Annotated in this window: 45 protein-coding genes and 2 pseudogenes (2 of these 47 only partly in view); 8 read left to right on the forward strand and 39 right to left on the reverse strand. The window is 48.4% G+C overall.

All coding sequences use genetic code 11. The annotated features are described in order from the left end of the window. From GCU39_RS14310 to GCU39_RS14320, 4 genes are all read left to right on the forward strand, one after another. Window positions 1–562 carry the 3' portion of a winged helix-turn-helix domain-containing protein gene (locus GCU39_RS14310; protein ID WP_152394146.1) on the forward strand. Its footprint begins 614 nt before the window's first position, so the window shows 562 of its 1176 coding nt (coding positions 615–1176); its start codon lies off the left edge, out of view; the stop codon is at window positions 560–562. A gap of 117 nt (window positions 563–679) precedes the next feature. Further along, window positions 680–1225 (forward strand): RNA polymerase sigma factor, encoded by a 546-nt coding sequence (locus GCU39_RS14315; RefSeq protein WP_152394147.1) that lies wholly within the window; start codon window positions 680–682, stop codon window positions 1223–1225. Next, entirely contained in the window at window positions 1222–1353 is a 132-nt protein-coding gene (locus tag GCU39_RS32280) for a hypothetical protein (protein ID WP_265333521.1), read from the forward strand. The genes GCU39_RS14315 and GCU39_RS32280 overlap by 4 nt, the downstream gene beginning before the upstream one ends. A gap of 46 nt (window positions 1354–1399) precedes the next feature. After that, window positions 1400–2143: a tetratricopeptide repeat protein gene (locus GCU39_RS14320; RefSeq protein ID WP_193726927.1), complete on the forward strand. Its 744-nt coding sequence runs from the start codon at window positions 1400–1402 to the stop codon at window positions 2141–2143. A gap of 55 nt (window positions 2144–2198) precedes the next feature. Here the strand turns inward: GCU39_RS14320 and GCU39_RS14325 are convergent, their stop codons facing one another. Next, complete coding sequence (locus tag GCU39_RS14325) at window positions 2199–3257, reverse strand: ATP synthase beta subunit C-terminal domain-containing protein (protein ID WP_152394149.1); 1059 nt, start codon at window positions 3255–3257, stop codon at window positions 2199–2201. Between the two features lie 199 nt (window positions 3258–3456). Between GCU39_RS14325 and GCU39_RS14330 the strand changes: the two genes are divergently transcribed. Beyond that, window positions 3457–4137 carry a stalk domain-containing protein gene (locus GCU39_RS14330; protein WP_152394150.1) on the forward strand — a complete coding sequence of 227 codons (681 nt, stop codon included), beginning with the start codon at window positions 3457–3459 and terminating at the stop codon, window positions 4135–4137. Window positions 4138–4208: 71 nt separating this feature from the next. On the opposite strand, the gene GCU39_RS14335 is transcribed toward GCU39_RS14330, so the two are convergent. The 9 genes and pseudogenes from GCU39_RS14335 to GCU39_RS14370 form a co-directional block, all read right to left on the reverse strand. After that, entirely contained in the window at window positions 4209–6146 is a 1938-nt protein-coding gene (locus GCU39_RS14335; RefSeq protein ID WP_152394151.1) for a heavy metal translocating P-type ATPase, read from the reverse strand. 281 nt (window positions 6147–6427) lie between these two features. Next, complete coding sequence (locus GCU39_RS31530; RefSeq protein WP_193726928.1) at window positions 6428–6604, reverse strand: hypothetical protein; 177 nt, start codon at window positions 6602–6604, stop codon at window positions 6428–6430. Window positions 6605–6694: 90 nt separating this feature from the next. After that, window positions 6695–7075, reverse strand: coding sequence for a DUF2500 domain-containing protein (locus GCU39_RS14340; RefSeq protein WP_227793575.1), 381 nt, complete (start codon window positions 7073–7075; stop codon window positions 6695–6697). 20 nt (window positions 7076–7095) lie between these two features. After that, window positions 7096–7611 carry an adenylyl-sulfate kinase gene (locus tag GCU39_RS14345; protein ID WP_152394152.1) on the reverse strand — a complete coding sequence of 172 codons (516 nt, stop codon included), beginning with the start codon at window positions 7609–7611 and terminating at the stop codon, window positions 7096–7098. 174 nt (window positions 7612–7785) lie between these two features. Next, window positions 7786–8997: pseudogene (locus GCU39_RS14350) on the reverse strand (GTP-binding protein). Window positions 8998–9172: 175 nt separating this feature from the next. Beyond that, window positions 9173–9763, reverse strand: coding sequence for a YdeI/OmpD-associated family protein (locus tag GCU39_RS14355; RefSeq protein ID WP_227793576.1), 591 nt, complete (start codon window positions 9761–9763; stop codon window positions 9173–9175). Window positions 9764–9785: 22 nt separating this feature from the next. Beyond that, window positions 9786–10328, reverse strand: coding sequence for a DUF1697 domain-containing protein (locus GCU39_RS14360; protein ID WP_152394153.1), 543 nt, complete (start codon window positions 10326–10328; stop codon window positions 9786–9788). 138 nt (window positions 10329–10466) lie between these two features. After that, on the reverse strand, window positions 10467–11000 hold the full coding sequence (locus GCU39_RS14365; protein ID WP_152394154.1) for a chromate transporter: 534 nt from the start codon (window positions 10998–11000) through the stop codon (window positions 10467–10469). A 14-nt stretch (window positions 11001–11014) separates the two neighbouring features. Then, window positions 11015–11653: a chromate transporter gene (locus GCU39_RS14370; RefSeq protein ID WP_321575639.1), complete on the reverse strand. Its 639-nt coding sequence runs from the start codon at window positions 11651–11653 to the stop codon at window positions 11015–11017. A gap of 368 nt (window positions 11654–12021) precedes the next feature. Here GCU39_RS14370 and GCU39_RS14375 point away from each other — a divergent pair, with 368 nt between their 5' ends. Further along, complete coding sequence (locus tag GCU39_RS14375) at window positions 12022–13221, forward strand: ROK family protein (protein WP_407671682.1); 1200 nt, start codon at window positions 12022–12024, stop codon at window positions 13219–13221. A 59-nt stretch (window positions 13222–13280) separates the two neighbouring features. On the opposite strand, the gene GCU39_RS14380 is transcribed toward GCU39_RS14375, so the two are convergent. From GCU39_RS14380 to GCU39_RS14400, 5 genes are all read right to left on the reverse strand, one after another. Beyond that, window positions 13281–14123: a sugar phosphate isomerase/epimerase family protein gene (locus tag GCU39_RS14380; RefSeq protein WP_152394156.1), complete on the reverse strand. Its 843-nt coding sequence runs from the start codon at window positions 14121–14123 to the stop codon at window positions 13281–13283. Between the two features lie 213 nt (window positions 14124–14336). Continuing rightward, window positions 14337–15518, reverse strand: a complete 1182-nt coding sequence (locus GCU39_RS14385) for a NupC/NupG family nucleoside CNT transporter (RefSeq protein WP_152394157.1) — start codon at window positions 15516–15518, stop codon at window positions 14337–14339. A gap of 62 nt (window positions 15519–15580) precedes the next feature. After that, window positions 15581–16291, reverse strand: a complete 711-nt coding sequence (gene deoD / locus GCU39_RS14390) for a purine-nucleoside phosphorylase (protein WP_152394158.1) — start codon at window positions 16289–16291, stop codon at window positions 15581–15583. A 124-nt stretch (window positions 16292–16415) separates the two neighbouring features. Next, window positions 16416–17846 (reverse strand): AcpB/EbpR/MafR family transcriptional regulator, encoded by a 1431-nt coding sequence (locus GCU39_RS14395; RefSeq protein ID WP_152394159.1) that lies wholly within the window; start codon window positions 17844–17846, stop codon window positions 16416–16418. Window positions 17847–17855: 9 nt separating this feature from the next. Then, window positions 17856–18752, reverse strand: a complete 897-nt coding sequence (locus GCU39_RS14400) for an AraC family transcriptional regulator (protein WP_152394160.1) — start codon at window positions 18750–18752, stop codon at window positions 17856–17858. Between the two features lie 139 nt (window positions 18753–18891). Here GCU39_RS14400 and GCU39_RS14405 point away from each other — a divergent pair, with 139 nt between their 5' ends. Next, a complete protein-coding gene (locus GCU39_RS14405; RefSeq protein ID WP_152394161.1) occupies window positions 18892–19665 on the forward strand; it encodes a phytanoyl-CoA dioxygenase family protein in 774 nt (257 codons plus the stop codon). Between the two features lie 1102 nt (window positions 19666–20767). On the opposite strand, the gene GCU39_RS14410 is transcribed toward GCU39_RS14405, so the two are convergent. The 10 genes from GCU39_RS14410 to GCU39_RS14455 form a co-directional block, all read right to left on the reverse strand. Beyond that, the gene (locus GCU39_RS14410) at window positions 20768–21574 is read right to left on the reverse strand and encodes a sugar phosphate isomerase/epimerase family protein (protein ID WP_152394162.1); all 807 of its coding nucleotides are present in this window, start codon (window positions 21572–21574) and stop codon (window positions 20768–20770) included. Between the two features lie 21 nt (window positions 21575–21595). Beyond that, the gene (locus GCU39_RS14415) at window positions 21596–22420 is read right to left on the reverse strand and encodes a phytanoyl-CoA dioxygenase family protein (RefSeq protein WP_152394163.1); all 825 of its coding nucleotides are present in this window, start codon (window positions 22418–22420) and stop codon (window positions 21596–21598) included. A 103-nt stretch (window positions 22421–22523) separates the two neighbouring features. Next, entirely contained in the window at window positions 22524–23330 is an 807-nt protein-coding gene (locus tag GCU39_RS14420) for an AraC family transcriptional regulator (protein ID WP_152394164.1), read from the reverse strand. A gap of 167 nt (window positions 23331–23497) precedes the next feature. Further along, window positions 23498–25054, reverse strand: coding sequence for an ABC-F family ATP-binding cassette domain-containing protein (locus tag GCU39_RS14425; RefSeq protein WP_152394165.1), 1557 nt, complete (start codon window positions 25052–25054; stop codon window positions 23498–23500). Between the two features lie 168 nt (window positions 25055–25222). Next, a complete protein-coding gene (locus GCU39_RS14430) occupies window positions 25223–27460 on the reverse strand; it encodes a bifunctional 2',3'-cyclic-nucleotide 2'-phosphodiesterase/3'-nucleotidase (protein ID WP_152394166.1) in 2238 nt (745 codons plus the stop codon). A gap of 317 nt (window positions 27461–27777) precedes the next feature. After that, window positions 27778–28488 (reverse strand): purine-nucleoside phosphorylase, encoded by a 711-nt coding sequence (gene deoD / locus GCU39_RS14435; RefSeq protein ID WP_152394167.1) that lies wholly within the window; start codon window positions 28486–28488, stop codon window positions 27778–27780. A gap of 42 nt (window positions 28489–28530) precedes the next feature. Beyond that, entirely contained in the window at window positions 28531–29535 is a 1005-nt protein-coding gene (locus GCU39_RS14440) for a DNA-binding transcriptional repressor DeoR (RefSeq protein ID WP_152394168.1), read from the reverse strand. Between the two features lie 165 nt (window positions 29536–29700). Beyond that, window positions 29701–30885, reverse strand: coding sequence for an MFS transporter (locus GCU39_RS14445; protein ID WP_152394169.1), 1185 nt, complete (start codon window positions 30883–30885; stop codon window positions 29701–29703). Between the two features lie 159 nt (window positions 30886–31044). Further along, window positions 31045–31803: a TrmB family transcriptional regulator gene (locus GCU39_RS14450; protein WP_152394170.1), complete on the reverse strand. Its 759-nt coding sequence runs from the start codon at window positions 31801–31803 to the stop codon at window positions 31045–31047. 132 nt (window positions 31804–31935) lie between these two features. Further along, the gene (locus tag GCU39_RS14455) at window positions 31936–33798 is read right to left on the reverse strand and encodes a bifunctional metallophosphatase/5'-nucleotidase (protein WP_152394171.1); all 1863 of its coding nucleotides are present in this window, start codon (window positions 33796–33798) and stop codon (window positions 31936–31938) included. 273 nt (window positions 33799–34071) lie between these two features. On the opposite strand from GCU39_RS14455, the gene GCU39_RS14460 reads away from it, so the two are divergent. Continuing rightward, window positions 34072–34785, forward strand: coding sequence for a Crp/Fnr family transcriptional regulator (locus GCU39_RS14460; RefSeq protein ID WP_152394172.1), 714 nt, complete (start codon window positions 34072–34074; stop codon window positions 34783–34785). A 130-nt stretch (window positions 34786–34915) separates the two neighbouring features. Here the strand turns inward: GCU39_RS14460 and nfsA are convergent. The 14 genes and pseudogenes from nfsA to GCU39_RS14530 form a co-directional block, all read right to left on the reverse strand. After that, a pseudogene (gene nfsA / locus GCU39_RS14465) lies at window positions 34916–35667 on the reverse strand (oxygen-insensitive NADPH nitroreductase). 72 nt (window positions 35668–35739) lie between these two features. Continuing rightward, entirely contained in the window at window positions 35740–36759 is a 1020-nt protein-coding gene (locus GCU39_RS14470) for an aminoglycoside phosphotransferase family protein (RefSeq protein WP_152394173.1), read from the reverse strand. 26 nt (window positions 36760–36785) lie between these two features. Then, window positions 36786–37520, reverse strand: a complete 735-nt coding sequence (locus tag GCU39_RS14475) for a DUF4184 family protein (RefSeq protein WP_265333522.1) — start codon at window positions 37518–37520, stop codon at window positions 36786–36788. Window positions 37521–38682: 1162 nt separating this feature from the next. After that, window positions 38683–41457 carry an alpha-mannosidase gene (locus GCU39_RS14480; protein WP_152394175.1) on the reverse strand — a complete coding sequence of 925 codons (2775 nt, stop codon included), beginning with the start codon at window positions 41455–41457 and terminating at the stop codon, window positions 38683–38685. Window positions 41458–41541: 84 nt separating this feature from the next. Beyond that, the gene (locus GCU39_RS14485) at window positions 41542–42495 is read right to left on the reverse strand and encodes a carbohydrate ABC transporter permease (RefSeq protein ID WP_152394176.1); all 954 of its coding nucleotides are present in this window, start codon (window positions 42493–42495) and stop codon (window positions 41542–41544) included. A gap of 17 nt (window positions 42496–42512) precedes the next feature. Beyond that, window positions 42513–43406, reverse strand: coding sequence for a carbohydrate ABC transporter permease (locus tag GCU39_RS14490; protein ID WP_152394177.1), 894 nt, complete (start codon window positions 43404–43406; stop codon window positions 42513–42515). A 1-nt stretch (window position 43407) separates the two neighbouring features. Further along, entirely contained in the window at window positions 43408–46014 is a 2607-nt protein-coding gene (locus tag GCU39_RS14495; RefSeq protein ID WP_152394178.1) for a DUF5696 domain-containing protein, read from the reverse strand. 37 nt (window positions 46015–46051) lie between these two features. Then, window positions 46052–48115 (reverse strand): YIP1 family protein, encoded by a 2064-nt coding sequence (locus GCU39_RS14500; protein WP_152394179.1) that lies wholly within the window; start codon window positions 48113–48115, stop codon window positions 46052–46054. Between the two features lie 15 nt (window positions 48116–48130). Then, the gene (locus GCU39_RS14505) at window positions 48131–49003 is read right to left on the reverse strand and encodes a carbohydrate ABC transporter permease (protein ID WP_152394180.1); all 873 of its coding nucleotides are present in this window, start codon (window positions 49001–49003) and stop codon (window positions 48131–48133) included. A 4-nt stretch (window positions 49004–49007) separates the two neighbouring features. Further along, window positions 49008–49994: a carbohydrate ABC transporter permease gene (locus tag GCU39_RS14510; RefSeq protein ID WP_407671684.1), complete on the reverse strand. Its 987-nt coding sequence runs from the start codon at window positions 49992–49994 to the stop codon at window positions 49008–49010. Between the two features lie 10 nt (window positions 49995–50004). Continuing rightward, window positions 50005–52956: an extracellular solute-binding protein gene (locus tag GCU39_RS14515; protein ID WP_152394181.1), complete on the reverse strand. Its 2952-nt coding sequence runs from the start codon at window positions 52954–52956 to the stop codon at window positions 50005–50007. A 361-nt stretch (window positions 52957–53317) separates the two neighbouring features. Next, window positions 53318–54721 (reverse strand): ABC transporter substrate-binding protein, encoded by a 1404-nt coding sequence (locus tag GCU39_RS14520; RefSeq protein ID WP_152394182.1) that lies wholly within the window; start codon window positions 54719–54721, stop codon window positions 53318–53320. Window positions 54722–55020: 299 nt separating this feature from the next. Further along, on the reverse strand, window positions 55021–56154 hold the full coding sequence (locus tag GCU39_RS14525; RefSeq protein WP_152397250.1) for a GntR family transcriptional regulator: 1134 nt from the start codon (window positions 56152–56154) through the stop codon (window positions 55021–55023). A 105-nt stretch (window positions 56155–56259) separates the two neighbouring features. Beyond that, window positions 56260–57671, reverse strand: partial view of a transglutaminase domain-containing protein gene (locus GCU39_RS14530; RefSeq protein WP_152394183.1) — the 3' portion only. The gene runs 1210 nt beyond the window's last position; only the last 1412 of its 2622 coding nucleotides appear in the window; its start codon lies off the right edge, out of view; the stop codon is at window positions 56260–56262.

Genomic DNA, 57671 nt, shown 5'->3' on the forward strand with positions numbered 1-57671 from the left:
CGTCCTGCGTCGGATTGGCAGCATTGGGTTGCTGTGGAATCGGCCGAGCGATGCCTGGATTGGCATTAGCGGGCTGAAGAGCGCCGAGCGCAATAGAGCATTCGCTCAATTGCTGGAGAGAAATCTCATTCGTGAAGTGCAAGTCGAGGGCATCTCGCATCCCCTCTATATCCGCACCCTCGATTTGGACCGTTTAGATCAAGCCATGGCCTTTGAACCGCAAGAGAAACGTGCCTGCATTCTCGCCCCGCTGGATAACTTATTATGGGATCGGGTGTTGATTCATCAATTATTTGATTTTGAATATCGCTGGGAAGTGTACAAACCAGTGGCGGAGCGCAAATATGGTTACTACGTCCTTCCTGTCGTATACGGCGATGAGATCGTGGCCAGATTCGAACCGGTGAAGCAACGGGGCAAGTCACCGCTTACTGTTCATAAGTTGTGGTGGGAAGAGCATGCGCGAGTGGATTCATCCATGAAGAAGAGTTTACGTGAATGCTTCGCGCGGTTCGCCGCGTTCCATGGAACGACATTCGATCGGAAGAGCTTGAAGCTGTAGTGCTATGCAATCCAATGGATCTCCTTAAGGGAGATCCATTTTTGGCATGCATTCATTTTGCGAATATCACCAACAAAATGGTGATGTCCTTCGTTCTATAGATAAAGGAGGTGCACAATGAATCTTGATGCGACCATGACCGCGATCGCCAATGGGAATGTTGAAGCACTTCAACTTATCTACGAAGAATATCGGCATATCGTTTATTCCGTAGCCCTATCCATTCTCCGGCACACAGCATCTGCTGAAGATGTGCTGCAAGACACCTTTATTCGAGTCTACGAGAAGGCCTCGAGTTATCAGCCAGGGACGAACCTCAAGGCATGGGTGATTACCATCGCGAGGAACCTTGCATTTGACACCATACGCAAATCGAATCGAATAAGCGAGGAAGATCCGTGCATTCAGAGTCCGACAATGGATACCGCCATTGTGCAGAGATTAGAACTTACTGAAGCGCTCTTCCGCCTTCGTGAACTGGAACGACAGATCATCGTCATGCACGTCGTAGCTGGACTCAAACATGCGGAGATCAGCAAAATCCTCGGGATACCCGCAGGGACTGTGCGATGGAAGTACCGTCAGAGTCTTTCACGACTTGCAGAAATGATTGGAGGTGAATACGATGGATCCGCAGCATATCATTTTCAAACTCCAAGATGAATATGTTCAAGGCACGCCTGACGTATGGAACAGAATACAACATCAAATCGCTGAACGTGTCGCTGCCCAGCTGCTGCAAGAACTCGACGGTATCCCCTCACCGCAAGGCAGGCTTTTCACAGAAATAAGAGATAGTGTACTCCCTAATCGATGGAAACAAGGAGCGTGAACCGAATGCCACAGGACAATTTTCATTTACAATGGGAACGAGACCGTAAGTTCCAACTCGCCGAAAATATACAGAACCACTATGACGAGACCCTCTGGCTGGAAGCCGTTATGTTATACCAAGAGGCTCTATCGCAGCAACCGGACAACCCTGAATATCTGCATGCCTACGGCTACCTCCTTGAGCTCAAAGCGAATCGATTATTGCGTGAAGCCAATGCATGTTATCGAAAAGGCCTAGAAAGTCCATCGATCCAGCAGAATTACGCTTGGATGCAAGGCAAATTGAACGCTCAGCTCATTCGCACCCATGCACAGCTTCTACAGCATCAAGAATCGATTGCCTATTATAAAAAGCAACTTGCCGCTACACCGCATAATCCTGATCATTATAGCAACCTGATCCAATGCTATCTTCAAGCAGATCAGACGCAGGAAGCCCATCAAGTGATGAGCGCCGGGTTGAAATTATTCGCAAGTCATCCGATGATTACGTATTATGCAGGTGAAATCTACGCTCGATTAGGATCGTCTGAGAAGGCATTAGCGGCTTGGGAACGTTCTTGCGTGCTGGACCCGCAATTCATCGATGGAAGATACAGCCGTGCATTCTTATTCGAAAGGGAACATCGCCTTGAGGAAGCGGCTGAAGAATGGCGGCATATTATCGCATTTCTTGACCAGTACAACTTCCATCAAGACGAGCCGCAGCGTGAGCTACAGCGCATCGAAGCCCTGCTGAACCTATAAGACAAAGAACCACAACCTCCTCGGCTGTGGTTCTAACTATGATTTTTTGCTCGTATTAGGTTGTAACCTCTAGCCGTCCTCTGAAAAACAATGCCGATGGTTCGACCGTATCCATCTCACCATCTAGTATGCGACGTACATCTTCTAACGTATCGTACAGCGATAACCACTCACCCGATTTCTGCGTATAAGGCTCGGCGACAAAAAATGGCTGCGCGAGGTAAGACTCCAGCCGCTCGCCGCGCTTATACAGCTGTGTATCCGGCTCTGATATTTTATCTACGCCCTGCGCGGCAACGAGAGATCTTAGTTCGCGATAACGTCGCAGCACTTTCCGCGCCCGCTGCTGTGTCGTGTGATGAACCGCATCCAGATGCGCTCCTTCTAACACGGTAGAAGTGGAGACAATCGGGTCAATCGCTGGATAAATTTGACGTGAGATCAAATCCGTATCGAATCGCCACAACGTATCCAATGGCCCATAAGAAGCATGATCTTCTGCGACTTCACAATGCATATCAACGAGCACCGTCGTGATCGGTCTAGCGCCTACCTCCTTCAGGCTCTCGCGCAGCGCGAATAACTCACCAGAAAGGACCATGGTTCGATCTACCCCGAGCACGACATCCTTCTCATTGCGAAGACTTGCGACTTGTTGATAGATTTCTTCACGAGTACTGTGTTGGAATTCAGTCTGCGCAAGAATGTGATTCATCCCTGGTGCATCGGTACCCGGATTCCAGAATACCGTTGCGAAGCCTCGTCTACGCAATCGAAGCATCAATTCAGCCAGCAATACAAGTTGCCCCATATTGGGGTGTGCCACGAGTCCAACCGTTCCCCCGCGAACAACGGGTGCGAACAAATCCAATGCTTTGATTCCCGTCTCGATCATCCGTAATCCACTCCCTCGAATAATGAGTTCATCTAGACTGCACCCTGCCAACGCAGCAAGGGCCACTAATGTTCTTACCTCAGCCCGACCAATGGGAATCTTGCCTGTACATAAATTAGAGACGGTCGCAGCTCTCAATCCAGCCGTCCGCGCCGCAGTGGTCAAATTCGGTACACGTCTTCGCAATAGCGGTACGTTCAGCTGTAACTCTTCATCCATTTTTTAACACCTCCTTACGTTATATAGTAATAAATTTTACTCTTTAGCGCAATTGTTTTGTGATGTAATTTTCAAAAAAAGATAAAAACCACGAATCTAGCACTATTGATTTCCAATCGTTGCTAATTTAAGATTTAAATAGGCAAATTCTAGCATATTTTATAGATTGCCTTACAGATCATTAAGGAGTGGAAAACCTGTGAAAAAGAAGTTTGTTCTAACCTTAACCTGCGCCTCACTGCTCGTTGGTATTAGCACTGGCGTGTATGCTGCGACGAACCTCAAGAAGATCGAAGCCTACATCAATACGACGATGAAGGTTCGCGTGAATGGGAAAGCTGTCCAATTGAATGACGACAAAGGCCTAGCCTTGCAGCCTATTACGTATAACGGCAATACCTATGTGCCGGTCAAAGGACTAGGCAATGCGATGAACGTTCCTGTCATCATCGATTCCAAGACGAATGAAGTCATCGTCGGTGAGAAGGTGAACGGCACGCCGCTGAATGCCGAGAAATTCGATAGTATCCATTCCACGAAGGATCCTGCACAGACGACATTCCAAGGGAAAAATTATAAGGAAGCTTGGTATAACCATACTGATTCCGATCCGCAAGCCCCTTCGCTATTCATGACGCCGAACAAGAAATACCAGAAGCTGTACTTAAAAATGGCAGCAATTGACCAAGAAATTACAGATGTCAAAATTACCGACCTCGATAACAACGTGTTGCTAAAAGATGTCGGCACGATCTCTGTCAGCGATGGCATGAAGGATATCGAAGTGGATATCGGCGGCGTGAAGACCGTTGTGGTGGAATTTCAACTCAAGCAAGGCGGGGGCTACCTGGTTCCACTCATCGCTTCCTATTACAAATAATGACGCGCAAAAGGCTCATTCCCGTTGGAATGAGCCTTTCTTCTTCAGCTTCATCATCATCAATATCGTCCCTAGCGCAGCAACCGCAATCCGTTCAGAATCACTAAAATCGTACTGCCTTCATGCCCCACCACCCCGAGTGGAAGTGGAATACCGGAGATGAAATTCGTTGCGATGAGAGCAACGATGACCGTAATCGAGAATGCGAGATTCTGCTTCACAATTCGGCGGGAACGTCTGCCGAGAATAATCGCATCCCGCAGCTTGCTCAGATCATCATTCATCAAGACAAGATCCGCCGTCTCGAGCGCCACGTCGCTTCCTCCCGCACCCATCGCGATGCCGACTGAAGCGGTTGCTAAGGCTGGCGCATCATTCACCCCATCGCCCACCATGGCAACATATTGGTGCGATTTCTTCAACGATTTGATAATCGTCAATTTATCCTCAGGCAGCAAATCGGCAAACACCTGCTGGATTCCAGCCTGTCTGCCAATCGCTTCTGCGGTCATCTGCTGATCGCCTGTTAACATGACCGTATGGACACCAATGGCCTGCAGCTCGCGAATCACGCGGGATGTCTCAGGGCGAATCTGATCTTGCAATGCAATAATCCCGGCAATGCCAGATGGGTTCTGCAGCACCACAAGCGTCTTCCCTTCGTTCTCCATCCGTTCGATTTCCGCCGCGACCTCCGCTTGTAAGTAGCCTGATTCCATAAAAGCTGGCTTACCAACCTTCCATGCAACGCCGTTCCGATTCGCTTGGAGCCCGAAGCCTGTGATCGATTGAAATTCCGTGATCACATGACCTTGCAGCGCTTCGCTCCCCGCATGATCCACAATAGCTTTTGCAATCGGATGATTCGAATAACTCTCGAGAGACGCTGCGATCTCCAATACTTCCCCAGATGTCAGCCCTTGGTAGGAGACGACTTCGGCAACGACAGGATGCCCCTTCGTCAATGTCCCTGTTTTATCGAAAGCAATCGCTTTGACGCGGGACAAGTTCTCGATGTGCGCACCGCCTTTGAACAGAAGACCTTTACGCGCACTATTCGAAATGGCGGAGAGCATCGCTGGCATGATCGAAGCTGCAAGCGCACATGGAGAAGCTACCACGATAAATACCATCGCTCGATAGAGTGCCGCACTCCAAGTATCCTGGAATACCAGCGGGGGGACGACAATCAACAATACGGTTGCAAGAATGATGATCCGTGCATACATACGTTCGAATTTCTCAACGAAAATTTGCGACTTCGGCATTTCTTGCTGCGCTTCTTGCACCATACGAATGATTTTGGAGAATAGACTGGATTCACTGTTCTTCGTAACTTGAACGAAGATGACCCCTTCCCCATTCAACGTCCCAGCGAATACTTCATCCCCAGCCATTTTATCGACTGGAATACTCTCACCTGTAATCGAAGCCTGGTTAATCGAAGAACTGCCTTCGGTCACAACACCATCGGCTGGAACACGCTCACCAGGTTTGACGAGCAGCAGGTCGTCAATCTGCAGCGCTTCAATAGGCACGAGCAGTTCCTGACCATCGCGTATAACACGAGCATTCTCAGGCTTAAGATCCATCAGTGCCGAAATATCTCTTGAGCTCTTATTCATCGTATACGTCTCCAGAGCACCGCTTAACGCAAAGATGAAAATAAGCATTGCTCCTTCCGCCCAATAGCCAATCGAAGCTGCGCCGAGTGCAGCCACGATCATAAGCAGATTTACATCGAGATCCTTCTCTTTGATGAGCGTCTCAAGTCCTTCCTTCGCTTTCACAAAACCCCCTACAATAAAAGCTGCTGAATATAAAATAATAGAGACTACAGGCCATAGATCTGTCACGAACCAGGCACCTAGCGCCATGGCACCACTTAATAGTGCAGCTGCCCCTTCTGCATATTTCTCTTTCCAATCTTCCCATTGCGATGTCGATGTCATTGCTTTATTGTCTGCGATTTGATCTGAGAGACGAGACATTTCTACAGATTGATTCATGGTTATGATCTCCTTTGTCATTGAGAATGAGATTCGTTGTTAATACCCTAAATAAGACGCATGCTGCTTCCCTGGGTAGGAAAGCAGCATGATTGAGAATGATATTCATTTTTACACCACGCAACAATGTTTACTGCGTGAAACATATTTATAATTATTATAATCTAGGTATTGGATGTTGTAAACAACAAAAATCCCCAACAAATCGACATGACGATAAATCGTTCATGCCCTTGATTGGGGATTCCATTTCTTATATATTCACTGCTTGGATGCGGTGACTAGGATACGACACCACGGCTCTTCTTGAAGCTCTGTCTCATCCGTTGATCATTCTTCATCGAAATGAACATGCACACAGCGCCTAGAAGCAGCAAACATGATGATGTTATCGGAAGCAAATATTCCACGTCAACCACACCTCGCCAACCCTTTAGAATGATAATCATTATCAACATTATAACGGATCTGGGATCGATTGCAACCCTTTTTCACAAAAAAATGAAAGTCATTCTCAATGAGAATGACTAGCTGCATGATGCTAGGTGCTATAGCTTTCGTTCGAAATGCTTGAATCGTGTCCCTTGATATGTCACTTCTCCATCGTCACCTTCAACAATCACCCCATACTGCTCATTGCGGATTTTCAGCTCAAGCCTTGTACGATCCTCGAATTCAAAGGTAATGAAATAATCGGTATTGGCGCTAAAATCTCCCGATCCGCCCCACACCTTCGAGCGCTTTGCGACGACTTTGCATGGCCTCGTCACCGGATCTGTGGCATTGTTCGAGGACCATTTCCCTGCCGCTCCGACAGCCTTCACAATAAATGCAATAATGACCACGACGAATCCTATAATAACAATCGTCTTCACCACTTGAAACATAGGCGGTTCAACGCCAAATCCTGGTCCGCTAAAAGGATCCATGCCAATCCCTCCTCTTCCCGCTAGCTTAGCCCCGCTAATTCTACAATCCGATTCACGACAATATCCGTTGGTACGTTATCAGTATCCATATGTCGTTCGAAGATGGAAGACGAGAGGCCTTCCATACAACGGTCAATCTGCAGTGCTGGCCACGATTCTCGCCCATCACCTCGCTGCTCTAATCGCTGTAGTAATACATCTCTCGACGCACGGAGTGTAAAATGCTGAATGTCCACACCCTCAGATCGTAATCGCCCAATGATCTCTTCATAATAGACTGGATTCACAACAGTCATCGGGACGATGATCAATCCAGAATAAGACCGGGCAATCTTCAATAACATCATGTAGTTGATCTCACGCCATTCAGCATGGTGCTGGAAATCATCCAGCTGCAGTGCTGCCGGCAAGCTCGCTCGAATGTAATCCCCTGCATTCTCCGGATCATACACATAGGAATGGGGAATGAGCTGATGAAGCGCATTCGCCGTCTCCGTCTTCCCTGCGCCAAATGCGCCATTAATCCAAATAATCATCTCATTTCCTCCTTAAACCACCCAACAATCCCTAATTATACCATTTGCAACCGCTTATGAACATGAAAAAGAATAAGATCACGTAAAGAAGGACGCATCTCACGACGCGTCCTCCCTACTTGCATTCGATTTATCATATCGTAACAATTACGATTAATGGTAATAAAAAAACGGCTATCCTTGTTCTTGCAGCAACGCGTCTACCGGCCAAGGCAACGGGTTGTTGAATAACGACCAATCTTGCATCAGCTCTGCTGCGTCCAGAAGACATTCGTCGAGCTGTGCTTCAATCGCAGCTTGGTCCATGGCAATGCCAATGAATACAACCTCATTCATCCGGTCCCCCCAAGTCGAATCCCATTTCTTCAATACATCAGGCTCCGTACTGAGAATATACTCTTGATCCAGCTTCGGTAACGACGCAACCCAATAGCCTGCAGGTCCGAATTGGATCGATGAACTGGCTTGGCTTAGGTTCGCAGCGACGTCGCCCTTGGCCGCAAGCCATACGATGCCTTTCGCTCGAACTACCTCTTCTGGCCATTCGGACATGAAATTGGCGAGACGTTCGGGATGAAACGGTCTTCTTCGGCGATACACGAAGCTGCTGATGCCATACTCATCCGTCTCAGGTGTATGGTGCTCCTTCTGTAGTTCATGGATCCAGCCTGCGGACATACTGGCTTGCTCGAAATTGAAACGTCCCGTGTTCAGAATCTCACTCGGATCTACCTGACCGTTCGTCGTATGAATGATTTTGGCATGGGGCTGCAGCTTACGCAGCACTCCCTCTAACGTCTTTAATCCTGCTTCATCGACGAGGTCGCATTTATTCAATATCAAAATATCACAGGTCTCAATCTGATCAATAAGCAAATCCACTACGTCCCGATGATCCCCATCCCCAACTGCCTGATCGCGGTCAAGCAGGGTCTCCCCGGAGGAGAAATCCTTCCAGAAGCGATTCGCATCGACGACCGTCACTAGGCAATCGAGCTTCGCGAGCTGAGGCAGATTAATGCCTGATTCAGGGTCTTCATAACTGAATGTCTGTGCGACAGGCACCGGTTCACTGATTCCGCTTGATTCGATCAGAATATAATCATATTTTCCATCCATCACAAGACGTTCGACTTCAACCAGTAGATCATCTCACAATGTGCAGCAGATGCATCCATTCGATATTTCAACGAGTTTCTCATCGGTCCTTGATAGATTGGTACTCGACTTTACAAGTTCGGCATCGATATTCACCTCACTCATGTCATTGACAATCACCGCGACCTTTAAGCCTTGACGATTATTCAGCACATGATTAAGCACCGTCGTCTTGCCGGAACCTAGGTAACCGCTTAAGACGGTGACCGGAATTCTCTTTTTTGTCATAGAACGCTCCTTTTCGTTTCTTAATAGTAATGTTTACGATTAATAATTTTATTATACAACCCCCCCCCACCTTAAAGTCAAGAGAATAGATAAATTTTTTCTCAATATACGTTAGCAAATCCTTAAGGCATAGGCAAAAAAAGCCCGCCAGTATCCTGGCCGACCTTATGAAATATTATGGATAAATCTTCTCTCCTGCCTCCAGCATGGCAATAAACTGGTCCAACCGCTTCTTCCGCGTCTCGGGTTTCTTGGCATTCTGCAATCGAAAGGTGATCGCAAATCGGTTCGTACGATTCAGCGTCTCGAAGAACGCCTTAGCCTTACTGTTCTCATTCAAGGCAGCTTCCAGATCCTCAGGAATATGATTCTCGCTCTGCGGGGCATATGCCGCATCCCATTGTCCATTCGATTTGGCTTGTTCGATGGCTCGCAAGCCCGCAGGCTTCATTCGATCATCGGCAATGAGGCGAGCCACCTTGTCCTTATTCACTTGCGACCAGATGCTTCGAGAAGATCGAGGACCAAACCGCTGAATGTAGAATTCGTCATCATAACTCTCCTTCTGGCTGTCAATCCATCCGTAGCATAACGCACAATCCAGCGCCTCACTATAGGATGGTGTCGTACGGGATGCCCCTTTCTTCGCAATTTGCAGCCGCACGCCTGTCGAAGATGCATGATGCTCCTCCAGCCAACTCGTCCATGCCTCCGGATCAGACACATACAATAAGGTGTACTCGCTTCCTTTGTTCGCCATCATCATCGTTCCCTTTCACGATATTTATCTAAGCCTTGGCTAGTGCCAGCAGCTTATTAACGGTTGCCCAGTTGCGCGTCGTCGCAGCCACGCCTAACTTCTTTTCCAAGAAATTGTTCGAATAGACTGATTTGCCATAGCTCTCGCGGCAGCGAATATAGACTTCATGTCCCAATACCTCAAAATCATCAACATCGCTCTGAAATGTCATAAGCTGTGCAATATTCGCTTCAGTTGGCAGCGCAGACAGGAAGGTCACGTATAACTTCTCCTGCTCGGCTGGTACATTGGCTGCATAAGGACTGCGTGCGATAATCTCCGCCAGCTCCTCCGCTGAACGGACAACGGTTCGAACTTCATAACCGAGAGCTTCCTGAAGCGTCTCCTCAATTTGCTTAGATAATGCATCGGTTCGCTGCTCTTCAGCCTCGAAGATCACGTTGCCGCTCTGAATATAGGTCCGAACATGACGTACCGGCAGCGTTTCAAAAATTTGCCGTAACCGTTCCATCTTAATCACATGATGGCCACTTACATTAATTCCTCGCAGCAGCGCAATATAGATCGTCATCCTCACATCCCCCTTCACAATTCGTCCACATCTACCATCATATACCAATTTTTGCCTAACACCAAGGCTTACATCATAACAACTTTTGCATGCGGCGTTGTAAAAAAAACATCCTATCCGTGACAGCTGCATGCTGTACTAGAATAGGATGACTCCTGCTGCGGCCGAGGCCAAAATGACCATCAGCGGATGCATTTTATAACGAATAATGCCGTACAGACACCCTGCGCAGATCAGGAGTGTCGCAAGCGTCGACCAGGTTAATCCCGGTTCAGAGCTGGATAAGATTCCAAAATGAATCGCCGCGTAAGCGATAAGGCCCGTCACGATAGGTCTAAGACCATAGAACGAAGATTTCACCCAGCGATTGTGATGCAACCGTCCGAAGCAAGCCGCTAGAATAATAATGATGACTAAGGAAGGCAAGATCATCCCGAGTGTCGAACTGATCGCCCCGAGAATTCCTGCGGTTCGATATCCGATCAATGTCGCACTATTCGTTGCGATCGGCCCTGGAGCCATCCCTGCCAACGCGACAATTTCTTGAAATTCAGACGCGCTCATCCAATACCGAAGATGAACTTCATGCTCGATAATCGTAATGACGGCGTATCCGCCGCCAAAGGAAATCAGCCCGATTTTCATAAAAACAAGAAATAATTTCCATAACATACCGTTCACTCCTGTTAGATGTAATACTCCGGATAGATGGGCTCAGGTTCTTGCTGATCGGCATGATGCTGCTCGGTGTGCACCTGCATGCCGAGATGCTTCTTCACTTGCACGGCAACAAGACCGATCACAAGTCCGAGGACGATCAGATAGAACGGATGAATCGGTGTCACGATTAACATGATTACCGTGCTAATGCCTACAGCGATTGTCGTCTTATCGAATAAGGCCGTCTTAGCCATTTTGTATGCCGCAATAATAATGAGAGCGATAACGCCTCCTTGTATCCCTTTGAGCGCCGCTTCGATCTTCGGATGATCTTGGAACATCGAGTAGCCGAGACTTAGCAGGAATACGATGAAGAACGTAGGCAGCGCAATGCCCACGACCGCGAGAATGGCTCCCATCACACCTGCAAGCCGGTAGCCGATAAATGCCGCGAGATTCACCCCGACGCCGCCAGGCGCAGATCCTGCGATCGAGACGAGATCACTCATCTCTTCCTCTCTCATCCACCCATGTCTTTCCACGACTTCACGCTCAATGCCGGGAATCATCGCATAGCCGCCCCCGAAGGTCGAAGGTCCGATGCGGCTGAACGTCCAGAATATTTGCATATATAATTTCAATCGCTCCGATGCGGTTGTTCGCACATCTCCACCCCCATGTCATTCATGCAGTCAAGTTCCTCTTTTTATAGTATACTATCTTTATTCCAATATGACATTAAGTTTGTGATAAACAACCATTAAAGAAAGTTTTATACCCTTGATTCGATGTTCTTATACCACTAATTCCGAGTTGATTATAGTGATATGGAATTAAGTTATAACCAAGCATAAACGCCTTCGGCGTCCTTCCAAAGGACGTAAAGCGTTTAAGCGAGAAATATAAGAACAGTTTATCCGTGAAACTAATACATTCATATATTTTAAAAAATGATAGGCTGGAAATCTCTGCAATCTAGCGGTATAATCATAGTGCATATATCCTACCTGATTACTTGGTTAATTGATGGGCGGTGAACGATTTGAACTACTCCATACCAACGACAAAAAAACGAATATTCGACTATATCGCCGAACGCGAGACGGTATCCAAAGCTGAGCTTCTGCAATCCTTCGACGTGACAAGCAGCAGCTTAACCCGTTTATTAGAAGAGATGCTAACGGAGCGCATCATTGAAGCCTCCGGGTTCGGCAGTTCAACGGGCGGCAGAAAGCCGATTCTCTATCGGGCGAACGCAGCTTATCGGTACATGATTGGATTCGAAATTTCTCGAATCAGTTCGTCGGTGGCTCTCTATGATCTTCAGATGAATCCGTTGTCCGATGTTCGGTGGAAAATGGACGCACAGATGACCCCAGACGTGCTGCTCGAACGCGCAGCGAACTGGATCGAAGACACGCTGAATCAGCATCACATCGACCGTGACCTCGTCATTGGGATCGGCATCGGCGCAGTTGGCCCCCTCGATCAAGCGAACGGCATCATCTTGACGCCGCTTCACTTCCCGGCGGAGGGTTGGCAGCATGTTGCGATCTGTGATTGGATGACGAGACGGCTCGGCATTCCATGCCGGCTGGACAACGGCGCGAATGCTGCGCTGATCGGAGAACATTATGCGCTTCGCGGCGAGCAGATGAGACATATGCTCTACGTTCATGCCGGCGTCGGACTTCGTTCAGCCATGATGTCTGAAGGCCAGATTGTCCGGGGCGCATTCGATTTAGAAGGCTCCTTCGGTCAGATGATTATCCAGACGGATGGTCCACGGCTGCAAGAGGACGGCAATTACGGGGCATTGGAGGCTTATGCATCGATACAGGCGCTGGAGAAGCAAGTGCGGACACAGGTCAAAATGGGTCGTGATACCCTATTGCACACGCATGAACCGGAAGCGATCCATTTCGATTTGCTTATCTATGCGCTCCGAGAAGGCGACCGCCTTGTGCGGGAGCACTTCATTCAAGCGGCTACATATCTCGGGGTCGGCGTCGCCAATCTCATCAATGTTCTCCATCCGGAGCAAGTCATTCTGGGAGGGCCGCTTGTCCATGCTGATGTGGTCATCTATGACACGATCATGCATGTCGCGAAGAAAAATATATACTACGCGCCTTCCTATCAACCTACCTTCTCGCCTGGCGTGTTGGGAGAAGACGCGGTTGCAGCTGGTGCCGCTGTCAGGATCAGAAGAGACTGGGACTGTGAATCCTAAGTTAGATATTGTATTGACCCATGAGAAAAGGCCTCGCAAATGCGAGGCCCTTATTCTCATTAACGTGCTAATCCTGCTGCACTGAATACTTTCTCGAACCCTTGTCTCGAGCGCTCTAACAATACTTCCGGTGAATCCGTCGGTGCCGTAGGCGTCAATATTTCCTGCGACACGACACCTTGATATCCGATCTGTTGCAATCCTTGGAGGAATCTCACAAGATCGATTACCCCTTCCCCCGGATACAGTCGGTCATTATCCAGCACCTGCTCGACGGGGACGGGAGGCGCATCATTGATATGAACATGAACGATTTGATCTGCGCGAAGCTTCAGAATGTCATCCACGGTCAGCTCGTTCGTGTAATAATGATAGGCATCGAACAGAAGTCCGATATTTGGCTCGCCAATGGCATCGATCAGATCGAGCGTCTCCTGAAGCGTCCAGATGAACGGATTCGCCCAAGCGGTACGCAAATGATGCGGACCTACGAATTCAAGACCTAGGCGCACGCCATACGCACCCAGAATCTGTGCGCAGACCCGAAGTCTTCGTACGGCAAGCGCCATGAAATGCGCGGATTTCATATCCGTGGACGGCAGAATATATGTACAGCAGCTCGTACACCCTAGTGCTGCCGCGGCCGCTGCCTCCTGAGCTAATCGCTTCAGTCCCTCTTGAAATGCTTCCTCGCTCGTTCTCCACTGAACAGATAAACCAATCGAGCCGATTCGCATCTCATTCGCGGCTAATATCTCTTTTGCTTGCTCCAACCCAGTGCGTTCAATGAAACTGAGCGCCTCCAGATCCACGGCCTCAAATTGATACTGAGCAGCCAATTGGATCAGACGCTCATCCGTTAAGGATCCACCGATTCCCGCACGCGTAAGCCCTTTCAACACTGTTATCGCCTCCCCTAATTAACACAATATCTCTATCATCATAGCCAAGCCTCGCACGAATGACAAATCCTCCTCAGCGCGGAGGAGGACCTAATATGGGGCGATATCGTCATTTCTATCCCTTCATCGCATCGGTGCGCCAAGTTTCTTCATTTTCTTGACACGTATGCTATAAATCGCCCCCCCCTTCCATTGAAGAGGGATTTACAACGTTTAGAACACGATGCTTACGATAATGGCCGACAAGAAGCTGACAAGCGCTGCGCCATATAACAACTTCAATCCAAAGCCTGCGACCACGTTGCCCTGCTTCTCATGCAATCCTTTGACGGCGCCAACAATGGTACCAATGGAACCAAAGTTTGCGAAGGAGATCAGGAAGACAGAGACAATCGCATTCGTACGTTCACTGAACTCACCCTGGATTTTGACGAAATCAAGCATCGCCACGAATTCGTTCGCAACGATCTTCGTCGCCATAATGCTGCCCGCTTGCACCGCTTCTCCCCAAGGCACACCCATGAGGAACGCAACCGGAGCCAGCACATAACCAAGAATGCCTTGGAACGAGATGCCAAAGATGCCGCTGAATATACCATTGATCAACGCAATGAGTGCAATGAATCCGACGAGCATGACGCCGACGATGACAACAACTTTGAACCCATCGAGGATGTACTCCCCGAGCATTTCGAAGAACGTCTGCTTCTCTTCCTGCTGCACTTCCAGAAGATCCTCTTCCGGCTTGACCGTATAAGGGTTAATGATCGATGCGATAATGAATCCGCCGAACAGGTTAAGGACAAGCGCCGCGACAACGTATTCCGGCTTCAGCATCGTCATATAGGAACCTACAATGGACATCGAGACAGTGGACATCGCCGATGCACACAAGGTGTACAAACGATTTTTTGGCAGCAGCCCAATCTGTTTCTTGAATGAGATGAAGACCTCATTTTGTCCCAGAATTGCGGAAGCAACCGCATTATAGGATTCAAGCTTCCCGAGTCCGTTCACTTTACTCAGCGCAAGTCCGATATATTTGATAATGAAAGGCAGGATTTTGTAATGCTGCAGTATCCCGATAATCACCGACATGAAGACAATCGGCATTAAGACGTGGAAGAAGAACGAATGTATCCCTTCATTCACGAGTCCGCCGAAGACAAAATCCGTTCCTTGATTCGCATAGCCTAACAATTTGGCGAACCCGTTCGCGAACCCTCGCACGAGATATTCACCAACACTTGTCTTAAGCAGCAGCAGGCCAAATACGATCTGCAGCACGACCATGATCAGGATGGGACGAACCTTAATTTTCTTCTTGTCACTGCTCGCAAGCCAAGCCAGGAGCAGGACGACAACAAGACCGATGAGCGCAATTACATATTTCATGATTGGGAACCTCCATTTCCATAATGTGTGAATTCGTTCACAATATCTGTGATCGAACGAGATCACACATCTGCAATGATCGTATTCAGCGCGATTTCCGCCATGCCGTTGAACGATTGCTCACTTGTCTTATGCGAAGACCGTTCATTCGTTAAGAGCTGACTGCCAACCGTCAGAATGGTTAAGGCGCGTACGCCATATTTGGCCGCTAACGTATACAATGCTGTGCTCTCCATCTCAACCGCTAGGACACCAAATTCCATAAATTTATGCAGACGATCTAACGTCTCTCGGTAAAACTCATCGGAATTGTAGATGTTCCCGACATGTACTTTTGCTTGGGCAGTCTCTGCAAGCTGATACGCTTTCATTAACATGCGGAAATCGGCAGTCGGCGCATAATTGCAGCCATGGAATATTTTCTCCGTCATGTTGCTGTCGGAAGATACCGCCTGTGCGAGGACAATGTCGCGAATTTGAATCTCCTCCTGCATCGCACCGCATGTCCCAATCCGGATTAACTTCTTCACGCCATAGTCCTTAATCAGCTCAGTTGCGTAGATGCTCATCGAGGCATTGCCCATTCCTGTTCCTTGCACCGAAACCGGTACGCCTTTGTATGTTCCCGTAAATCCGAGCATGCCTCTCACTTCGTTATAACAATAGACATCGGTTAAGAAATGTTCTGCGACGAATTTAGCACGGAGTGGATCGCCTGGCAATAAGACACGCTCCGCGACCTGACCGACTTCTGCTTCCATGTGAATACTCATGTTGTTATGTCCCCCTCATCTTCTTGCTGATCGAAATCGCTTACATACACAGCATATAGGGAATACGAGGAACGAACTAGACCAAAAGTTGACGTAAACAACGGAAGAAAAAGGACCATTCCACTCACATAAGCAGCTCCTGGCGAATATTATCAAGGTCCCGCCTTGTCGGAATGGTCGCGATCATGACCGTTGGAACGCTCTTAATCGATAACGGAAATGTACTGATGATAAAATCAATTTGGCGCTGCCTCACAATGTCATCCGTTAACCCTTCCATGATCGTGGTATGAATGGTAAGCTCATCACCGATTTCTTTCTTAATGAGATTAGCGACATAATGGCGAACAGAGAACTCCTCTCCAATAATCAGAAAAGCATTCTTACTCTTATACCGGAGGCTGGAGCTAACTAGCAAGGTGAGCTTCGTTAGATGAAATTCATTCAGGTGGATATCGCAATAAAGTTCATTCCACTGCACCATACAACGCTGCACCTCATCATAGACATGTTGGCAGGCATGCTGCGCATACGTGGTCAGATGATTCTGGGAGACCTGCATCAGCTCTGGAATGGCGTTATCGATAATCAGCTTCTCGAAGAACTCACCCATTTCCTGAATGAATCGCTCGTCCATATCCAACGTCTTGAAAGACTGCATGAGTAGCGGGAGCAGCCTGTCCCGCATCGCAGTCATAAGATTTGCCTGCATCGGATTTGAATCACTAGTCGGTAGCATCGCATCATGGCTGTTGTATTGACTTAAGCTAAATAACGAGATGAGAAAGAAAACCTCGTCTTTTGGCAGTGTGACGCGATACGTCTCTTCTAGCTTCCTAACGAGCGACAAAAGCGGGGAATAGAACTGACTCTCCGACCAGCGGTACCGCCCCTCCTCGATGTGCACCGTATGCCCTTGGCGAACGCGCTCGAGTACGATCGCAATTAGGAAAGCTAGATTCCGCTTGGAATTGAGAAAATACACGATTCGATTCTCCGTCTCGATCTCGGTAATGTACTGGTTCAATGTATCGAACTCCGTATTCGGAAATGGCCAACCCGTAAAGGCATTCGCTTCGCAGAATAATTTCCATAGGAAATAACGAATATGTATTTCGTGACCTTTGAGCGCCGGCGCCGCATATGTGATCCTCAGACGGAAAGCCTGCAGCTCATGATTATTTAACTGCACGATAAATTTCTTGAACGAAGAAGCGCTCATATACAGCGATTCCGCGATTTCCTCCGCGCGAATATGTCCTCCTTGCATGAACAGCAGGTGCATGAACCGATAATATGAAGTCTGCTTGAAGAGCAGAGCAATAACTTCTTGAATCGTCGTACTGCGGCGGTCACGGTGCAGAATCATCCCCCTGCCACGTGACACTTCAATCGCCATCGCAGTCGGCAGTTGCTGGCTCAACTCCTCAACGAGCTTACGGATCGTCTTATCGGATACCCCGAGCTCTTTCTCCATCTCGGCAAAAGTAAACCAACGCTGCTCCGTATCCAGCAAGGTCAATAATGCGCGAACGAGCATGAAATCTTTATCCATAGATAGCACCTAATCCTTCTGTACCAATGATGTGACGTTCTGCTTCATCTCACGGAATCTTCCTGGCGGCAGCTTCTTATCCTCCATGAACACCCGTGTAAAATAATGCACCGAAGAAAATCCAGTCTCCTCGGCAATTTGCTTAATCGGCAGCTCGGTACGCAGCAGGAGTCGCGTCGCTTGACGCACGCGCTCATGCCGGACGAAATCCGTAAAAGTCTCACCAATTCCAGCTGAAAATAGACGTGATAGGTGGCGTTCGGAGACATTCAAATAACGCGCGACATCCGTAAGTCCGATCGTACCGGCTAGGTTATCGCGGATATATAGCTTGGCTTGCTGCAGCAGCCGATTCGAATTTGTGCGCTGTACGTTCACCTTTTCCACGTTCGTATGTACGCCGAATAAGGTTAGGAACGAGAGGATCAACGAATAGGCTACTGTACCAATCGCCGCTGCTGGAAGATTCCCTGTCGAGCCATCCTGCAGCATGAGGGATTTCCATAATAACGCGGTAGGATGGTGCTCATCCTGCTGCACGAATACGGTCGCATGTTCGCTTAGTGCTTCATAGGCTTCTCGCATAGGTCCTTGCGTTAGCGACTCGTCCAGTTCAAACGCCACGTAGAGCAGGTATAATCCTTCCTGCGTTCGAATTTGATGGGTTACCCCCGGCCTCGAGCAGAAATGCGCGCCGCTTCGAAGTTGATACTCTACCCCATCATCCATATACGTCCCTACTCCTGCGAGCACATAACAGACTTCGAAGAAGGAGTGCTTGTGCACCGGATTATCGAAGAGCTGTGGATTTATGCCCCAGTAATGCACCTTGAAGCAGGCGTCGCTTGTCTGCAGGACCGTCGCGATCTCATTGAGCATGGATTGCGTTTCTTTATGGAGGTACATTGTATTCTCACCTCACAGATATGACCTTATTTTACAAAAAGATGTCCTCTCTGAAAAAAGACAATCGATCAAGAACATCCTTATTATTATAAGTGTAATCTTCAAATAATGCTCGTATCTTATCCAAGGAGGCGTGTCGATGATTCAACCAGCTGATGTGCAATTTTATAAAGAGAATGGGTATCTGCTCGTAAAAGGGGTATTTCGTATGGATGAGGTCGAAGAGATGCGCGAAGCGGTGGAGCGGATCATTCAACGAGCAGCGCAGTCGAAGGCCGATTGGAATGCCGCTTGGCAAGGTGATTTCCTGCCGCCGGAACAGCTGAAGAAGCTTGTCCTAAAAGGATTCCATGACGTGCATTATCACGATGCGGCGTTCACGCGGGCAATTGTGCATCCGAACATGCGAGCGATCCTCACGCAGCTCATTGGTCCGAATGTGCAGCTGCATCACTCCAAAATGCTGGTCAAACCGCCAGAGAACGGAGCCGCATTCCCAATGCATCAAGATTACCCGTACTTCCCGCACGCGAATCACACGATGCTCGCTGCAAGCGTCCATCTGGATAATGCCGATGAAGAGAATGGCTGCCTACGCGTCATTCCTGGATCGCATAAGGACGGCGCCTTGCCTCATGTCGGCTCCCATTACTTGAATCATAAGGAATATCCAACGAAAGACGGCACGCCTTGCATCGCGGAAGCTGGGGATGTGCTGTTCTTCAATTACTTAACCATCCACGGATCTGACACGAATCGCAGCACTCGTACACGGCGAAATGTCTTATTCCAATGTAAAGACGCGAGCGATTTTCCAACGGAAAATGTCCATTTCGACTGGGGCATGGGACTCATGGTCGCCGGGGAGAATCCGCACTTCACCAAAGCCAAACCGAACTATACGATTATTTAATTTCGTCGCATTGAAAAGGGGCTGTTCTACGCTTGAGGTTTCTAACCTTATGCGGAACAGCCCCTCTTTTTCTTGTGATGCGGGATTAACTGCTTTTTGGCAGTTATTTCGGTGTTCGATAGCTGGATGCGCGCGATTAACTGCTTTTTGGCAGTTATTTCGCTGTCCACTGGCTAGATGCGCGCAATTAACTGCTTTTTTTGCAGTTATTTCTATGCCCGCTGGCTGAATGCGCACGATTAACTGCTTTTTGGCAGTTATTTCGATGCTCGCTAGCTAAATGCGCGCAATTAACTGCTTTTTGGCAGTTATTTCGATGCCCGCTGGCTGAATGCGCACGATTAACTGCTTTTTGGCAGTTATTTCGATGCCCACTAGCTAGATGCGCGCAATTAACTGCTTTTTGGCAGTTATTTCGGCGCGCGATGGCTGGATGCGCACATTTAACTGCTTTTTAGCAGTTATTTCACTGCTCGATAGCTGAATGCGCGCAATTAACTGCTTTTTTGCAGTTATTTCGGTGCTCGATGGCTGGATGCGCGCGATTACTGCTTTTTTGCAGTTATTTCACTGCTCGATGGCTGGATGCGCGCGATTAACTGCTTTTTGGCAGTTATTTCGATGCTCGCTAGCTAAATACGCGCAATTAACTGCTTTTTTGTAGTTATTTTGCTGCCCACTAGCTTGATGCGCGCCATTAACTGCCTTTTTGCAGTTATTTCACTGCTCACTAGCTTGATGCGCGCCATTAACTGCCTTTTGGCAGTTATTTCACTGCTCGCTAGCTAAATGCGCACATTTAACTGCTTTTTAGCAGTTATTTCGCTACTCGCTAGCTAGATGCGCGCCATTAACTGCTTTTTAGCAGTTATTTCGCTACTCGCTAGCTAGATGCGCGCAATTAACTGCTTTTTTGCAGTTATTTTGCTGCTCGCTAGCTATATGCACGCAATTAACTGCTTTTTTGCAGTTATTTTGCTGCCAACTAGCTGGATGCGCGCGATTAACTGATTTTTGGCAGTTATTTCGCGCGCCTCTAGCTAAATGAGCGCATTTAACTGCTTTTTAGCAGTTATTTCGCTTCTTATTCACGCCCCACCGGCTAGATACTCGTCAGATGCCGATACCGTTCACGCAATCTGCCAGCGGTCCAATGATTGACCTCGAACAGATCCGCCACAGGCTGAGCTGTATAAGGGATTCTTGGCATGTAACCGGGCGGCCCGAATTCCGGCGTCATCGTCGTGACTTGATGCCCCTCGGACTTCCTCCGCTGTAGCACCGTCTCCCACCAGCCTTCGAATCGCTCCAATGCATAAGCGTATTCTGGCGCGGCAGGGTGAGGGACTTGCGGCCCCTGCTCGAATCCGATCCTCGCATGCAGATGTATCGTCCGATCCAAAATAATCGCCATCGCCTCTTCTTGGTCATGAAGCAGCGATTCGCAGACGCATGTGAAGTGGCTGTAATCCGCGGTTAATCGAAGCTCCGGGAATTGACGCAGCAATCTTGCCGTCGACCAAGGCGAGAACATCGCCCGACCACGATGCGTCTCGTGTCCAATGGGCACCCCGAACTGTTTCTCAACATCGACGGCATAAGCAAAGAACCGATCCTGTTCATCCTCCTGCCAGTAATCTTTGCCGCTGTGCGAGTTAATCAATTGCGGACGAAACTTCACCGCACGCTCCACTTGAGCCAAGAAGGATTCTTCATGATGACCATGCGTATAAATCTGCGAAATGTAACTAAGTCCCAGCTCCTCACGAAGCTCATTGAACTCATTCTCATCTTCCGGTGCAGGAAGCGGCCCTTCCACTCCGTCATAGCCATGCCGCGCCGCCCGTTCCATCTTCTCCCGTAGCGTTCCTTCCATGCCCCAGAAGGCATGATAAATTTTTAGTTCCAACGCAAGCTCTCCTTCATTCGTTTATTTGTGGTGACCACGCGGCTTCTTCCCGCTCCAACGTTCATCTACTTGTTCAGAAGCGGATTGATATCGCGCATCCACGCTAATCCGGTATTGATTCGTCGTATTCGCTAACGAGCAATGCATCAAGAACATGCCGAAGATCAGCACATCGCCCGCTTCGAACGTCGTCGTCGCCCACTGACCGCCGAATTTCTCGGTAATGACGAGCGGATCGTCCGTATAGTGACCAATGCCATCTCGATCCGAATCCTTCGTTCCATAAGAAGCCTTCAGGCTATCGAATCGATGCGACCCTAAGCACATAGCGAGTCCGCCCATTTCATACGAGATATCACCGATCGGTGACCATACTGTATACACATTATGCGTGCCGCGTCCCATATAGACGATGTCGTAGTGGGCTCCCGTGAAGTCACCTTTGCCGACTGCGCGCAGCCATTTGTAGTGATATGTCAGCGACTGCTCATCGAGCAATTCGTCGAAGAAACGCATCACATGTTCACCATTCAAGACATCCAGCAATTCCGGCAAATCCTCATTCGTGCCGCCCATGAAGATGCTCTTGCTGCCATCCGCGATGACCCCTTCTTCCAGCAGCGTATCCCGCTCCAACTTGCCCATCCGGTCCATTTTCTCCAGAATCGCTCTTCGTGCAGTCAATACCTTCTCTCGGTCATGAAAGCCGCGAATGAGTAGATACCCATCTTCCTCCATCCGCTCCCGCAGCGCTTGTACATCATGCAAAATATCGTTCGAGCTTCGCAACTCGGTTAAATGCGGCCCATTCAGTTCCAACTCGCGATTACCCACCTTCACCATCATCGTCCATTACCACCCGTCATTTATTTAAAATTTGATCGATTGATCACCTTCAATATAAACGGGATTGGTCTTCCTGTATTTAAGGAAATGGGTTTGAAATTTACTAAAATCGCTCCGGTACGTCGCTTGACCCGCTCTCCCCTTGCTGCGCTCTTCTCCACTTCGAGGGGGAGGCTCCTTCCATCTGTTGAAACCATGCGCTAAATAAGTGAATCGCCGAGAATCCAAGCTGTTCCGCGATACGTTGAATCGGCTCGTCCGACGTGCGCAGCAGCCATTTCGCTTCAGCCAACCGATGCATCTGCTGGTACTGCTTGGGAGACACTTGATAAAATTTGGTGAACTCCTTGCGAAAAGCCGACACGGATAATCCAGACATTCGCGCGAGCTCCGACACGCGGAGCTCTTGATTGAAATGACGCCGAATATACTCCGCGCTGCTAGCGATCGACATCCGCTGCGGCATTTGCTTTGCGTGCTGCAGCAAGGTCAAGAGGAATAGATCAACCCAAGCGGTGATGACTGCATCCCGCTCTTCCAGAGGCCCCGAGATGATCTTAAGCCAATTACGGAACAGTGCATCGTATATCTCCCGGTTCATCGGGGACAAATGAATCACGCTTGGGCGTTCTGGCTCCGCTAGTTGATAGAATCTGCGTACGAGCTCTTGCGGGATCGAAGATACTTGCAGCACGCCGAATCGGACGGAATCCTCTGTCCAGAATCGATGCGGTAAATTCGGCGGGATCAGGACAACAGCTCCCCGCTCCATCACGTATTCACGTTGCTCGCATTCCATCACCGCCGAGCCTTCCAGCACAATGGACACTTCGTAATCACAATGATGATGGGTTTCCATCTTCCATCGATTGGCATGCGATGCGATCGCTGTACTCACATGTATGGTCATGGTTGATGCGAACCTCCTGCTGGCAAAATTCTTTGTGCATCCTCTTATAATACAAAGTTTACCATGTAAGCGGCATTCGTAAAGTGGGTTTCTTGTCTTGTACCCTACCCGAATAAAAAAAGCTTACCAACCTCGAACATTCCTATTAGAGGTAGGTAAGCTTTGCATTAGAATACTTTGGTCGTCCAAGATTCGCAGTTCCACGTCTCCGTCACGACATCGCGATAAAATTCAGGTTCGTGCGAAATGAGAAGAATACTACCTTTGAATGCCTTCAACGCACGCTTCAACTCGTCTTTCGCATCCACATCCAAATGGTTCGTCGGCTCATCGAGCACCAATAGATTCGTCTCACGGTTGATGAGTTTGCAGAGACGAACTTTCGCTTTCTCGCCACCGCTCAATACCGCGATTTTACTCTCGATATGTTTCGTCGTCAGACCGCACTTCGCTAGGGCTGCCCGAACTTCGAATTGCGTGAACGCAGGGAACTCCTGCCAGATTTCCTCGATACACGTGTTATAGTTGGTATCCTTCATTTCTTGCTGGAAATAGCCGATATCCAAATTCTCGCCGCGTTGAACGGTTCCGGAGATCGCTGGAATCTCGCCTAGGAGACTACGAAGCAATGTTGTTTTACCGATTCCGTTCGCACCTACTAGCGCAATTTTCTGGCCGCGTTCCATGCGAAGATCTAAAGGTCTCGACAATGGGCTGTCATAACCAATGACAAGATCCTTCGTCTCGAAGATCATTTTGCCAGAAGCTCTAGAATCCTTGAAGTTGAACTGCGGCTTCGGCTTCTCCTTCGCCAGTTCAATCACATCCATCTTATCGAGCTTCTTCTGTCTGGACATCGCCATATTGCGCGTCGCCACGCTGGCTTTGTTCCGGGCTACGAAATCCTTCAAATCTGCAATTTCTTGCTGTTGGCGTTTGAATGCAGATTCCAGCTGAGATTTCTTCATCTCATACACCTGTTGGAAGTGGTCATAGTCCCCAACATAACGCGTTAATTCTTGATTCTCCATATGGTAGATCAGATTGATAACACTGTTCAGGAACGGAATATCGTGCGAGATCAGAATGAAGGCATTCTCATATTCTTGCAAATAGCGCTTCAGCCATTCGATATGCTGCTCGTCCAAATAGTTCGTCGGCTCGTCCAATAGCAGAATGTCCGGCTTCTCGAGCAACAGCTTCGCGAGTAGGATCTTCGTGCGTTGACCCCCGCTCAGATCATTGACGTCTTTATCGAGTCCGATATCGGTAATACCAAGGCCTCGTGCCGTCTCCTCGATCTTCGCATCAATCATATAGAAGTCCTGATTCGTTAACGTGTCTTGAATCGTGCCTACATCCTCAAGCAGCTGTTCAAGCTCCTCTGCCGATACTTCGCCCATTCTACCGTACATATCGTTCATTTCTTGTTCCATATCGAACAAGTATTGGAAGGCGCCCCGCAGGACATCGCGGATCGTCATCCCTTGGCTAAGCACCGCATGTTGATCCAGATATCCGACACGCATGCGCTTGGACCATTCGACCTTCCCATCATCCGGTTGCAGCTTGCCTGTAATAATGTTCATAAAAGTGGACTTTCCTTCGCCGTTCGCGCCAATCAGTCCGATGTGCTCGCCTTTCAATAAGCGAAAAGATACGTCATTGAAGATCGCACGATCTCCAAAGCCGTGACTTAATCGTTCTACATTTAATATGCTCATGCATGACACCTTTTCTTCTAGACTTTTTTCCTCGTCCTATTATACGTGGTATCACGGGTATAACTCAATCGACAATCGCAAATTTGTCGCAATAAAAAAAGCCCTCTATCTGCCATGTGGCAGGATAGAGGGCATATCTTGTCATGGTCGTCCTATGGACGCCTAGGATCAACTCGTCAACGACTGAAGAATGGATGCTGGAAGCCAGAGCGTATTGTCCTTCAGTTCAGCACTCACCGGAACCTTCGTTCCATTGACAAGCGCGCTATCCGTGTTCAGTACGTACGATACGATTGCAGCTCCATGCGTCAACGTGACTGTCTTCGTCTTCAGGTCATACGCCACAGTAATCCCATGGGCCCCTGCTGTCTCACGTACAGGAACTAATTCGGAAGTAACAGGGCTTGGATCAGTCATCGGCGTTGTCTCTGGTTGCGCACCTTTCGACAGATCTAATGTAAATTTCGCGAACCCATCCTTCTCTTCACCTACATACTTCATGCCGCCAAGCTTCGTTGCAGCATCTTTCGCCTTCGGCGATGTTCTAAATGTAATATTCGTATCACCCGTAACCGGAATGAAGGACCAATTATTATCGGCCGTCGGGTTAATTTTCTTATTCTGCGCGATATAATCGATTAACACCTGACGCGTCTCATCCGGTGAAGAGATCACAATGTTGGATCCGTCCAGGTTCGGGAAGTTTCCGCCGCCGCTCGCACGATAGTTGTTCGTCGCCACGAGGAATTGTTGATCCTTCGTAACGGGCTTGCCGTTGAACTGCAAGTTGACGATTCGGTGCGAATCCGGGTTCACAAGCTTGCCTTTGCGATCGTAACGTGCTGGCTTCGTCACATCAATCTGGTACGTTACACCATCGATCACATCGTATAAATACGTCGGAAAATCTTCGTTAATGAGCGGCTGCTCATCCTTCTTGCTCGGATCAATCTGATTGAATTGCCCTGCCGCATGCTCAAGCCACTCTCGAACTTGATCTCCATTCAATTGCACAACGTTGACCGTATTCGGATAGACATACAAATCGGCTGCACTCTTGACAGCAAGCGTTCCAGTCGGAATATCCGTAAAGTAATTCGGGCCCCAACGTCCGCCGGCCTTGAACGGTGCTGCCGCAGATAACACCGGGATACCTTCAAATGATGTCCCTTGAATGTACTTCTCCGTATACCACTTCTGGGCATTCGATACGATTTGAACAGATGGATCATCATGTACAACGGCGAAAAAGCTATTAATAGGTGCTGTTGTCTCACCAATTGGTCCGCGTACAAATTCGACGGTCGCTGCATGCTCTTCTTTGACGGCGTCCACGATACGCTCATCAACCTTCGCGAGCGATTTCTTATTCGCCTTATCATAGATTGGACGCGCTTCGGACTGGCTGTCGACGACTTTCCACTTTCCGTCTTTCTTCTCCAAGGTCAAATCCACGACCCCTAGGTGATCGCCCCAGAAGCCAGGCATAACGGCAGCTACACCATGAATCGTACCTTTTTGAATATCGATGCCTTCAATGTTATCGAACTCTTTGCTCGGGAACACCTTATGGTCATGACCGAATAGGATGGCGTCTATGCCCGGCACTTTGGCCAAATGAACCGTTGCATCACTCATATTCTCCTTGTACGGACTGCTGTCAAAACCAGAGTGCGGTACCGCGATGATAAGGTCTGCACCTTCTTGCTTCATTTTCGGCACAAATTTGTTAGCGGTTTCAATAATGTCCTTTGCAATAACTTTTCCTTCCAAATTCGCTTTGTCCCACTCCATGATCTGCGGAGGCACAAAACCAATGACACCAATCTTGAGCGTCACTGGAGCATCCTTGTCATCCTTGAATGTGCGCGTCAGAATCTCGTACGGCTTGAAATAGTTCTTGTCATTATCCGGATTGTTGTCATGGTCATCGATGTAAACGTTTGCATTCACATGCGGAAATTTAGCGCCTTTTAAGCTGCGATCCAAGAACTCGAGCCCAAAGTTGAATTCATGGTTGCCGATACCTGCCGCATCGTATTCGAGCAGATTCTGCGCTTTAAAGACAGGATGAACTTGTCCCTCTTGCAGCGGTCTAACCTTCGCAACGAAATCGCCAAGCGGGTTCCCTTGAATCAAGTCGCCATTATCGATTAACATACTGTTCGTTACTTCTTGACGCGCTTTCATAATCAATGAGGCCGTAAGCGCCAGCCCAAATTCTTCGGTGGATTGGTCTTGGTAATAATCGTGGTTAACAATGTGCGTATGTATATCCGTCGTCTCCATCAATCGAAGCTTCAATTTCGCTCCTGGATCACTAGCTTCCGCAAAGGCAGACATGGAGAATGCACTGCTGACAAGTGCTGCAGCTAACAAACTTTTCAACATTTTCTTATGATTCATGTGTGTAACCCCTCTCGATCAACAACATTTTAAGAATCAAATGATAATAGCGAATTTACTTATTCTCAATTTGCCACCCAGATCTTATCACTTTTATGAGCATTCAACACTTCACCTCCAGCTTTTATCGCTAGTTCCACTATTTTCATGAACATAACGTATTTTGATTTTAACTTTTGTTCATGCAATTCGCAATGACCTCATGTAAAATGTTTCAATAAATTTATGAACTTCTCTACGAGCACACAAAAAAGACGACCTTGTCGTCTTCAGTCCGACCTTCGATCGTCTATTATGTCTAATATGATAGGAAAATATTAGTCCGGCGTGACTGCAACATCTAACGCAAGCTCAATCATCTCCGTGAACGTACTCTCGCGCTCTTCCGCCGTCGTCATCTCTCCCGTCAGCACCAAATTGCTTACCGTCAAGATCGATAATGCATTCACATGATGTCTTGTCGCCAGCGTATATAACTCCGCGGTCTCCATCTCGAGCGCAAGCATTTGATAGTCGGCCCATAACCGAATTTCGTCCCAATTGTTAATGTAGAATGTATCCGTTGTCATAACATTGCCGACTTTCACCGACAGCTTCTTCGCTTGCGACAGATCGTAAGCTTTCCGCAAGAAATGAAAATTCGCCGTTGGCGCAAAATCAATTCCATTGAACCGCCGTTGATTAATCGCCGAAGACGTAGAAGCGCTCATCGCAATCACGATATCTCTTAACTTCACATCATGCTGAATCGCCCCGCAGGTCCCTACGCGAATCATGTTCTTGACGCCATATTCTTGTATTAACTCATGCGCATAGATGGACATGGACGGAACCCCCATCCCTGTGCCCTGCACGGATACCCGCTTCCCTTTATAATATCCCGTATAGCCTAACATACCGCGAACCCCGTTATAACAATACGATTCTTCCAGGAACGTCTCCGCAATGAACTTGGCACGGATCGGATCCCCAGGCAGCAAGATAGATTCGGCGATGTCGCTTGGCATGGCCCCAATATGTACGCTCATATGATCTATTCCCCTCTCTTTATTCACCCGAACTGACGGCTATTAGTATAATGGGATGCCTGAGAGAGGGAACGCCGTCGATGTGTTCATCCTGCTCGATACATCGTGATCTTTGTCCAACAAGGATTTGGCTGTAAACTGATCGGTAACGAGCACATTCGCATATCTGCCGCGTAGCGCACCGAAGATCGCTTCTACTTTACGCGCTCCACCTGCAACGAGAATCGACCGTTCCTTCCGTTTTAGCGCTTCCAATTCAATTCCGATCGTTCTAGCATTTAGATCCGGCACACAAATCTGACCGTTCACATCATAGAAGCGTGAGCAAATGTCGCCAACCGCTTGCTTATAGATCACCTGCAGCTCTTCCTCTGAGAAATACCCCATTTGCAAAAATAACGAATCGGACTCAGCAACGCCTACGGTAAAGAGTGCAATGTTCGCTTGTTCGCCTAAATCGAGAATCTTCCGAATATGCCGATCCGATTCCATCGCTTGTTTTACGAGCAAATGATCAACGATCGCGGGAAGCGGCAGAAAATGCGGATAGGTATGATATGCTTTGCCGAACAGGTGCAGAATCTCAGAATTATACGTATTCGTCTCGAGTTGACTGACGCCGCCCTTTAATTGAACGACATTGACCTGATTAACATGCTTATGCTTCAATTTACGCGCAACTTGGTAGATCGTAGAGCCCCAGGTCACTCCAATCGTATCGCCATCCTTCACAATCTCGTCCAAATACAGTGCCGTATCTTCGGCCAAATACTCTTTGATCAGATCGTCTTCATAATGCGGAACAGGGACAACGATTACCTTCTTGAGATTATATTTCTGTTTGAGTTCATAAGCCAGCTTCGCGGTATCCTCCGTAGGATCCATGATCCGAATCTGCACGAGTCCGTCTTCCTTAGCTTGCTGCAAGAAACGAGAAACCGTGGGCCTGGAGACGCCAAGCTTATCGGCAATGTCTTGCTGACTATAGTCCATAAAATAGTACATTTTCGCAGCTTCAATCATTTTCCTGATCTTTTCTTGATCCATTAGAGTCACCTATCTATCTATCTTGATCTAATCCATTCGTAGGTCATATTTCATTATTATACCATGATCCCTGTATCTTATCATTTAAGCGCGCATCTGCCTATCTATGTTTTTGTCGCGGTAAAACAATAAAGACCCTTGGATTCCCAAGGGCCCATCGTTTCATTATGATATCGACTCGCCAACTGGCGCTACAACTCGTGTTGATCTCGTCTGTCGCCATCGGATGGATAACACCGCGCAGACAAGCGCGAAAAGCACGAAAATGACACCAACCCAGGCATTGTAGTATACCGAAGCCTGTTCGATCACAACGCCTCCTACAGCGGAACCGAGTGCAATGCCGACATGCAGCGCTGAACTGTTCAAACTTTGCTGAATTTCTGCCGATTCAGGTGCCGATTTGATTAGGTAGCTCTGCAATGCAGGCGATACGGACCAGCTCAGCATACTCCAGAGCATCATAACCACTAAGCACACATAGATCGAGAACGTTGCTAGCGGCATCAAGAACATCATCACCGCAAAGGCGGATACGATGAACAAGATACTTTTCTCTGGACCGAATCGATCACTAACCCAACCTCCTACACCTCCGCCTGCTACAGCTGCGATTCCGAAGATGAAGTAGAACAAGCTGAGCGTCGATGCGCTAAGATGCAAGGTTTCTTGCAAAAACGGTGTTAGATAAGCATATAAAGTCAAATGACCTGTCAACATGAGGATCGATAGCAAATGCGCGAGTACGATCTTCCCATTCTTCAGTGATGCCAATTGTTGCTTCAGCGGAACGGATGGCGTAGGCTGAGCCTTCGTCATAAATCGTCCGACAGCAAGCAGCGCGAGCAAGGAAAGCACGGAGATCATCATGAACGGCGCACGCCAACCATATGCATTCCCGAGCATCATGCCAAGCGGAACACCTAAGACAAGCGAACCGCTCACTCCCATATAGATTGTCCCAATTGCTCTTGCACGATACTTGGGCTCAACGAGCTGGGAAGCCATCGTAATCGATAAAACAACGATCAACGCACTACTGGCCGCAGACAACACACGAGCAGCCAATAGCACCTCGAAGCTCGGACTGAACGTCGAGAGCAGGTTGCCGATAATGAATGTGACTAAGGTAATCATATATAACTTCTTCCGTTCCACAGCAGCCGTTGCAGCGAGCAGAATCGGACCAGCTAACGCAAAAGCAATAGAATAAATCGTAATCAACTGCCCTGAGGCACTAAGGGAAATATTCAAATCCTGGGAGATGAGATCCAGAATTCCTCCAACAATAAGCTCCACCGTTCCCGTTACAAAACAGGCGATGGCCAAAATATAAATTTTAAAATTCATCCGTACGTATTGCTCCTTTCTTATGTCCCGACCCATCCACCTTTAAAGTTACTACCGTAATAGTAACCTAATATTACGATCGAATCAACCCCAAATTTGAAATGAAAAAGACGGATAGATTCGCTCTATCCGCCTACTTGCCTCACACCTATGAGATCGTTAGTATTTCAACTGCATTAACCGGTCCATAATATCTTTATCTTCCATGAGCACATCAATATACTTGGACGTGATGATCGAAAGGAGCACATCGTGATTGAAAAATTCCGTAAACACACGCACGAGCGGCTGCGATTTGGTCTTAATTGCCTGCCACTCCTGTTGTTCGACCCCCGCGAAGATCATCTCGCGATCATCTACGATCAACAACCTGAAGCGTTCCAAAGTTACATGTTCTTTACTCGGCACAAAGTAAACGAGATTGGTCAAATTAGACTCCACCTCGCCAACAGCATGCACCTCGACCGTCACGCCTTCTTGTTCCTTCGCTTCAAGTAATGGCATGTATTTCGCAATATCGTCTCGCCAACCCGAGAATCGAATGGACTTCGTTGCCTCCTGCAATACCTGGCTTAACTGAGGCTCGATAGAGGAATTCGCCTTTAGACTCCATACTTGGTCGTCGATGAACACTTTGGGTGTTGCTCGTGCCTCTAGCTCCTCCAGATCCGATTGGAATTCCGCGGTCAACTTCTCGATGACGAGCGGCAGTGCGAGTGCCGTATAGAGCTTCTTCTTCTCGGAAATGGATTCGAGTACCATCCCTTTCTCGACCAACCTCGAGATGACTTCGTATATTTTTGCTTTGGGCACACCGGACACCTTCACGATCAACGTCGCGTCCATCGGCTGCAAGCTGGTGACCAGCGCTTCATACACTTTACTCTCATATTGCGAGAAGCCAAATTTATGTAACATACGTCTCCCACCCGATCTATCTCACATTTTTTAATAATGTACCATAGATCCCCTCGCAATGCTATTTGATCTCTCCTAGAAAAGAAAATGGATAAGGGACCGGCACGAGGCCAATCCCTTATCCATAGGTATCTATTTCTTCTCAACGATACGGTTTTCAACTTTCGGGTTAATGACTTTCACATTCTGCAAGTACTCTTCTACCACATCGTAGAACGTATAGCCTGTATTCAAGACCTGATCCTTCTTGAGCATCGAATAGCCATCGCCGCCCGATGTGATGAAATCATTCGTTGCTACCGTGTACGTCTTCGCAGGATCGATTGGTTGACCTCCGACCTTCACTTCAAGCACACGCTCGCCAACCGGCTTCGTTACATCATAGACATAGGACAATCCGCCGATTTGCAAGAACGAACCTGGCAAGTCATCCTTCTTCTCTACGCCTTTGACAGAAACCTCAAGAGCAGCCTTAATATCAGCGCCTGTCGCTTTGACAATTGTCAATGTGTTCGGGAATGGCAGGATCGAGTAGAGGTCTTTCTTCGTCAGATCTCCGGCTTTTTTGCTCGCACGGATACCACCGCCGTTCACAAGCGCAACATCGGCTTCATGGCCTTTGATGGTCTTCGTCTTCGCGATGATCGCATCCGCAATGAAGTTACCTAGATTCGTCTCAACGGCACGCACTTGGTTGCGTTCACCTTGTAGGTCTACATCCGTTTTGCCGATGACAGCTGCCATTGCCGTGTCCACTTTCTTCACGACGTCTTGGACCAATTTTTCAACTTCCGGATCTGCTTTGACAGACTCGTCATATTCTACTAATCCGCCGCTGAATCCTACCAAGTCTTTCTTATAGTAGTAGAGATCCACACGACCTAGCGATTTACCATACTCCCAGTCCTGTACGATATACGTACCGTTCACGACTTCAGGCGTGCGAAGCGGCGTATGAGAGTGACCACCGATAATAAGATCGATGCCCGATACATTTTTCGCAATTTCGCGGTCTTTCTCTACACCGATATGGGAGAGGATGATAACACGATCCGCTTTTTCTTTCATTTCAGGCACAAGTTTTTTCGCAATATCAACAGGATCCTTGAACGTCAAACCAATCACGTTATTCGGATGCGTTACAATCGGCGTCTCTTCCGTCACAAAACCGATGAATGCGATTTTCTGTCCGCCGATTTCCGCTGTATATGTAGGTATAAGAAGATTCGTGCCATCCGCTTTGTAGACATTGGCATTGATCATTGGGTATTTCAATTGATCACGCAATTTGAGCAATTGCTCGTAACCGAAATCAAACTCATGGTTCCCCGCTGCCATTGCGCCGTAACCTAGCGAATTTAAAATAGGTAGAATCGATTCCCCTTTGAATTGGTTCGTATAGATCGTTCCTTGGAACGTATCTCCCGCATCCATCAAGAGGAAGTTCTTATTCTCTTCGCGCCACTCTTTTACAAGCGTCGCAATTTTGGCATAGCCGAATTCTTTATCTTTGCTATTCTCTTGAATATGTCCATGCACATCGTTCGTATGCGCAATTGTAATATGTTCAGTTAATGCGTCGCCAAGCGCTTGCACATAATCACCGCGCGTAACTTGCTCGCCAGCAGGCAGCTGAAGATCAAGACCTAGCTTTTTGGCGATTGCCATTAATCGGTCTGCGGAAGGGAAGCTTCTATCATTCCCTTTCTCGTCTTTCGTAATTGCCCCTTTGCTATAAGCCCATGTTAAATAATTCGTCGCCCAGTACCCTTGCGGCTGTACAATTTCTGCCCCTGTGCCTCTAGCGATTAACGCGATCGCTTCCCCAAGGGATACGCTGCGCTCTAGCAATAATCCACCTTTATCGAATCCATTGATAATCTTCTTGTCCTGCATCCACTCATTGTGTACGACAGGATGCAGCGGCGCCGCAAAAGCCGATGCCGCAAATACGGTTGATAATGCCCCCGTTAATAGAATTGTTTTCGCTTTCATTTTCAATTTCAAAAAAATCACTCTCCCCTTTTGAATATCGATGAAACGGTGAACAAATGTATTTCACAAGAGAACATTTGTCATATCAAAGTATACACAGGTATACTAAACATGGTCAATAAGAACTTGCACTATTGAAATAAGACAAATCTAGTATAATAAATGAATAGATTCAGTGGATAACATGAACAATTGTACCCAAATGCAGACATATTGCGAATTCAATACGAGTCTAGTATTCTTAGTACATTCCTATGGAAAGGATCTGCTGCAATGATCGAAATGAACGAGGTTCCTATTTTCTCCGAAGTTCCCGCTGAAGAATTACATTCTATTGCACCGCTTCTGCGAGAACGTAAATATAAGAAGAATCATGTATTTATGTTCGAGAACGACCAGAACGAAGGAATCTTCATTCTGCGAACCGGCAAAGTAAAAGTGTACCGGATTCATGAAGGCAGGGAAATTGTGATTGGGATTCATCTCCCAGGGGATATTATCGGGGAAGCCGAAGCCCTGACCGGCGATACGTACCGCGTCTCTTCCGTAGAAGCGCTTGAACCTGTCGTGGCCTGGCATATAACGAAGCAGGATTTCTTAGATATCGTTCATCGTTATCCGTCCGTACTGCTCCGAGCCTATCAGATTATGTTCGCGCGCGTCCGTGTCCTGAACCGCATGATTCGTTATTTGACGTTCCTTGACGTCCGCACGAAGATCGCGAATCTGATTCTTGATCTCTATTACAATTTCGGGAAACAGGTTGATAACGATTACAAAATTGACATGAAATTTAATCACGCTCTGCTGGCGAGCATGGTTGGCAATACGCGTGAATCCATCTCGAAGACGCTTAGCGACTTCCAGAATGAAGGGCTGATTGATATTCGGCAAAAATATATTTATCTGCTCGACATGAAGCGTCTAGAACGTATGTGCTACGAGACGGAAGAAGTACCCGAGCTTCGCATCTGGCATCACGGCTAATCGCAATGTTGGCATCCTTAATCATGATCTATCAACTCTCCAACGTCCATCAATAAAAAAATCACAACAGGGTACGAGAACGAAAAAGAAGCCTGATCACTCAAGCTTCTCCCTGTTCCTACCTTCTAGACTACTTCAACCCAATCCCTTGCCGCTCAATAAAATTCTTCAAATGAACGCGTCGCGGATGACTCAGATAGTGGGCCATTTGGTGCGTCCAACCTATGTTCACTTTGCCATTCGTTCGCTTCGTATAATAATCCGACGTGATCTGCTCATACTCCGCAAGACCTTCGGCAAGAATGTCTTCATGATAGACTTCCTCGTGTACAACAATGCGCTGCGGCATTCTCGGCTTCTGCCATGGCTCTTCAGCAGGATACCCTAGACACATCCCCATGATTGGAATCGTATATCGCGGCAGCTTCAAGAGCTCCACAATCTCATCCGGATTATTGCGAATACCGCCGATCATCACCCCGCCAAGCCCAAAGGAACGTGCTGCAACCAGAACATTCTCCGCGGCAAGGGCCGTATCAACAGCTCCGACAATCAAATTCTCCACTTCATTGATCTCAAAAGCGCTCCCGTGTATATCGCTCGCCATTTTCAATCGATTGTAATCTGCGCAAAAGACGAGGAACACTGGGCAAGCCGCAACGTATTTCTGGGACCCGCCTGGCTCAGCGCAGAGCTCAGATAGCTCTGCTTCGTCTCCTTATTCTTAACGACAATGATACTGTAAGCTTGGACATGATGCGAGCTTGGCGCCCATTGCGCTGCATTGAATAATGCCTTCAGTATCTCTTCCGAAATCGGTTGATCCGTATATTTACGCGTCGAACGATGGCTGGTGATGAGTTCAATCACTTCATTGGACATATGGCTGTGCTCCTTTCACTGTCTTCCTAGTGTATCCCAAAAGTCGCACAGGGCACAAAACTGGCCGTATGCTCACTCCGATCGGCCCTCCATCGTTGCTTCGCTCCATAGCTCACGGAAAGCTTGCAATTGAGCGAGCGCATCCTTCTTGCACCACGTTGCGTTCTCGGGCATCGCGAGCTGGATTTCATAGACGAAGGCGCATAAAAAAGACAACATCATCTGATAGGCGGTGCGCCTTGCGCGGGGCCTAGGCTCCATCGACAGTTCATAACCGTAACCTTGCATAAAGTTCGGATGATTCTCATAGACGATGAATTCATACTCGCGGTCAGCGTACACGGCCCGATCGGCATCGATTAGCGCCGCGATATGCAGCTCGCCATCTCCCCCCCGTCGAACCAGTACATTCGGATCCCAGAGGTCATTATGGACCAGGGAAGGAACGGTAATCTCGTCAAAAAGCTCGGCGTTATCATGGAATACAGCAGCAAATTCTTGCAAAATTTGCTCTTCGAACACGTGATACACGCTGCATCTATCTACTACCTCCGTGCTGAGCTCCAATAGCATCTGACTCCAAGTAGGATATCCACGTACTGTTCCATCGGGCTGCGGCCATCCGAAGCGATCTGATGTCAGATGATGCATTTGGCGTGTATAACGGCCAAGCTCTTCCTTGAGCCGAGCGTAATCCTCCGGTAAAATCGATGGGTCATTCAATGGAATACTGTCTATAAATTCGATGATAAGGTATGGCCTTACGATCAAGCTGCCCGATTCATCATAACGAATCACACGAGAGCTTGGAATATCCTCAGACTCGAGAAGTCGATAAATGTGAGGCTCAACCGCCATCATCTGTTTCTCAAACGAATACAAATGCTCGGTTTCTTGCGGCGCAAGCCGCAAAACCCACTTGCCTTCGGGCGATGTGGTCTCGATCAGGTACGTCGTATTAAACAACCCACCCTTAAGCAGGGATGTATGCAACACATCGCAATCGGCTCCGAAGGTATCCTTCATGATGTTGATGATCTCTTCACTCGATATGGGTGCGTAAAGGCTGGATGTATTGCTTTCATTGGACATCTATAACACCTCTCAATCTTCATATGTTATCTACCTATGGATCTAATCATCTTATTTCGGATCGACGCAACGATGATACCAACAACCGCGCCGGATACCGGAGCTACGACGAGGATCCCTAGTTGGTTCTGGCTAGACGTAAGCAACAGCTTGATACATGTAACGGCTAGAGCAATCGCAATGACGATGCTCCAGTATTGAAGCTTCTGCTTCTTCGTCGCACAAGGCGCTACCGGCGAATTGTTCGGGTTGCTCCGAAATAGGTTGGTCAAAATGACATAGCCAATCACGATCAACCCGAGCAACGAGAGACTATGCTGAAGAATTTTATAGACGGGTATATTCCATACGACCGCTTCCCGTAATATCGCATAACGTACGACAAAATACCCGCTGACATGAGTAAATGCATCGATTAAGACATGCGTTGCGAATCCGAGTGCCACCGATCCGAGGAAGATCAGCCATGCTCGCGGTCCTCTTAGATTCCAAGCTCCTCGGATCTGGTAGGCTCGCTGATCTAACTGCCATATCGCCGGAAGATGGATCGCGAGGACATCTTTCACGATATAATGAAAGATTAGTGCGAGTAATGTACATAACGGAAGGGCTTCGAAGAATAGTCCTGCCATCGAATGACCGATCCAGCTATAGGGTTCCAGCATGATGAAATATTCGAAATCGGGCGCCATACTTCCGAGGATAAGGCCCGTTAGGCTGAAATATTTCGGTTTGATAGATTTTAAGGGATAGGCGTACAAAGGGTGAGCGAATGTAAAGGGCATTGGGCACCTTCCTCTATCATTCTTCCAGTAAATTTCCTTCTATCGTATCATAGAATTCTACGTGAAGGTAACCGGCTAGCACTCAGAGCTCTCATGATAATAAACCGCTCAAGCTCTTCGTTCATCGACTCTTCTCACATGGGCATGAACCTCCCCAAGCGATCGAAGTACTCTTGCTAAGCTTGATCCACAAAAATATGCTTCGACCCGATGCCCCATCTCATTCCTTTGTGCGGACGTATTGCAGCATCACCTTTTCATTCAACTAGAAAAGAAAAAACAACGCGTGAAAGTCAACTTACTCGCAGCGTGGTTAAATAACTGCTTTTTGGCAGTTGTTTGGGCGATTCGTGCGTTAGGCGGGCTAAATAACTGCTTTTTAGCAGTTATTTGGACGATTAGAGCGAGCGGCGAGCCTATTAACTGCTTTTTAGCAGTTATTCAGGCGGTTTGAGCGTTCGGCGAGCTATTTAACTGCTTTTTGGCAGTTATTCAGGCGATCTGTGCGAGCGGCGAGCCTATTAACTGCTTTTTTGCAGTTATTCGAGCGGTTTGAGCGAGCGGAGAGCCTATTAACTGCCTTTTGGCAGTTATTCGCACGACTTGAGCGTTCGGCGAGCCTATTAACTGCTTTTTTGCAGTTAATTGGGCGACTTGTGCGGGAAGCGAGCTATTTAACTGCTTTTTAGCAGTTATCGAACGCTTTGAGCGAGCGGTGAGCCTATTAACTGCTTTTTAGCAGTTATTCAGGCGACTTTAGCGTTCTGCGAGCTAAATAACTGCTTTTTAGCAGTTATTTGGACGATTAGAGCAATCGGCGAGCCTATTAACTGCCTTTTAGCAGTTATTCAGGCGACTTTAGCGTTTGGCGAGCAATTTAACTGCTTTTTAGCAGTTATTCAGGCGGTTTGAGCGAGCGGTGAGCCTATTAACTGCTTTTTTGCAGTTAATTGGGCGACTTGTGCGGGAAGCGAGCTATTTAACTGCTTTTTAGCAGTTATTCGAACGCTTTGAGCGAGCGGTGAGCCAATTAACTGCTTTTGGGCAGTTATTCGCACGACTTAAGCGTTCGGCGAGCTTATATCATGCAAAAAAAGGTTGGAGGCCTCACTCCAACCTGCATATCCTCGCATTAATCTTACTTTGCAAAGCTGAGCGTCACAATCTCCGCCGGTCGAATCGGCGCCGTGAGCGCTCCATCCTCAGCTTGCACCAATCGCTCAAGTTGACGTTCTAGAATATCGCTGCGATACACCACGATATCGTCTTCCGCATGGAGCGCCACATTCAGCGCCTGGACATCCGTCGAGACGTTGAACCAACGCAGGATGATATCCCCGCTCGCTTCCGCCACTTTCATCGCCGAGAATGCGAGCGATGGCCCTTCCCAAGACACGAAGCTGTGCGTGGCAGGCAAGCTGCCTTCATGCACTTCCGCCTGCTGGGTCGACCACGGCACTTGGAACTGGTACGCCTGAACGATCGAACCCATCGCATCATCGCGCGGATCTGCATCCACACTACGCTCCTCATGCGTAAATGGGATGATGCAGAGCTTCACCGAATGCTCACCTTGACACTGAGCTTCAGGTGTCGGGAAATACCCCCAGTCGCCCAGCTCACCTACCGCGCGCAGCAGGGTCACGGCAATCGTATCATCGCCCGCTTCGCCTTGAATGACCTCATATTCATTCAAGCCTTGGTTCGCAATCGTCAATCCCGCTTCCTCACCTGAAACCGTCACGAAAGCTTGCTGATGATGGCAATTGCTCGGATTCTTCCACTCCTCCGCAGGCGTACTGCTGCGCTCCGGCACCTCAAATATTGAGTCCGCATAATGCGTGCCGACGCGAAGGCCTGTCGGGAACAGCATCCGCAAACGGTGATCCTTTGCCTGATTATTAAATGAGCAAGCAACCTCTACGCCTTCGCCATGGCGATTCAGGGATACGTGTGTCACGATGCGCATCGTCGTCATTTGGCTCGAACGACCGGCACGGCGTCCTGTGAACCAGACGATCTCCCGCTGTTCCAACTCGAGCAGGTCATCTGCTGCTATAGGAATCTCTAATTCATGCACAATTTCAATCGCTGCTTGATAAGGAGTATCCCTCACAACGTGGATCGCAGCAGCAGGAACCCCACGCGTCGTGATCGGCGCCGTGCCATTCGCTTCACGATACATATATTCGTTGCCGATATCGCCCGTATCTTCCAGCGTGCCAAGCCCGCGATAGACCACGCCGCTAGATTTGTCCGTTACCGTCAACGTGCCATCGACCTCAACCGCAACGATCAGCTTATCATTTTCCATTTGATTCGTGTCTGTAATCAACGATGCGGCCTCACGATTACTCGCCGCGTCTGTTGTTCGTACGACCCCGTATGCGCGATATCCTAGCGCCGGCACTGCCACCGCTTCGAATGTCACACGCACGGATCTTGCGAAGTATGGCTGTCTAAATTGGTCTTCTGGCAGATCGTATCCGAACTGAATGCCCAAATCTTCAACCGTGCATGGCAGCTGAACACCGTCCGAGTCGACCAAGACGAAGCCATCCAAGTTATATTCCTTCACTTCTCTACGCATCTGGCCGAAATCCATGCCACTGCGGAAATAAATCCGCTTCACTTCAAGCTCCACACTCAAGCTACCGCTCCGTACCCAGCCCGTTGTATTCGATACCACGAACGGAACCGCATCCGTGCCATATGCTGCAAAGCTCGATGTATCTGCTCGATCCGCAATCCAAGCCAGACTCTCATCCGCAATTGCTTCCGCCACATGTCTGCTCTTCTCAAATCGCGTCATCATCTCCGCATGCACTTCATCCACACTGCACCCGCAGATGCTGTCATGCGGATGATTCTGCATCAGCGTCTTCCAAGCATAGTTGAACAAGTGGTGCGGGTAGCTCTGTCCGAGCATGTAGGCCATCGCCGCGAGCGGCTCAGCCACTTTCTCCAATGCTGTCTGTCCTTGTTGATTCTTCTGCTTCATGTAGACGCGCGATGACGCGGTATTTACAAGCGTGCCCCACCCGTCTGTGTGCTGGCTGCGGAGTTCACCCCGGATCACGGACAGATTGTCCGGGAGCGAACGCCCGACTTGCTCCAGATAGTCATCGAAGTTCGAATGCACGAACGTAACATCCGGATATAACTGTTCCGCCGTCTTGATCGCTTCGGATAGATCCGTCTGCACCGGCTGATGATCGCAGCCATTCATAAAGAGCAAATGCCGCGTGGACGCATATTTTTCTGCATCCGCCAGCTTCTTATCCCAATAGATCTTCGCCGCTTCAGCCTCTGCAGGCACTTCATTCCCGTTGCTGTACCAATTCGCGAACAGGATGCCGAGCACCTTAGAGCCATCGGGTGATTCCCACCACATCTCCGAATATGGTGATTCATACGCACTAACGTCCGTCACTTCGTTATTGAATCCGGTCGGCTTCACCCCGCGGCCGAACACGGCATGTTGAATTCCGGCCTGCTTCAACATTTGAGGCGCCTGTCCCATATTGCCGAAGGAATCCGGGAAATAGCCTAGCTTCGAGATGGTGCCATAAGCAGCGGCATCCCGATGTCCGATCAATAAGTTCCGAACATTGGCTTCGCTGCTCGTTAAGAACTCGTCCTGCAGGATATACCAAGGACCGATATGGATGCGTCCCTCACGAATGTAATGTTCTAGCTTCGCTCTCATTTCTGGTCGAACTTGCAAATAATCTTCCAATATGATCGTCTGACCATCGAGATGAAAACTGCGATATTCCTCATCGCGTTCCAATGTCTCCATCAATGTGTCCATCAGCTTGATCAACAGGACATGATGCTTCTCATAGGGCAAATACCATTCCCTATCCCAATGTGTATGGGAAATAATATGTACCGTTTTGGACTGTGACATCAAATCGTCCTCGTTTCTATTCGTTATTAAGAGGGTTAACGTATCGTCAACCCCCTCGTCATCTTCTCTATCTATCTTCTCTATCTAACCTACCAATCCCGTACGCTCCACACTCTCGACAAAATAACGCTGAACGAACAAATATAATACAATGAGCGGCGCCATCATGAGCAGCACACCCGTATTGAGCAGCATCGATTGATAGACCGGATCCGGTTCTTTGCCAAGAGCCGGGCCCATATCCGTCAGTTGCGTCGCTAATACTTTGACCTTACTTAAGAACAAAGAGACATAATAGCTGTCATTCCACTGCCATACGAAGGAGAAGAGCAGCACGGTGACGATCGCCGGAATCGCGTTCGGCAGAATGATCCGGTAGAACGTCTTGAAGATACCAGCGCCATCCACTAGGGACGCCTCTTCCAGTTCCTTCGGAACACCGCGGAAAAATTGTCGGAAAATGTAAATATACAACCCGTTCTTCAGTCCCATCGCTGTCCCTGACGAGATGAGGAACGGCCAGAATGTATCAATTAAGTTGACGCTGCCCTTCTCGGTGAACCACTTCAATATCCCGAACAAGTCGAAATAGCGATACGTCAAGTAAAGCGGAATCATGATCGTCTGCGGCGGCACCACAATCGTAAAAATAACGAGCGCAAACAAAATTCCGCTTCCCTTGAACTTAAGCCGAGCAAACGCATACCCCGCTAATGCGCAAGTAGCGAGCTGAATGATCGTCGTCGCCGACGAAATCATGAACGTATTCAGCAGCGCTGATCCATACTTCGTCGCCGATATCGCGAGCTTCAAGTTCTCGAAGGTGAAATGCCGCGGGATCCACAGCACGGTTGGATCATAAATATCGACCTTGCTCCGGAACGCTACCGAAATCCGAAGGAAGAGCGGAAAAAGAATAATATAACAAAATCCTAAGATCAATAAGGTACGAACAGCAATCCAGGTCCACAGCTTCGCCTTCTCCTGCGGACTTTTTCTACTGAGCCATTCACCCATACGAGCCGCCTGTACTCTCATATTCGTCCCCCTCCTTATCAGTCATAATAGAACACTTTTCTCGAGATTATTGCCGTGGATACGAACAAGATAATCGCCACGACGATAAAGTACACCCACGACATTGCCGCACTTAGTCCAAAATCAAACGTCTTAAACGCGGTCTGCGAGATCAGTGTATTGATCTTGTTGCTGCTGAACGAATCAATAATGGAGTAGACCAGGTTCGTTAGAATTAATGGCGTCATCATCGGAAAAGTCACTTTCCAGAATATCTCATAACCTGTCGCGCCTTCGATCTTCGATGCTTCATAGAGCGACGGCGATATCGATTGCAACCCCGCAAGGAAAATGAGAATCTGTACGCCCGAGGAGCTGATAATCTCGTAAATCCGATCCACTGCGCCGGTGATATAATCGACGATGGCAGGCCCCATACCCGATTCGAGCAGCATCTTCTTGAGTTCGAAGCTCTGGAGCAGATTCGCTCCGCCTTCGCCTCCCCCGCTCATCGCCGTACCGCCTACGAAGCTGCTAATGTCGAGATTCGCGATCGCGCTGGAAGCGAGAATGACCGGCAGGAAGAAAATTGCCCGGGCAATAGAACGACCTCTGAACTTCTGATTGAGCAGCACTGCTGCGAACAAACTGAAGATGATAATGATCGGCACGTTCACGAGCATATGTGCCACCGACTCTGTCAGACTGCGCGGATAATCCGGATTCGAAGTAAACAGACTGATATAGTTCACAAATCCCTTGTACTCCGTCGCAAAACCGCTCTCTACGATATGAATCGAGCTTAAGCTGAATCGAAACGACTGGATGAGCGGAAGCAAGAAGAGCATGATCATCCCGATAATAAGAGGCGAGGCGAACAAGACGCCGTACCAAGCTTTTTTCTGTTCTAACGTCAAACTTTTTCTCTTCATGTTACTCACCGCCTACCCAATAGCCGAGCCCGTCGATCGAATGACCTTCGGCTTGTATCGGCGTGTTGTTATAGTTAATGATCACTCTCGTGCCTTGTTCGAATGTCGTCTCGACAACACCCTCAGCAAGCTTACGATGACCCGTAATGGTCTGATGTCTCACCGCGCCGAGCTGCGACTTCACCTCTTGATAATTCGCGACGGCTTGATCCATCCAATCCTGGTAATGAAGCCCGTATAGCCCATTGTAATCCGAGTCTTTGATGACCGAAGCATCTGCCGCGTACCATTGATAGAACAGGTTCGAGCCCGTCTCCATTGCACGAAGCAGAGGAATTCTTGGATCCGTCGCATGCTGCGCATTCATCGGTGCGCCTGCGAGATCCACATATCCATGAAGCGCCATCTGATAGAAAGGAATATCTTCATCCGTAATATTCAGCTGACTGCTCCGAATCGGCGCATTGACGATCACGTTCGCGCTTGGCAGCGTATAGACGTTCCCGCCATCCACCATGACATTTTTCGTCTGTTGCTTCAATTTGGCCACTTGCTCCTCAGCAATCTGCAGCGCTTCCTGTCTGTTCACAGATTGATCCTTTGCAAAATCCGAATGCAGTTCATTGCCCAAATCACGGAGCGACACGCCCGGAACATCGTACGTCGCATACTTCGATGCAAATCGATCCACCGTTTCCCCTAACACTGCTGGCGATAATAAGTAATGCGAGAACTTCAATGTATCTTTGACATACATCACTGGATCGTATTGATAGATGCTTGCTTTCTGTCCGTCTAAGAAGGTCGCTGCATCCGATGATCCTTTATATTTCGCTTGGAAAGCGACATCGGGATAGAGCCCGATGTTCTCTTGCTTCGCATAGTCGACGAGCTTGCGGAAGTCGCCATTGCCGCCGAGTGCGCCTACAGCCTTCACCGATGTTGGTGACGTATGCCGAATGCCACCATTGAACCAACCGACATAACGCATATCAACCTGTTGCACGCCTTTCTCTTTCAAGGTGCTTAGCAGTTCACGCGCTTCATCGAAGGTCGTTAACGATTCGGTGGATTGATACGGAACACCCAGGAACGACTTCTGCTTCTGGAAGGCGCCTTCCACTTCCAGCACCAGCGGCGCTTCTGCCTTCGCCTCCAGCTTCTTCATATCATATTTCTTCACCAAATAATCGCGGTAGACGCCAGCCATTCCGGAATAATTCGCCTTACTTCCCGACAGGAATCCATATCGAACGGTATAGTCGCCAGCGTATGGCTTCGTCTGGAACATCGGCACGGAACTCGACTTCGTCCCCGATGTCAGCGTATAGAAGTCCATGGATACCAAATTGAATTTACTTGCGATCGTATTGTACGAATCATTCCGTCCGCTAATATCCGCGGTGATGCTGGACAACCCGTCACCCGCTTCAATGACGCCAATCATCGCATGATCGTTCTGCTTCATACCGAACACAGGCATACGTGTGACTTCATTCGTTTGGATGCGCTCTTTGACATCAAACGTTCCATCCGGACCATAGACAGGCATGTCATACGGTTCCGTGTTCTTCTTGTTATTGTTCAAGTAAATGAGAGCACCCGAACCGTCTGGCACGAACATGTATCCCTGTTTCTTCTCGTGTGCCGCACCGAAATATTTGAGCACCTGCAGCGTTGCGATCGGATACGATTTCGCATATTGAATCTCCTGACTAGGCACACGAGCGACAAGTTCATTGCCATCAAGCACATATTCGAGCGGAATCGTGAACTGGGGACCATCATCCTCCGCTGCTTCCGTGACGCCATTCTCGGCATTGTCTTTGGCAGCCTCTTCATTCGTGTATCCAATTTCTGTTAACTTCGCAGAAATCTCTTCGGCGACGAAATCTTTCAATTTACGGACCTCATAGATTTGCGTCTGCTCATCCAATTTGAACTTATAGGTCATAGAATCACGAGCGTCCTGGTCCGGCAGCTTGCTCAGAATCATATCGTCGAACCGCTGCTTGCTGATTTTCTGCGGGATATTCGCGAAAGATTTCGAGATTTTCCCCAGCTGATAGATAATTTTGACCCCTTGATCCACGTTCGTGATCTTGAACTGTTTCTTGTTGACGCTATCATCGAAGCTATTGAATGTATTAATCTGGCCTTTCCCGTTGTAGTACGCAACGAGCAGCTGCGCAGACATCTCGGATTTATAGAGCGGCGAAGCAATCGGATCCTGATCCCGATCGACAGGGTTGGAGAACCAGATATACCCGTCTCGCTTATCCTTGACCGCAATTACTGCCGTCTCTTCATTCACATAGAGCATCAACGTCTCATTTTGTGTTACCAGCTTCATTTGCTGGAGTGCAGCCAGCTCTTCGGCGGTATTCACTGTCACCTTCTCCGAACTTGACTGAACCATCCCGGATGCCGAGGCCGTCTTCACATTCTGGTACGATTTCGTCTTGACGGTGTTGCTTCCGATCTCTTGAACCGCCTTCTGCGCTGTACGATCCATCGATTCGGATTCAGGCATGCCTAGCGCGATCAGGCCACAGATCACCATTCCGGCGCTCAGGATGCCAAGGGATATTTTCAACTTACCGGACATGTTCATCCCTCCTTGATTAAGTTGCAATCGCGCGCAGTTAGAATCTGAACGACAGCTCGCGGTATATCGATATGACGAAGTTGGCCATTTGCTGCAGCATGCTGAAGAACAACACGCCGAGGAAGACCATGATGCCGATCACGACTAAGGTTAACAACATCGTGACAACCGTCTTCGAAGCCGAATATTGATGCACCGTCATCGTACCGATGAATAAGAGCCATATAAACCAGATGAACGCAATCGCATCGAGAATATAATAGAAGGAGCTCTCACTGCCCGTAATCAGATTGCTATAGAGCGTCTGTGGCAAATAAATGATAATGAACGGCATCAAGGCATATCCTGTCGCCATGACGATATCTCGGAATTTCCCTTCGCCGTCCATCAAGGTCGTTAATGACCAGTTGGCTACACACCATAAGATGAAAGGCAATACGATAAACTTCAATTCATTAATACTGTTCAGCTCATTCGGATTGTTGAAGTTCACGACGAATCCGCTGTATTGCCTTTTGATAATCGTAAATAGGACAAGCAAGGCAACCATGACCAAGACGATTTTGACTTTGCCCTTCTTCTCATACTTCATTTCCCAGAATCCATTGAACGGATGCACCATGGTATAGAATGGACTCTTGATCGAGCCGACATCGACATAATGCTGCTGCGCCTTGCGTCGACCTGCGAGCTTCACAGCCGCGATACTGCCGCCAATGACGAGGGCGATAGTCAAGACAATCATACCGAAATAGTCGAACACGATTTCTTTGCGATAACGCTTGAACGCTTCGGAGTAATTCTCGCGGTTGTTCCCGAGCTCGAAATATTTCATCGCGCCATGGTTGTCGCCATTCTTCAACAACGATTTCCCAATCCCGATGTAGGCGACCTCAAGGTTCCCGTTCATTTGGAGCACCTTCTGCCAAGCGGCTGTCGATTGCTCCGCCTGTCCGTTATAGAGCGAGATGACCGCTTCCCGAATCAGGCTGCCGTAATGCGTCGGCCGGAATAACGAGAGACGATTGTAATCCTTGTCGAGCACGAGCAGCTTGTCATCCAGCATCGCAATCGCGGAAGGCGTACGGAATTTCCCCTGTTGACTGCCTAATCCGCCGAAGACATAGAGCAAATTCCCGTCCTTGTCATAGGTAAAAATACGTCCGCGTTTCGAATCGAGCGCATTGTAGATACCGCCTTCATCCGATACGACATCGACGAAGATCGAACTTCCCGGCGCACTCCCGATATCGAGGGTATGAATATCCCCTTTAGGCGGGAAATAGCCTTTGTCTCTCAAAATATCGACTCCTGATGCATTCAGCCGTTTGATCGGTTGATCGGACTTCTCTTCCGACGTTGTCGTATAGATGAATCCATCTGCATCGATATCCATATTGTTGAATTCGAGCGGGATGAAGAGCTGCATTTGCTCCCGCTGCGATTTGGTCGAGATGCGTTTCCAGAACAGATCTACTGGGCTGAATTTCACGCGGTTCGTCCCAATGAAGCCATTGAACGCGCCATCTGTATCGAATTCCATGATTCCTTCATACGAGCCGCGGCTGATCACGTAGATCCGCTGCGCTTTGTCGACGATCACTTTGATCGGCGTGTATTGGAACCCTTCCCTGATCAAGGTGGATTTCGGATCGCCGATCTGACGAACGAACTTTCCTTCCTCATCTAACTCTACGATCCGTTTATTCTGCGTATCGGCGATGAACAGATGTCCGTCATACCGGTTATAGAACACGCCTTCCGGCTTGTTGAACGTATCGGTCTTCCCGTCATGCTGGAACTCCGAGAGGATGCGCGCCGTCTCGAATTGATCATTCAGCACAATGATGCGATCATTGCCTGTATCTGCAATATAGATGAGTCGGTTACTCCCCACGTAAATATCCTGCGGGGAAGATAACTCCTTCATGCCCCAGTCTCTTCCATACATGACTCGCTGCTCTTCGTAAGGGCTAGGTGCGGGTACGGTCTGGCCCCAATAGTTATAATTGTAGGTCTCATCCGATGCAGCTTGTGCAGCTGGCGTCGTAAATCCGGCGAAGAGCGTTATGGCGAACAACAAGGCAAGTATTCTTTTCAAGTGGCTCCCCCCTATCTACTCTTTCAGACCGGACGTGGACATCGTCTGGATAATGTTACTCTGTGTCACAATGAATACTGTGATCGGTACGGCCATCATTAGCAGCGTCACAGCCGCGACCGGTCCGGTACGCACCAATCCCCCGCTTGCAACTTGCCCGAACACATAATCGACGGTCTTCAGCTGCTCGCTATAGATGTACTTATGGCTCGTCACAGAACCGTTCGTCCACAAGCTTTGCAATGAGAAAATAATCAATGTCAGCCAAGCCGGCTTCACGATCGGCATCACAATCGTCCAGAAAATCCGATATTCGCTGGCACCATCAATCTTCGCTGCTTCTAGGAGCGCATCGGGAATTTGTTCCATGAATTGCTTCATCAAGTACAATCCAAGCGTCATCCCGAACGACGGAAGCAGGATCGCCCAATACGTATTGATCAGGTTCAGCCACGAGATCGTCATATAGTTCGGCACTTGCGTAACATAAGCGGTAAACATTAGGGACATAACTACGATGCTGAACAAGAAGTTACGCCCTGGGAAACGGATCTTCGCCAGCGGATAGGCTGCTGCGGAAGCAATAATCACGTGTCCTACCGTACCCGTAATTGCAATAAAAAAGGTATTAAAGACGTAACGTGAGAACGGCACCCACGAATCGGAGAAAATGTTCACCAAATCCGTAAAGTTCTTCAGTGTCGGATGGCGTACCAGCATTCTTGGCGGGAAGACGAAAATCTCATCAATCGGCTTGAATGCATTACTAATGGTAAAGATGAGCGGAATCGCCATAAAGAAAGCCACGCTGCCAAGCAGCAGGAAGAGCAGAAGATCTACGGCCCACGAACGATTCAGACGCTTCTTCATTATCAATTTCATATTCATCTGATTATTCACCCACTTTTCCCAGCAGCTTCCGTGTCAGGAGATTCGTACAGAGCATCATGGTGAACAAGACTGTTGCGATTGCGGATGCATAACCCATTTCGAACCGAATCGAACCATAGTCAACCAAATGCGTAACAATCGTGTGCGCAGCATAGTCGACACTCGGAAATCCAATCATGTAGATGGAAATCTCCGCAACGGAGAACGCGAGCGTAATCTGAATCACTGCACCGAACAATAACTGTGGACGCATCGCCGGCAGCGTAATGAACCATAACTCTTGCCAACGGTTTCGAACCCCGTCAATGGCACCCGCTTCATACAACGTACGGTCTACATTCTGCAGTCCCGCAATGAACGCGAGGAATGACGTCCCAAGACTCAGCCAGAGCTGGACAAGTATGAGAATACCGAGCATAAAGCGCGGATCCTGCAGCCACTGAATCGGCTCCATGATAACGCCCCACTTCATTAAGAAGGAGTTGGCGTAACCATACGAGTCACTTGCGAATAACGTCTGCCATATCAAATACGTATTACCTGAGATGGATGGCGCGTATAAGATCAGCGTGAGCAATGCCCGCAGCTTCGGCGGCAATTCATTAATCAGCCATGCGAACAAGAAACAAGCCATGTAGCTGATCGGTCCCGTAATCAATGCGAATAGCAATGTATTCTTGAGCGCGATGAGGAAAATATCATCTTGGACGAACAATCTCGCATAGTTATGCCATCCAACCCATTTTGGGGGCTCTAACATGTTGAAGCTTGTAAAGCTAAGCGCGAGCGACATCAATACCGGAAATACAGTAAATGTACCGAAAATTAAAAAGTAAGGTGCAATGAGTGCATAAGCGTGCTTATTCTTCTTCATTTCGCGAAATACTCGACCGATTCTAGCGGGCAGCGCGCGAAGCGCTGCTACCCGGCCATGCCTTCCTGTCTCAGGAGGCCCGATCGGATTCAGATTCATGACGGTCTGCTTCATGTTGACCCCCTCATTTCTCAGTCGGAAGATTGAATTCTTGGCGCTTCAATGTAATTTCTTCATTAATATAGCGGACATAATATTCAAGCGCTTCGCGTGCATCATCCCCTTGAACGACGACACGGCGGAACGCATTCTCGATATTTCGGCCTGTCAAGTAACCTCCCGGCACTTCCGGCACCCCTTGAACCCAGCTCATTTGCTCTTTGAGAATACTAAAATCTTTGGTCGGCCAAGGAAGTGCAGACAGCGCTTCTTGGTTCGCAGTTGGATACCTGGCGGAAGCACCCATCCGAATCTCCATTTGGCGACCGAAAGCGATTTGCGTCTCTTTACTCGTCCACCACTTCATGAACTCCCAAGCGGCTTCTTTGTTCTTCGTCTTCTTGAACATGACGGTCGCTGAACCGCCGCTGCCGGTCTCTCGGCGAATCGTACCATCGGCTGTCTTAGTGCCTGGCACCGGCGCGAATGCCCATAATCCTTTGATCTCCGGCGCGAAGACGGATAATTTGTTATACATCGTATAGTCGATAACCCCAATCGGCATTTCACCCGTTCGGAATCGGTTCGCGAAATCCGCTTGGATTGGAATTTTGTAATTCACATAGAAATCGGTCCACTTCTTGAATTGCTGAACGGCTGTCTCAGAATCCAGTCCGCTCTTCATGCCGTTATTCCGGTAGAGCTCACCATCATTCTGATAGAGGAACATCGTAAGCGCGGGGTTCGGTCCGATCGTAATAATATCTGTCGTCCCCGTATCATTTCCGAATGTATTCAGTCCTCGTTGCGGCAGTCCGAACTCTAAATTATGCTTCTGCAGGACAGGCAGCATCTCATAGACATCGTCCCATGTCTGCGGTACTTTCAGATGCAGCTCGTCTTCAAGAATATCTTTGCGATAGAAAAGAACCGGGAAGGTCTGCGTCTCTGGAAGCGCATACACCCCACCGTTATACGAGATAGGCACCATCGCGCTCGGATTGAATCTTGTCTTCACCTGCTCGAAATCCGGGAAGACAGACAAATCTTGCATCGCATTCCGCGTCGCATAGTTGACAGGAAGATCATTGCCGACTTGAAGCGCAACATCCGGCCCTTCACCAGCCACGGTTGATGGCAATAAAATGTCCGAGGAGACAAGCTTGATATTAATCGGGATACCGGTCTTCGGTGTAAAGGTATCATCGATCAGCTTCTTCACCGTCTGGGCTTGGTCCCGCGCAGAGGTAATCCACACGGTAACGGCCTTATCACTCTTGTCTTCCGAGAAATCATCGTAATTCTCGAAGAAAGAAGCGAAGAACGCCATCGTGCTCGATTTCAGCGATAACCATGTCGAAGCGGTAGGGTCTGGCAGCTCTGCCTTCGGCGTGCTAATCATCAAATAGTCAATCGCTAAAGGCTGTTCATTCACCGACAAGAGCCATGCGCCGAGTGAACCGACGTTCGTCTTGAACTGTTCGACGCGGCTTGGGACCGTCTCCGGACGATCCGCCATATCCTGAAGTTGGTAGGCCAGCGTATTCAGCATGGCGGTTCGGTCATCGTTCTTGCCATTCGGTCCAGTCAACGTCTTTGCAACGCGATACAACAGCTCGCTCTGCTTCCGGAAGTTCTCAACCATATCGGGAATGCGCTGCTCCAGCTGGTAATCGCGGAACGTATCCGGTACCGTTCCCGTGAAGCTGATAATCTCACGGTAGATGGCATTCAACTCTAGAATGCTGGATTCGACCGCGGTCAAGATCGGCGCCAAATCACCTAAAGTAACTTCAAACCGAATACTGTGTTTCCCTTTCGTCAGATAGAATTCATACGGATTCTCGGCATCCTTGCCGAGTACCGTCATCTGCCATTCCGAATTGTATGGGAACGGCACGTGACGCACCTCTTCGAAAGGCACTTGCCCATCAATATATAAGGTTCGAAGTGCAGCCATGCCGCGCAGGTAGTTCTGATGATTTTTGAGTGCAATTTGATAGAGTCCGTCTTCCGGAACATCGATTTCCCACTCGATCCATTGACCAGGCAACCGCCATGCCCAACCGCCCATCGCATTGTTGCGCAGCTTCGATACATGGTACGGCTCGACCGCTGGACTGGAATGATCATTATACGCGAGGAGTGTCGGCGAAGATTTATACGTTGCATGCTCGGCTTGAATCTTTAATTCTTGCTGTGCATTCTTGTAACCACGCTCTTTATATGTTCTCGCGATCGTCTCATAAGACGGCGTTGTTTGCGGATTTGTCAGCTTGATCGATCGAATGACTAGTGGTTCTTTCACCGAAGTGAGCGTCAGCGTGTGCTCCCCTTTCGCGAAATAGAACGCATACGGTTCTTCCACATAGCCTGTCGCATCTTTCAACAGCATGTCTTGCCACATTGGAACTTCGATTTGTGACGGAAGCAGGTCATTATCGCGCTCGTCGCGCTCAAACGTCGTGCTCTCATCCTTCCAGATCCGCTGGAACGTGATGCTATTTGCTTCGGTAAATGGAATTTTCCCGTCGATTCGCAGTTCCCGTTCAATGTCCGAATCTTTGCCTTTAACCGTGAAGTAGTTCAATCCAATGTTGTATAGACCGTCCTGCGGGACAGAGAACTTCCATTCGATCGAACCCGAATCCGAGGTACGTACGGATCTTCCCGTCGACCCCTCAAAGTGATCAAGTACAGTCACATCCATATCTTGCGTTCGGTCAAAGGAATCCGCTTCAATGACAATCTCTTCGCTTGGGCGATTCGCCTGGTTGTGCAAGGCTGCATATTCTCGATAGCCGCCTTTCTTGCTCGTTCCGGTTAAAGTCGATAAGAGGGCTTGATCCATGCCGCTGCTGCTGCCTTCCGCAGATGCGACTTGACGCGCCTCGCCGCCCACCCACCAGAGAGGTGTGCATGCTATAGCTATACAAGTTACAAGGATGAATACGGTTTTCTTGCTGGATCGACGCATACGTTTCGTTTCCCCCTCCTCTTAAGCAATTCCCCTAATCACCGTAGAACCAGCGAGCTGGGACAGGATTAGGGGATCATATCAAGAGCGGAATATAATTTAAGGTCGTTCAAGAAGTGATCTTTTGATCACGTAGTGATTCATGAAATAAATCGACGTCGAATCTTGCGTTCACCCTCGAGAGAATATGCTTACGAAGTATGTTTCCTCTGGAAACATTTCAGGTACTCATTTAGGTTTTGCCTAAACTCCGTTCCTCTGAAAGTTTTTCGAAGAAAAACTCGCTCCGGAAGCATAGATCCTTCGGCTTCTCGCAACCTTCTCGGTGAAAAGCTCACTTTTTGAACTTACATTTTATGTGTTATTTGCTGGAATCCAATAATTTCTTGATGTTCGCTTCGAATTGTGGTTTTACTTTATCGATCGCTGTTGCTGGGGATACTTTACCTTCCGTAATCTCCTTCACAACGCCTTCGAACAATTTCTCGCCGTCTGGAATCGCGTAGTAGGAGATGTAGTCAATGTTATCTGCCATTTGCTTACGCGTATCCATCGACTCTTTGTTCGGATAAGAAGTCTGCCAAGACTCTTCGGACAATTTTCTTCCCGCTTCGTTCAAGCTGATCTCATCAATAATGTGAAGCGCTGCTTCTGCATTTTTGGAATATTTGGATACCATCCACATGTTGCCGAATGGTGTATAAGATACATATTTCTCAGCCTTAGGACCTTTCGGGAAGAACACATAGCCTAAATCTTGACCTTTCATGTTCTCAACGAAGCCCCCAAGCTCCCAGCTGAATCCTGCGTACATTACGCCTTTACCAGCAACGAACTCTTTGCTCGCATCGTCTGGAATCGGTTGTTGAATCGATTTGTCGACATTGAACAAGTCAGATACATATTGCAGTGCTTCCACCGCATTCGGACCATTCAAGGAGAACTTGATCTCGCCGCTCTCATCCTTGTCGACAGAGCCTTTATTGGTATATACCATTTGCTCTGTAAGAGCTTTGAGTTTGCCGTAAGCACCGGATAGACCCCATACATCTGTCTTGCCGTCGCCGTTCGTATCTTTTGTTGCTTTTTTCGCAAATTCACGGAACTTATCCCAAGTCCACTCGCCTTTTTGCTGAAGCTCATAAGGATCTTCAAGTCCAAGCTTCTGAACAAGTGTCTTGTTGTAGAAAATACCGTATGGAGAAGGTGCAGAATCGATGATACCGTATTGCTTGCCTTTGTAGCTGCCGCCTGCTCTCATCCAGTCGATATACTTCGCGTCTTTCACGTCAATCCACTCATCAATCGGTTGAATGAATTCTTTGTTCACGAGCTGCGGGAATGCCCAGAATAATTCCAATCTGACGATATCCGCGAACGGTTCGCCGGACAATGAAGTCACAGTGAAGTTCTCAACGTATTTGCCGTAGTCGCCGAATTTCACGAATTCGATCTTCGCGTTATACTTCTTCTCCGTTTCCTCAATCAATTTGATCTGCGCTTCTTCCGCAGGTCCTTTGTCCTTCATCGTACGAGGATCAGCATCATCCCACCACACGCCAATCTTCACGGTCTGCCCATTCAAATCGAATTTCTTCTCTTCTGCTGCAGCTGGTTCTTCTTTCGCTGGCTCAGTCTTCGTTGTGTCTTCCTGCTGTGCCGCTGGCTCTGCAGCCGGTTTCGTGTCGGTGCCCTTGGAGCAGCCGATCACACTCACGATCAACATGAGTGTTAAGAAGTACGAAGCAAATTTAAGCGCTTTCATCTGAATCCCCCACGATCTGATAAATTTGGACTTCCTCCTTAACCGATAGTTCAGCACATTAAATAAAACGCTTACATATCCAGTTAAAGAAATTGGAACAACGGGTTATATCAACTGTGTTCCATATTTTGTATTATACGAAGGAGATTTAATTTTGTAAATACATTAGATATACCTTTTAAAAAAAAATAAATATTAAGTATATTTAATTTCGTTAACAACGCACAAAAAAAGCCTTCTCCTGGATGTCAATTACACCGCGGAGAAGGCTTATCTGTATTAAATTACTATGAAATAAATTACACCGATGTGTTCACATGCTGACTCGTTGATTCACGCTCAATGATTCGAATCGGCACTTTCACTTGCTGATGCGCAAGTTCCGGCTGCTCAATGCGTTGAACAATCATCCGTGCGGCCTCGTAGCCTATTGCATAATAGTTCTGGGCTACGGAGCTCACCGGTACATCCGCTTGCCGAGACACATCATGATCGTCAAATCCCGCAATTGCAAGCTGCTCAGGCACCTGTATCCCTTTGTCTAAGCAGCACCGGACCAGATCCACCGCAAGATGGTCATGCTCTGCTTGAATCGCTGACACTTCCAAATCCAGCAGCCGATCGAGAAGCGTGTTGTAGAAGGCATTCGCGTTCGGCGAATACATCTCCGTATAAAAATCCGTAATTAACAGCTCCGTATCGATGGGAATCCGATGGTCTTTGAGTGCCCTGCAATAGCCTAGGTACCGATCACGAACTGAGCTCCGATATTCCACGCTCACACTGGATACAAAGGCTATCCGTTCATGCCCCAGCTCAATCAATCGTTTCGCAGTCTGGTATCCGCCCTCGAAGTTATCCGATACCACGCTGCTGATCGGCAGGCTATCGAAGTATTGGTCAATCGTCACGATCGGAAAGTCGTTCGAATAAATCGCATGCACCACATCGATATTGCTAATCGTGCTAATCGGATAGAGAATGATCCCGCTTGGACCGCTCTTCGGGATTTTCGTAATCATTTCACGTTCCTTATCCTTCTTCCAGTTGCTGTTGTGTATCGTGAGGAAATATCCTTTGGAATCCAGATAATCATGCGCTCCCTTGATATAATCAAGCTCGCTTGTCGCCATATAAGGCAAGACCATCGAAATAATGCGATGTGCGACCGGGCTCCCTGTCTCCCCTGATAGATTCGCATCTTCCGGATGCTTGACATAGCTTCCGCTTCCGCGTTTGCGGTAGATCAGACCTTCCCGCTCTAATTCGATCAAGGCACGTTTGGACGTAATTCGGCTTACACCGTATTGTTCCGCAAGATCCACTTCGGTAGGAAGCTGCTGCTCCGGTACATATTGCCCCGTGCGAATCTTCTCTTGCAAATCGCCCAAAATTCGCATATAGAGTGGTTGTTTTTCCGATTCCAAAATCATCACGTCCAGTCGTATCGTCCATCTACAAATACTTACATTTTACCACATTTAGAGGTAGGCCAAAAGTCGTTGTTTTGACCACGATTTCACATTAGTTCAACACTGCTAGCGCACAACGCTCGCTGTTACTCCTTTGATCACTTGCAGCGCCTCTCTACCAATACCGAGCTTGTATCCCGCAGATTTGTATCGGATTTGACCTTCTTGGTCAATGACGAAAACAAGCGGCAGACTTTGTGTCTGCGCAGCATCCGCGTCGCCCGTTACCCGAATGAGACCTGCATCTTGAGTATCGATCGCAAATTGCGTCTTGGCCGGGAGATCCGCATAGGCGTCAGGATCGAAGGCAGCCGTACGGTTACGCTCGCTGATGACGAGACTGATCGGTCCGCCCCAGCTCTCGAATTCCGCCGTCAGTTCACGCAGCTCGCGAATGAGATGCTTCGATGGTTCACGATCCGGTTCTATCCATGCAAGCAGCATGCCGGAATCTCCAGCTAAGGACGCGGCCGTGCTTGCAGCGCCTGATAGGAAGTTCAACGACAACTGCGGATCGACTTGGCCAAGCACAGGGAGCTCCACGGTCTCTTCGCGGAAGATAGGCGTAATCTCAATCGTCTGTCCTGGCTCTACTGTAAACATATGCATCCGAATGAGCACGGTGCCGCTGCTTAAGCGCGTCCCTGTAACGAGACGATAGAACCCGGATTTCACTTCAAGCTTCTCGCCGTTCCAGTCGGTTTTGCCATAAGGGTATTGGAGCGTCTTATAGACTCCGTGATCAAATCTAGCAATCGAGAAATTGAGGAAATACTCCATTGTTGTTCCATCCGCTTGAATTAGCTTCACGAAGCCACCATTGTTCTCATCATGCACTTCCTCAACCGGCTCGACTTCGCCAACAAGAATTGAAGTCACTTCTCTCCATACGCCTGCCTCCATGAATTGCGGCAACCGCTCACTCGGCTCAAGTCTTGCAGGAATGCCATAGCTCCGTGCCATCGCAACAAATAAGATATAGATGGAGAGGCGATCTCCCTTGCGCAGCATGAAGCTGCCACGCGGCGTCGCAGATCCTTGGTAGTAATTGTAGTTCTCCAGAATCTCCACATGATCCGCAATCCACTGTGCGAGCGCAGCCGGCTTCTGACGGAATTGCTCCTGTTCCACCGGTGTAAATTGCGCGAGGAAGAACGCTCTGAATGGTACAATCATCTCCGTATTGATGCGTGGGCACAGAATGTAACGCATAAACGTCTCGTCATCGTGCGCAGAAGCAAATGCCGACGCATGGACCAAGTGATCTTCAAGCGAGTTCCGGAACGTATCCGTCAAGTCTTTGACGTTCAGACTTTCCAGCAGTTTCAGCGCCCATTCACCGAATTGCGGTGCAAATTCTTTCAGATATCCCGCGATCTCATGGCTATTTCCGCGAGCTCTGTTCAGCATTTCCCATACTCTTGCTGGCGGTAAATTAAGCTCAGCTGCAAGCGCTTCGGCCTGTTCTTGATTTACGA

Origin of the sequence: Paenibacillus guangzhouensis, from assembly GCF_009363075.1 — a bacterium.
GTDB classification, from domain to species: Bacteria; Bacillota; Bacilli; order Paenibacillales; family Paenibacillaceae; genus Paenibacillus_K; species Paenibacillus_K guangzhouensis.

Excerpts from the sequence above, each read along its gene's own strand:
- GCU39_RS14315 (WP_152394147.1), top strand. The coding sequence starts at position 680 with ATGAATCTTGATGCGACCATGACCGCGATCGCCAATGGGAATGTTGAA.
- GCU39_RS32280 (WP_265333521.1), top strand. The coding sequence starts at position 1,222 with ATGAATATGTTCAAGGCACGCCTGACGTATGGAACAGAATACAACATC.
- GCU39_RS14320 (WP_193726927.1), top strand. The coding sequence starts at position 1,400 with ATGCCACAGGACAATTTTCATTTACAATGGGAACGAGACCGTAAGTTC.
- GCU39_RS14325 (WP_152394149.1), bottom strand. The coding sequence starts at position 3,257 with ATGGATGAAGAGTTACAGCTGAACGTACCGCTATTGCGAAGACGTGTA.
- GCU39_RS14335 (WP_152394151.1), bottom strand. The coding sequence starts at position 6,146 with ATGAATCAATCTGTAGAAATGTCTCGTCTCTCAGATCAAATCGCAGAC.
- GCU39_RS31530 (WP_193726928.1), bottom strand. The coding sequence starts at position 6,604 with ATGTTGATAATGATTATCATTCTAAAGGGTTGGCGAGGTGTGGTTGAC.
- GCU39_RS14340 (WP_227793575.1), bottom strand. The coding sequence starts at position 7,075 with ATGGATCCTTTTAGCGGACCAGGATTTGGCGTTGAACCGCCTATGTTT.
- GCU39_RS14345 (WP_152394152.1), bottom strand. The coding sequence starts at position 7,611 with ATGATTATTTGGATTAATGGCGCATTTGGCGCAGGGAAGACGGAGACG.
- GCU39_RS14355 (WP_227793576.1), bottom strand. The coding sequence starts at position 9,763 with ATGATGATGGCGAACAAAGGAAGCGAGTACACCTTATTGTATGTGTCT.
- GCU39_RS14360 (WP_152394153.1), bottom strand. The coding sequence starts at position 10,328 with ATGACGATCTATATTGCGCTGCTGCGAGGAATTAATGTAAGTGGCCAT.
- GCU39_RS14365 (WP_152394154.1), bottom strand. The coding sequence starts at position 11,000 with ATGTTATGGAAATTATTTCTTGTTTTTATGAAAATCGGGCTGATTTCC.
- GCU39_RS14385 (WP_152394157.1), bottom strand. The coding sequence starts at position 15,518 with ATGAAATATGTAATTGCGCTCATCGGTCTTGTTGTCGTCCTGCTCCTG.
- deoD (WP_152394158.1), bottom strand. The coding sequence starts at position 16,291 with ATGAGTATTCACATGGAAGCAGAAGTCGGTCAGGTCGCGGAGCGTGTC.
- GCU39_RS14395 (WP_152394159.1), bottom strand. The coding sequence starts at position 17,846 with ATGGATAAAGATTTCATGCTCGTTCGCGCATTATTGACCTTGCTGGAT.
- GCU39_RS14400 (WP_152394160.1), bottom strand. The coding sequence starts at position 18,752 with ATGTACCTCCATAAAGAAACGCAATCCATGCTCAATGAGATCGCGACG.
- GCU39_RS14405 (WP_152394161.1), top strand. The coding sequence starts at position 18,892 with ATGATTCAACCAGCTGATGTGCAATTTTATAAAGAGAATGGGTATCTG.
- GCU39_RS14415 (WP_152394163.1), bottom strand. The coding sequence starts at position 22,420 with ATGATGGTGAAGGTGGGTAATCGCGAGTTGGAACTGAATGGGCCGCAT.
- GCU39_RS14420 (WP_152394164.1), bottom strand. The coding sequence starts at position 23,330 with ATGACCATACATGTGAGTACAGCGATCGCATCGCATGCCAATCGATGG.
- GCU39_RS14425 (WP_152394165.1), bottom strand. The coding sequence starts at position 25,054 with ATGAGCATATTAAATGTAGAACGATTAAGTCACGGCTTTGGAGATCGT.
- GCU39_RS14430 (WP_152394166.1), bottom strand. The coding sequence starts at position 27,460 with ATGAATCATAAGAAAATGTTGAAAAGTTTGTTAGCTGCAGCACTTGTC.
- deoD (WP_152394167.1), bottom strand. The coding sequence starts at position 28,488 with ATGAGCGTACATATTGGGGCCATGCCAAGCGACATCGCCGAATCTATC.
- GCU39_RS14440 (WP_152394168.1), bottom strand. The coding sequence starts at position 29,535 with ATGGATCAAGAAAAGATCAGGAAAATGATTGAAGCTGCGAAAATGTAC.
- GCU39_RS14445 (WP_152394169.1), bottom strand. The coding sequence starts at position 30,885 with ATGAATTTTAAAATTTATATTTTGGCCATCGCCTGTTTTGTAACGGGA.
- GCU39_RS14450 (WP_152394170.1), bottom strand. The coding sequence starts at position 31,803 with ATGTTACATAAATTTGGCTTCTCGCAATATGAGAGTAAAGTGTATGAA.
- GCU39_RS14455 (WP_152394171.1), bottom strand. The coding sequence starts at position 33,798 with ATGAAAGCGAAAACAATTCTATTAACGGGGGCATTATCAACCGTATTT.
- GCU39_RS14460 (WP_152394172.1), top strand. The coding sequence starts at position 34,072 with ATGATCGAAATGAACGAGGTTCCTATTTTCTCCGAAGTTCCCGCTGAA.
- GCU39_RS14470 (WP_152394173.1), bottom strand. The coding sequence starts at position 36,759 with ATGTCCAATGAAAGCAATACATCCAGCCTTTACGCACCCATATCGAGT.
- GCU39_RS14480 (WP_152394175.1), bottom strand. The coding sequence starts at position 41,457 with ATGTCACAGTCCAAAACGGTACATATTATTTCCCATACACATTGGGAT.
- GCU39_RS14485 (WP_152394176.1), bottom strand. The coding sequence starts at position 42,495 with ATGAGAGTACAGGCGGCTCGTATGGGTGAATGGCTCAGTAGAAAAAGT.
- GCU39_RS14490 (WP_152394177.1), bottom strand. The coding sequence starts at position 43,406 with ATGAAGAGAAAAAGTTTGACGTTAGAACAGAAAAAAGCTTGGTACGGC.
- GCU39_RS14495 (WP_152394178.1), bottom strand. The coding sequence starts at position 46,014 with ATGTCCGGTAAGTTGAAAATATCCCTTGGCATCCTGAGCGCCGGAATG.
- GCU39_RS14505 (WP_152394180.1), bottom strand. The coding sequence starts at position 49,003 with ATGAATATGAAATTGATAATGAAGAAGCGTCTGAATCGTTCGTGGGCC.
- GCU39_RS14510 (WP_407671684.1), bottom strand. The coding sequence starts at position 49,994 with ATGAAGCAGACCGTCATGAATCTGAATCCGATCGGGCCTCCTGAGACA.
- GCU39_RS14515 (WP_152394181.1), bottom strand. The coding sequence starts at position 52,956 with ATGCGTCGATCCAGCAAGAAAACCGTATTCATCCTTGTAACTTGTATA.
- GCU39_RS14520 (WP_152394182.1), bottom strand. The coding sequence starts at position 54,721 with ATGAAAGCGCTTAAATTTGCTTCGTACTTCTTAACACTCATGTTGATC.
- GCU39_RS14525 (WP_152397250.1), bottom strand. The coding sequence starts at position 56,154 with ATGATTTTGGAATCGGAAAAACAACCACTCTATATGCGAATTTTGGGC.